Below are 57,051 nucleotides of genomic sequence, written 5' to 3' on the forward strand. Positions count from 1 at the left end.
CAGAAATAACCGGAACCTACAGAGCTGTAAGGAGAGGCCCGGCGGCGGCAGCATCGGCCGGACGCAGAACCCGACCGCCGGGCTCACCCAGTCTTACCTACTGCTCGCCGCCGCCGGAAGCACCGGGGCCTAGAGGTCTCAGGCCGCGAGACCGATCTCGTCGGTGAGCGGGATCGTTGCGCCCGGATCCGCCGGCGTGGGCAGCACGTCGTCCGGGCCGGCGTCGCCGCCGACGCGTCGCAGGCTGATGCCGTTCCAACCGACGATGCACTCGGCTTGGTCGAAGCAGTTGCGCTCTATGGCGTTCATGTCGACCTGGTACTCGGCGCCGTCGCCGTATCCGACGACCACGCCACACATTCCGTAGGCGGGAAAGGGGGCGATGACCTGCGCCTCGGTGCCGATGCCGTGCAGCATCAGGGACCTCCTTTCGTGGTCGGGTGGACGGCTTATCGGGACAGCCGCAGGTGCCAGCCGGCCGGGCCCTGCCCGTCGACCGCGCGGACGAGGTTCGGCGTGTAGGTCTCGGGGGCCGGGCGCCCGGCCCCTTCCCAGGCGTTGATCCATTCGCGCAGGGTTTCCAGGGACGGTGAGTTGGGGCTGTCGGCGAGGATGGTGCCGTCCTGCTGGAGGACGGCGGCCGTGTCGGGGGTGGTGTGGCCGATGGCCCACAGGTCCGGGCGGAGGCCGGCCATGGTGAGCTGGGGGTCGCCGAGGAAGGCGGCGAAGGTGCGCCAGCTGGGCCAGTCGACTTCGGCGCCTTCGTAGGGTTCGGTGTGCATCGCGTGCAGGAGCCGGTCCAAGGCGGTGCGGGCGCCGGTGTGCAGCCGGTCGTCGTCCGCCCGCCAGGCGAGGGAGATCCAGGAAGGGGCCGGGATGCGGTTTTCCCAGTCCACCCAGCGGCCCGGCAGGTCGAGGTCGCCCTTGGGGGAGGCGGTCGCCTCGATGTAGCCGCCGGTGGCGACGGCCTCGGTGGTCGGCTGGCCGTCGTTGACACGGATCTTGGCAACGACGGTCATGTTGGGCACGTTGGCGATCGGCAACGGGGCGACGATGAGACCGCCCTCGGCGACCTGATCAGTCCACGCCTTCGGCAGCAGCGGCGGGGTGCACCAGGCCATCACCCGGTCGTACGGGGCCCGCTCATGGAATCCGACCGTGCCGTCGGCGGTATAGCAGCGGACGTTGTCCAAGCCCCGCTCGTGGTGGATGACGTTGGCCCAGCACGTCAGGTAGGTGTCGATGTCGAGGCTGGTCACCTCCCCCTTGGGTCCGACCAGCCGCGCGATCAGCTCGGTGGAGTAGCCGGAGCCGGTGCCGTACTCGGCGACCCTCATGTGTGGTCGCAGGTCCAGGGTGGTCAGTTCGCGGTGGATGACGACCGGGTTCGAGCGGTGCGGCGTCGGTCCGCGGCCTTCGTGGTGGGTGTAGTGACGCTCGGGGACTTGCTCGGCAGCCAGGGCGACGGCGCTCACGGCTCACTCCTTCGGGGTTGGGTACGCGTTTGCGACAACTGGTCCGGGCGGGTGAAGGACACGGGCCCCGGAGCCTGCGGGCGGGTCAGATCGTGAGGGCCGTGTGGTGGTGCCAGCCTGCTTCGGTGTATTCGCCGACCGGGCCGTCTTCAGGCAGTTCGGCCCAGGCGTGATACGAGGTCGGCGGCGGGGAGAACCGCACTCCCAGACACCAGTGCAGCCGGCCGCCGAGCAGGGCAGCGGCCAGGACCGCGCCGAGCGAGGTTTCCATGCAGGCGGCCCGTCCCGGCCACAGGCGGGCGGTGTGCCATACCGCCTCGACCACCGCCTCCGCCCGCGCAGCGGTGAGCGGCCGGCGCCCGGCTCGCCGGGCCCAGCGCACGGCGCGAGTGGTGTGGCGGAAGGGCAGCCGCAGCAGCACCAAAGCCAAGGCGAGGCCTGCCGCTGCCGCGCAGCGTTCGAGGAATGTGCCGGTGCGGACAGTGGAGAACGCCTCCATGCTCGTCATCGCCACCACCTCCACCAGCGGCGGTGGCTCGCGGGACCAGCGGTGGCGAGGCCCTGTGCGGTGAGCGCGTCGGCGACGGTACGGATGTCGACGGCGGCCTGCTCGGCGCCGATGCCGTAGCGAGTGGCGTACTGGCCGACGGCCTCTTCCTCGGTGGCGCCCGACAACAGGAGCATCACGGCGGCGGACGCGGTCGGGGTCAGGTGCGTCCAGCGTCCGGTGCGCTCATCCAGGATGGCGCCGCCCGCATCGGTGAGGACTGGATGGGTGCTCTCACGCAGTCGCCACATGGGAGTTCACCTCCCACCGGGCCGGGGCGGTTTCCAGTTGCCGGAGCCAGACTTCGGCGGCGACGGCGAGGTGCAGGGCGCCTTGGGCCGTGGGCTGTCCGGTCGCGGCTCGCTGGAGCATCGCGGCCACCGGTGCCTCGGTGACCAGGCCGGCGGCGGCCAGGCGGGAGGAGGGGCCGAGCAGATCCCGCAGCACGGGGGCGTGTTCGCGCAGGCCCGCGTAGGCGAGCGCGTTGAATCCTCCCTTGGTCACCCGCGTCAGGATGAAGTCGGGCAGCACGCCGGTAGGGGCGAACGCCTCGCCCAGCAGCGGCTTGTAGCGGCCTGGGGTGCCGCGCTGGTCGGCGGGCACGGCCAGGCAGGCCCGGATGACCTCGTTGTCCAGGAACGGGGCGGCGACCTCGATGTCGTGCCCGGCGAGCGCGATCTGGCGCCATCCGGTGGTGTCCGCCCCGACCCGTGCGAGGTCCTGGCGGTCCGACCACGCCATCAGCCGGGCGGGTGCGGTGGCCAGTTCGGCGGCGACTTCGAGGGCGCTTGCGAGCCGGTCGCGTACGTCGGGGCTCATCCAGTCGGCGGTGGCCAGCAGCGGCGTCCAGGCCACCGGCCGCTCTGCCTGCGGCACCCAGGGGCGCGGAGGGCGCCGCAGTTCGGCAGCTGCCTGCCGCCAGGCCCCGGCCAGATCGGTCCGGGCTGCCGGGCGGGCGCGCCGCAGCAGGGTCAGGGCGGAGGTATGCCGCAGCCGGGCGTGGGCCTGCGCGTGCTGCCAGGCGCGACGATACTGGTGCTCGCGCAGGAGGTCGGCCAGGTAGGCCGACGGTGCGGACAGCACCGCGTCGCCAGCTGCCCCGGTCAAGTGGACGCCCTCAGGGTGGTGTCCGACGGCGGTGTCCAGGACGGCTTTCTTGATGGAGGCGGTCACCACGTAGGCGTTCGGGGCGTCGGTGACCGGCAACGCCGAGATGTCCTCAAGGCCGGCGTAGTAGACGGTTTCCGAGCTTCCGGGCGCCGTATGGTGCGAGAGGTTGGGCACCGTGGCCGCGGTGCGGACCGCATACAGCAGGTCGTCATCCCGCAGGCGCGCGTCGGCAAACGTCACCGCAGTCACCGGCCCGCGCTGGGCAGCCAGGCAAGCCAGTGTCGTGGAGTCCAGCCCCGCCAGATCCGCGCTGACCGGCCGGCCGTCGCACCGGACGCCTACGGCTTCGGATAACGCAGCGCGCACCGTCGGCGCGGCGTCGCGCAGGTTCACTGGCTCGTACTCGACCGGCTCGTACCGAACGATGCACGCGCCCTGCGGGGTGATCAGCAGCAGGTGCCCGGTCGGCACCCGGCTCACCGAGCGGAACAGGCTCCACTGCCCCAGGACGTCCGGCTGGCCCAGGGCCAGGTGGGCGGCCAGCGCGGTCGGATCGACCGGAGCCCCGTCCAGTGCCGCCAGAACGGCGACGGAGGTCGACCACCATGTCCCGGCGCTGTCGGTCCGCCAGCACACCGGGTACTGACCGGCCAGGTCACCGATCACCGCCAGCGCCTCGCCCCTGCGGGCGATAGTCAGGTAGGAGCCGGGCCAGCGGGTCAGCGCCCGCCAGTCCTTCGCCCGCACCAACTTCAGCCCCTGCTGAATTTGCTGGTCATCGGCGCCGCAGTCCCCGACGACTGCCAGCGCCAGCGGTCCCGAGCCCGCAGCCCGGACCTGCCTCGCGGGCCAGTTGATCGTCCATGCCGTCTCCAGGCCCGGCACCGGGCGCCCGCCCCGCGGCAGCCGGTCGAACCCGCTGCTTCCGTACCAACCCGTACTCCACTGCATCGCCGCCCGCTCCTCGAAGTCGTGGTGTCCATCGCATCTGTGGTCAAAGAGCGGGCGCCGGGCCGCTTCGAGGCGTGCCCCAGCACGACCCCTGCGGCCCGGCGCCCTCTCACACCCGGTGCCGGCCCTTGCGCATGGCCCAACGGCTCCGGGCAGAACGCGGGTCAGGCGTTCTTGTACTGGGTGTCGTCGGCGGTGTCGAAGTTGTTCGTGCCCAGCGTCACCGCGACGACGTCCCCGGCGTTCACGACGACCGGCGCGCTGTAGGCGGGCTTGGTGGTCTGCTCCATGATCAAAACCTCCAGGTTCTTGCGTCCCCCGCGCCCTCCAGTGAGCGCGAGGCAGACGGCCTTACTGGGGCCGAGCGCCGGGGCCGGGGGAACCGTTTGGACCCCGTCGCTCGGCCTGATGCACAGTCAACCCAGAGCGCGGGTACGGCGGTACGGTGGCGGGCAGGGCAAGGGGTATATCGGGTATACGGGCAGGTGCTCCCATGGTCACGCGCACGCCAAATCAGCAGCTCAAGGAGCTCGTCGCCGAGTCCGGCTTGACGTACGCGTCCCTGGCCAAGGCCGTGCGTGCGGTGGCTGCCGAGTGCGGCGCGGCGTTACGGACCAACAAGTCGACCGTCGAGCACTGGATCGCTGGCGTCACGCCCCAAGGCGATACCGGCCGCTACCTCGCCGTCGCGCTGTCCAGGCGGCTCGGCCGCCTGATCACCCCGGCCGACCTCGGGCTGGCCGAGCCGGAGGAGGAGGATGACAGCATCGGGCTGACCCTTGGGGACGATCCGATCAATGCCCTGCTGCCGATGTGGAGGTGCGAGTTGGACCGGCGCCGCTTCCTGGCCACCTCCGCGTACTCGGTGGCTGCTGCCGCCCTTCCCTTGGCCTATGTGCAGGAGATCGCCGACCGCACGGCCGCGGCCCGCACCGGTCAGGTCGTCGGCATGGCCGAAGTTGCCGCCGTGCGCGACATGGTGCGTGTCTTCTCCGAGATGGACGAACGCCACGGCGGTCAGCATGGGCGCAGTGCGCTCGTGCAGTACCTGCGCGACGACGTCGCCCCGCTGTGCCGGGGGCGGTTCCGCACTGAGGAAATGCGCCAGCAGATGCTCTCCGCTGCCTCCCGTGGTGTGCACCTGCTGGGCTGGAAGTCCTATGACGCAGGCCAGCAGGGGCTCGCGCAGCGCTACTACCTTCAGTCCTACGCGCTCGCTGTCGAATCCGGCGTCCGTGGGCACGACGGGTTCGTGATGCGCACGATGGCCATGCAGGGGCTCAAGCTGCACCGGCCCGAACACTGCCTCGGTCTTGCCGAGACGGGGCTGAACCGTGCCAAGGGCAGAGTCGACGCTCAGACTGAATCCCTCTTCCGCGTCGTCCACGCCCACACCCTGGCCAAGGCCGGCCAGCGCACGGCCGCCCTCGCCGAAGCCGAGCGGGCGAGCACCCTGCTGACCGCCGGCCCCGGCGACGAAGTGCCCTTCTGGGCTCTGGCCTGGGGTCCCCCGGCCGCGTCGGTCTACTCACGCAACGCCAAGGTCTACGAGACGCTCGGCGACTACCAGACCGCCGCCGAGCAGTACGGCCGCGCCGCCGGCGCCCGCCCCGCCGGCACCTACGCGCGGATCGTGGCCCTGGACCTGGTCGCGGGAGCCGAGATGCAACTCAAGCGCGGCCAGATCGAGCAGGCGTGCACCACCTGGAACCAAGCCCTCGACCACATGGACGGCGTACGCTCCGTCCGCACCCGCAAGGCCGTTACCCGCATGCGTGGCGACCTCGCCCGCTTCCGCGCCCGCGGCGTACGCTGCGCGGCCGAGCTGGACGAACGCGCCATCGACTTCCTCGCCAGCGCCTGACCCGAGTTGCCCCGATCCAGCAAGGGGCTACTCAAGGCCCTCAAGGCCACCTGCTCGGCCCGCTTCAACCACTGGGTAACCGGGCGACAGGGCGGGGCTCTTCCCTTCAGCCATCCTGCTCAGGCTCACCGGCTGCTGACGCCAGGAGCGAACAGTGCTTACAGCGGCCTGCCGTTGGCCGAGGCTTCTGCCACGGCTTGGTCTCGCACGGCGAGGGTGGCTGTCAGTGCTGCGGCGATGTCAGCGTCGGCCGGGTACGCCCGTGTCAGGGGGCGCAGTGCGATTGCCATGCGGACGGTGCCGTGCCGGAGTTCCGCGAGCGCGCGGCGACCATCACGCTGATGAGGATCTCTGGAATCGGCCAGGGCTCCACGTCGCCCCACTCGCTCCGTTGCTCAACTGAGTGGGGAGTGAAAGTGAGCGCCTCGCAGGTGACGAGCCGGGGCCGCCCGCTCGTGGAGCGTGCGGGCTGCGCCAAGCCGTCGCTGGACCTGGCTCTCTTGAAAATGCCCCTGAGGCGGCTTCTGTGCGTGGAGTGAGAGTGACCTCGTAGCCGAGGGCGTCGAGCTGGGTGAGGAGCCGTCGGCGGCGGGGTTCGTGGCTGATGCGGTTGCTGAAGAGGTCGGGATCGAGGTCCTGGTAGGGGGTGTCGGTACTGAGCATGTGGTAAATCGAGACGATCATGCTGTGGGCGACGGCGACGATGGCGCGTTTGTCACCGCGCCGGGACGTTTGCGATCCCGGCGGTGGGCGCCTCGCGTCCAGAGCCCGCCCGTTGGGCCACGCTGGCCTGTTGATCGGCAAATAAGCGAGAAGGGCTGTCGTCGGCAGTCGTGGCCGTCACACTGTGAGGTACGGCAACTGAGGCTTCGTAATAGGGGGACTGATGCAGGTGGAGGATTCCACGAGCCATGGACCAGGGAGATCCGGTTCGGATCGCGTGATGCAGTTGCTGTTGTCCATCGCGTTCGATCCCGAGCTGGACCCCGAGCCTGCCGAACGGCTGACGCGCCAATTGCGTGCTGAGATCGCCGAGCTGGATATCGAGTCGGTTGGCCCCGCGCACGCCGAGGCGGCCCCTGACGGGGCGAAGGGCACCGATGCCGTCACGCTGGGGGCGGTTGTCGTCGCACTGAGCGCATCCAGTGGAGTGTTCACCACGCTCATCGAGACATTGCGCGACTGGCTCAGCCGGCATTCCGCGCGGCATCGCATCTCGCTGACCATCGATGGCGACACCATCGAACTGGAGCGGGCGTCCGCCGCCGAGCGGCAGGAGCTGATCGATGCCTACGTGCGTCGTCACACCGGCGGGTAGCCATGGGCCGCCGGCTGGCGCTGCTGATCGCCACGTACGAGTACGAGGACGACGGGCTGAGGGCGCTCACCGCCCCGGCACACGATGCGGAGGCCTTCGCCGCGGTCCTGAAAGACCCCGACATCGCGGGCTTCGAGGTCACCACGCTGATCAACGAGCCGAACCATCGGGTCGGCGAGTCCATCGCCGACCTCTACCGCGACCGACGGCGTGACGACCTCACCCTGCTGTACTTCACCGGCCACGGCCTGAAGGACGACGACGGCAGGCTCTACCTGGCGATGACGAACACCCGCCGTAGCAGTCTGCTGTTCACAGCGCTGTCCGCGGAGCAGATCGACCAGGCCATGTCCGACTGCATGTCCCGGCAGAAGGTGCTGATCCTCGACTGCTGCTACAGCGGAGCCTTCCCCGCAGGGCGCCTCGTGAAGGCCGACACCGAGGTGCACACGCTAGAACGGTTCCAGGGCCGGGGACGGACCGTGCTGACGGCATCCGACGCCACGCAGTACTCCTTCGAGGGCAGCCAACGGCACGGCACGGCCACGCAGTCGGTTTTCACCCGCCACCTGGTGGCGGGCCTGCAGGACGGCAGCGCCGATCTCGACGGCGACGGCGACATCACCCTCGACGAGCTGTACAGCTACGTCTACGACCGGGTCGTCGACGAGATGCCACAGCAGCGCCCCAAGAAACAGGACAACGTCGAGGGCCGCATGGTCATCGCCCGGAACATCAACTGGTCCCTGCCGACGCACCTACGCCACGCGCTCAGCAGCCCACTCCCCACCGACCGGCTCGGTGCCCTCGACGGGCTCGCCCATCTCCACCGGATCGGCAACAACCTCGTTCGCCAGCGCGCCCTCGACGAGATCCAGCGCCTGCTGGACGATGACAGCCGGACCGTGTCCGCCGCCGCTGCGGCCCGCTACCAGCCACTCCTTCCGCCGACGCCCGAACCCGCGCCGCCAGCCGCGTCGGAGACGAAGCAAGCCGTTGAAGAGCAGGCAGCCCCGCCCGGCCCACAAACCGTCATCTCAGAAGCACAGGTCCCGGCCACCGCAGCCCTGACAAGCGACAAGCAGTCCGGCGTCAGCGGCGCTGACGGCCCCGCCGCACCGGTCTCCCCCGTTGCCGCGCCCTGGCAGCGAATCACGGTGGGTCACCCCGCCCCCGAGTTCGAGGCGCGGCCACCAGGCCAATACTCATTCGACTTCCCAGACACCGAATGCGACGGCTGGTCAACTCCCGCCCTTGTCTTACGCTCTGCCTCGGTGCGCGGCGACGCCCACCGCTACTACCGCAAGCCGCGCCAGGACGCCGCCCGTGCCGCAGAGCATGAGCCCACAGGCAGCATCGCCTTCGCCGTCGCTGACGGCTCCTCCCGCGCCTCAGAATCCGCGCTCGGTGCCGTCGAGGCATGCCGGGCCTCCCTGGAGAGAATGCTCCACCTGTTGTCGCAAGACCAGGGGCAGTTGGACTTCCAGGATGTAGCCCGCCATGCCGCCGAGCGGCTGTGGCAGCTCACCCAGTGGCGCCTTAGCCTTAGCGACAAAGAGCCCGAGCGAAGCGATGTGATGCAGTTGTACGCGACCACACTCGTGGCCGGAGTGGTGCGCCCCCACCCGGCTGGGCCTGTGGTCGAGGTCTGCAGTATCGGGGATTCAGGAGCTTGGGTGCTGGATTCATCGAGCGGGCAATATCAGCCGCTGTTCGGCGCGAAGACCGCCTCGGATGCCCTGGTGGCGCCGAACAAAGCGATGACACTCCTGCCTCATGTGCCCGATCCGGTGAAACACACCAGCATCCGCCTGACCTCTCCTCATCACGTACTGCTGATTGGCACCGACGGCTTCGCAGATCCGCTTGGCAACGGCCACGGTCAAGTCAGTGCCCTGTTCGCCAAACACCTCGCCGCACCGCCGCCTCCTCTGTGGCTCGGGCACCTGCTGGACTTCTCCCGGGAGACCTTCGACGGCGACCGCACTCTGCTGGCCATCTGGCCCCACCCGACAGCAGAGTCACGATGACCCCCAGGCGCTTAACGCCGGGCGCGCCGCGGGTCCTGGAGGCACTGACGCGGGCGGAGCGCGAGACCGTCACCCGGCTTGTGGGTGGGGAGATCCATTGAGCAGGTGTGGGCGCATCCCCGAGCAGCGGGTGGTCGCTTTCAGGGAGCGTCATCAATGCCGGCCGAGAGCCTGTTCCGCCCCCTCGAAGTGCTGGCGCACCCAGTCCTCCTCGTCGTATTCGGCGATCCGGGGCGCCAGGGAAGTCCAGATCGGCCGGGCGCGGCTGTCGAGGTGCTTGGCGATCCGTAGCTGCCCGTCGTTCTGACGGTTGTCGGGCATGAATATCCATATGAGGACGGCAGTGGCGCACAGGACTGCTGCCACTCCTGTGGGGCTGAAGCCCAGTTCACCAGCTGAGTGGAGCACGTAGCCGAGGTTCCAGAGGGGGCTGCGAGGAACCCGATGGCGAGTGCGCGCGGGACTCCGGGGTGCCTCAGCCACGGCGGGCCAATGGGGTCTCTGCTCAAGACGGCCGCCGCGACCAGCAGGGTGGCGGAGATCGCCGCCACGATCACGTTCGGAATCACAGTGCCTCCTGTTCGCGACCCGTTTGTGGGTCTCTTTGAGCGTATGCAGGACAGCGGACAGCTTTGGGGGCGTGGATCGTCGGGATGTCGGCGGCTCCCGCAGTACGCGACGAATGATGCGCCTGCTCCCGTGCTGCGGGATGGGCACGCGGGCCTGCTGCCTGTGCAGCCTCGCGAAGGAGATGAAGAAAAAGATGGGGCTCTGTGTCACATCAGGTCGGATCCGCCTCCCCTCTCTTCAGTGAGGCGGCAAGGTGCCGTCCTCGGTGAGGAGGCGCAGATGAATCCGCACGAGGTCACACCGAGCGGGTGGGAGCTGCGATGAACGGCATTCTCCCGCGTCCGTCTGAGGTGTGGCACTGGCTGTGGGTGCTGGTGGAGGGCGGTCTGGCGAGCCTGTGGTGGATTGCGGTTGTCGCCTTGGTCGCTGGGGCCGGGTGGGTTGCGGCCGCGGTGTGGTGGCGGCGGTGGGCGGTGCGCGAGCTGGCCGACCGTGAGCGGGTGGAGCTGGTGCCGGCGGCCACCTTCGACCCCGAGCTTGCCGAGGTGGGTCGCGTGGCGGGTCGGCTGGCCAGTGTTCGTACAGCGAGCGGGATGCTTCCCCGACGCGCGGCCGCGGTCCGTGTACGGATCGCAGCGGGTGCTGAAGGGCGCCTGCACTACTGGTGGGAGGGCCCGCAGCGGTCGGCTGGAGTGTTGCGGCTGTCGGGATACCGGCGGGTCGAAGTCGTTGCCCCTCGCACGCGTTCCGAGCGACGACGGCGCATCCGGTTCGCTGATGCTGCGCCGCTGAAGCGGGGTGGTTCCTGGTGAGCACCATCGACCTGACCAAGCCCACTACCGACGCGTCTGGTGATCAGGCTGCTTGGGTGGAGGAGCCCGCGGCCGAGAACGGCCCCGTCCAGAGCGGACCGCGCTACGTCGCGCGGGCCGAGATGGTACTGGTTGGGCCGGATCACCGTCCGCTGGGGAAGGCCGGGCTGGACCCTGACCCCCTGGAGCACCTGGCGGCGGTGTTCGCCCAGGTGCGCAGCGAGGCCGGTGAAGAGGCCGAGCTGGTCGTCGACCTGGTCCCGGTCCCCGGTCGGGAGGTGGCCCGACGGCGCCGTGCCCTGATGCGGCGTACCACTCGGCGAGGGCCGTCCGCGTACGGCGAGCGGCTCGGTACGGGCGGTCGCGGGGGCGGCGTGATGGAGATCCTGCGCGATGGCCTGGGCGTCTCGGGAGGCGGAGGGGCCAAGCAGGGCTCGGCGCGGGTGCCGCGCCAGAGTGACCTGTCCGAAGGGGTGGGAAAGTTCGTCCCTGGTGCGGAGGTGTTCGCCGTCCAGGTGCTGGTGCGGTGTGTGGGGCGGCATCCGCAGCAGGCTCAGGCCCGTCTGCACCAGGTGATGGCGGCGATGGAGGCCTTCAGCGGCGAGAACCGGTTCGTTCCGGTAGGGCCGAAGCGCGGGCCCTGGCGCGGGTATTCGAATGTGTGGTGGCTGCGGCGGCGTTTCGATCAGCGTCTGGCGCGGGGGGATTTCGCGCCGGCGCGGAGGCAGTGGGTGACGTGGCAGGAGGTCGCCGGACTTCTCAAGCCGCCCACCGCCCGGTGTGACGCGCCCAATGTGGCGCGCTGCGGCGGTGTGGTTCCGCCGGCTCCGGCTGCATTGCCGACCTGGACCGGGCAGCGCGATGTGCTGCCGCTGGGGCTGGTTTCTGGCCCGGACGGCATCGAGCGGCTCGCGGGCGCTCGCACCGCAGATGTCCTCTTCGGGGCCTTCTACGGCAAATCCGGCTTCGGGAAGACGGAGTTGGGCCTGGTTCAGTGCCTGGCCCGTGCATACGCCGGCGACGGGGCCTGGTTCCTCGACCCGCACGGCGCGGCGTGGCAGCGGGCCCGCCCCTACCTCGCGCACCCCGCTGTCGCCGACCGTGTGTGGGAGATCAACCTGGCGCGCCCGGCCATGACGGATCGGATGGCGTGCTGGAATCCGCTGTCCATGGAGGGGCGGGACATCGAGGAGGTCCAGGAGGTCATCGGGTCCGTAGTGGGGGCGATCGCCTCCGCCCATGCGTGGGGGGAGAACGCGACCCGAGCTAGGACGATCCTGTCCAGCGTGGTGCGTACCCTTGCCCAGCTCTCGCACCACCTTGTGACCAGCGGTCATCCGGAGCTGCAGCCGACCGTGTTCCAGATCAAGACGCTGTTGGAGGACGAGGAGTGGCGTGAGACGGTGCTGGCAGTTCTGGATCCGGCGGAGGCTATGTTCTGGCGCAGGTCCTTCCCCCATCTGGAGGCCTCAGCAGTCAATCCGGTGACCAATGCGCTCTACCGGCTCGACAACTCGCGGTCCTTGAAGGCGTTCCTGGGCTCGCCTCGGTCGGCCTACGACGTGCGGCGGGCGATGGATGAGCGGCAGGTCGTCTTCGTGTGCCCGTCCGGTACCGGGGAGAGCGACGAGCTGGTCACTGCGCTGTTGCTGTTCGACCTGTTCCGGGCGGGTGCGTCCCGCATCGATACCCGGGTCGAGGACCTGGCGACGTTCTGGGCGTGGGCGGACGAGCTGACCGCGGTCGACGGTGCCTCCCACGGCCACATCGCCAAGATCCTGGAGCAGCTGCGGAAATTCGAGGTGCGTTTCATGGGGATGACGCAGATGGCGATGCGGCTGTCCAACGAGACCCGGGCCGCCCTCATGCAAAACCAGAGCCTGTTGTCGGCGACAGCGGCGGACTTCGACGAGGCCGGCTTCGTGGCCAAGCGCCTGCCAGGGATCGACCCCGAGACGGTGCTGGGCCTGGACAAGTATGAGTACATCCAGTCGGTCATGCTCCACGGCAAGCGCACCACCCCTTTCCGAGTCCGTGGTGTGCCGGTCGATGAGGTCTTCGCCGACTACCGCAACGAGGCGGGGTTGCCGTACCTGGACGCGGCGATCGACAAGAACTTGAGCCGTCTCACGGTCGGCGAAATCCTCCAGGTCCAGCGCGGCCTGGACGACGCGATCCTCGCCCACCTCACCACCGGCCGGACACAACCGCCGCGCACCTCCGGCCATAGTTCCGGCGACGTGGTCCGCACGCTCCGCTCCGTCTAACCCTGCTCCACAGAAAGGCTTCCCGATGCCACGTCCTCGCTTCCTGGACCCCACCCAACGGGGCCTGTCTCAGCTCGGGCAGGAGATCCTGCCTGTGCTCTACCGCCACCGGCTGCTGACCGCCGGCCAGCTCACCCAGCTCCTGCGCCCGGCGGCCACCTCCACCCGCTACATCCGACGGCAGCTGGCAGTGCTCCACGACCGCGGCTTGGTCGATGCGTCGGTCCGCCGCACCAGCCGGGCCGGGGAACTCCTGTGGTACGTCAGCCCGCTGGGCTGCGAAGTCGTCGAGAACGGTGGCGAACTCGTGCCGCGGGCATACCGCATGACCTCGGACGCGGCCGTAAGTCAGCTGCAGGAACACACGCTGGCCGTCAACGACGTGGGGCTTGCGTTCGTGCAGCACGCTCGACGCCTGGGAGACGAGTGCGGCCCGCTCGACTGGGACCCCGAGGTCGCCCACCGTCTTCGTGACGGCGACAGCCGGCTGGGCGACGAGGCGTTCCTGGTGCCCGATGCGGTGCTCCACTACGTCCACACCGGCACGGCCGGCGACGGTCAGCAGCAGCGGATGCTGCTCACCTTCTTCTGCGAGATCGACCGGGCCACAATGAGCATCGCCCGCCTGGCGGCCAAGCTGCACACCTACGCCCGCTACTCCCGCTACATCCCCCAGCCGGCCCCGGGCCGCGGTCGGCCGAAGGCGGCTTCGGGCTACCGGCGGGAGGCGTGGCGGGCCCGCTACCCGGCCTTCCCCCGGATCCTGCTCGTGCTGGACGGAGCCTCCACCGTCCAGCTGGACAGACGGCAGGACGATCTGCGAGCCCTGGCTGCCGCGGATACCCGCCTGCATTCGGCCGCTCCGGACCTCCGGGCCGGCGTCACCACTCTCGATCAGCTGCGTCGCTACGGGCCGCTCGCGCCGATCGTCACGCCGGTCTTCGGCGACGCCTCCCCGAGCGACGCTCTGCTGCGTCCGTCCTCGGCCGCCTCCGCAGCCTGAACCCCTGGAGAGATCATGTTCCGCTTCTTGCGCCGCAAGCGTCGTGGCACGCCCTCACCGTCGATGGGTGGTGTAGCCGTTGTCGACGTCACTGCCTTCCCCGACCGGCATGCCGACCGTCGGTGTACGGACTATGCCGTGGTGGCCCAGCCGCTGGGACCGCTGGTCACTGAGATGATCGCCCTGCACACTCACACCCGGCATTTGTCGTGGCTGTCCGAGCGTGAGCAGTGCCGGGACTCCTACAAGCTGCTGGCCCGCTCCATCGTCCGCGAGGTACTGGCCGGCTGGCACCACCAGACCGACGGGCACGGCACGATCCATGATCTTCTGACCGAGGATGCCCGCTGTGCCCGTGGTGGTCGCGTGCCCGAGCAGCAGGAGGCGCAGGGATGGGAGTCCTCTCCCGGTAGCCCGGGTCCGGGGGGTGCGAAGCCACCGCGCCCGGCTCAGTGGTGGTCGCAGAAGACGTTCGAGGGTGAAGCCGGGGGTGCGACGCCGTCATCTGCGGTGCTGGGTTCAAGCCCTGTGTCCCACGAACCTGATCTTGGAGGCGCTGAGCTGACACGATCGGCGCCGGGGCAGGGCGTAGCGCCCTGGTGGTCGTATGCGAGGGGGCATCACTTTCTCGTTGCTCAAGGGGGCTATGACGGGGTCGGTGACGGTCGAGGCGACCGGCCCGGGGAACAGTGAGGCCACTTTTGAGGGCAAGATCGCTGGCTAGGTGTCGTGGCGGGGTTCTCGTCGCATCCCGTTGACCAGGGAAGTCAGATACCGCTCCGCACCGAATTGCCGGAGATGCGTCAGCCGTCCTGCAAAAACAGTCATCGGAGTCTGCAAATTCGCAGGTATCGTGCAGGTCCGGCCACTCATATGGCTCATTCCCGGCCTTGCGGCGAGTGATCAAGGAAATCGTCTCCACACCGACAAAACTCAGACCACTGCCTTTAGTTGGCGTCCCAGGGGAGGGAACACTGATGCGAACCACACCGAGCCGGAGCCGGTACCACAGGCCGCTCAAGAACAGCATGCTCGCGCTGTTTATGTCGGGCTGCGCATTGGCGGTTACCTCGTGCAGCGGCGCCTCTGACGCCCCAAAGTCATCTCCTACACCGTCGAATGCCCAGCCGACGGTGTCAGCTGACCCCACCGAGACCGCCAAGAAGGACGCCATCGCCACCTACCAGTCCTACTGGAAGGAGGTGGAGAAGCTCTACGCCGACCGCAGCGGAAAGGACACAAAGCTCAAGCAGTACGCCGCGTCGGCGGCGCTGAAGAACGTCGAGTCGGACGCGAAGAACGCCCACGACCACAACCGGATTCACATCGGGCAGGTCACAGTGGGCAATCCGACCGTGACCGACCTCGATCTGAACGGCAAGACGCCGAGGGCGACTCTCTCCAGCTGCCTCGACATCTCCAGGTGGGAGGTCGTCGACGCCAACACCAAGAAGCCGGTCTCGCTCCCGTCCAACCGGCTCACCAAGTACGTCATCCAGAGCCAGGTCGAACGCTGGCCTGGAGGCTGGCGCGTCATCCGCGACGAGCCCCAGGGCAAGCGATGCTGACCCTCAGAAGCACCGCGACCGCCACGGCGCTCACTGCAGCCGCGCTCGCCCTCCCCGTCCCCGCCTACGCCGACGGGCATGACTCGGCCGACACTCACTGCGGCCTGTTCACCTGCCAGGTCGAGGCCAACGACCCAGGCTCCGAGGGCAAAGCCCCCAGCGGCAACCGCGGCGATGATGGCGGGGACAACGGCGGTGACGAGGCCAAGAAGAGCAAGTGGAGCTGCACCTACAAGCTGGCTGACCCCCAGCCGCCGGCCGGAAGTATGGACTGGGAAGGCCACAAGCCCGGCGACGGCGCCGTGTACGAACAGTCCTGTTCGTACGGCGGCGACGACGGCTACCACGTGATTCGGATGGTGTGGGCGGCCGACCCGCCCACGGGGGGCGTCGACCCCGCCGTCCTCGCGCAGCGAGCGGTGGACAAGATGCGGCTGCGCGGCCCAGACATTGGCATCGTGCCGAAGGCGGGCGGTCACGGCCTGGTGGGACTGCCGGTGTGGATGTGGACCGCTAAGACCGCGGAGGCATACGGGCCTAACACGGCCTCTGCGTCCGCAGGTGCGGTCACGGTCACCGCCACAGCGACGGTCGATCGGATCGAGTGGGACATGGGTGACGGCCACCAGGTCACTTGCACCACGGCCGGCACCCCTTACCAGTCGTCCTACGGCAAGAAGAGTTCGCCGGACTGCGGATACCGCTACCTCCGCTCTTCCAAGGACGAGCCCGGCGCGAAGTACCCGGTCACCGCCACCTCGACCTGGACCATCGACTGGCGCGGCGCCGGACAGACCGGCCAGCTCACCCAGACCCGGCAGTCACAGACCCAGGTCAGCATCGGCCAGCTCAAGGTCCTCAACTAACCGCGGGCCAGCACATCACGAAAGTCGGGCGCGATGAAGAACCCCAGCACCTCCCAGATCCCGGCGCCGATCGCGGCGCCGCCGATGCGGCCCGAGACGCCGATCGGAGCCGGCCCCGTCCCTCGGCGCCGCAACCGCTCCATGCTCGTCCTCGGCGTCCTAGTCACGCTCGTCGGGGTGTTGGGCACCAGCATGCTGGTGCGCAGCGCCGGCGACCGTACGGACGTTTTGGCGGTGGCCCGGGAAGTGCCGGCCGGCCAGGAAATCACCCCGGAAGATCTGACCACCGCGGCCGTGGCAGACGACCCTGCCCTGCGGCCGGTGAAGGCGAGCGAGAGAGCCAGCGTGATCGGCCGCCGGGCGACTACGCCTCTGCACCCGGGCGAGTTGCTGACCGATGCCCAGGTGCACGGCGGCAAGACGTTGCCGGCCGACCAGGAGCTGGTGGCGGTGGAGGTGCAGCGCGGCGCTGCTCCGGTCGACGCGCTCGCGGCGGGCGACAAGGTGAAGATCGTGTCCACGCCAGGCAAGGACGAGCCTGTCTCGACCTCGAAGAGCCAGAGCGCTCCTGATCAGATCGCAGCCCAGATCGTGAAGGTCGGCACCCCCAACGCTTCCGGCGCCGTCGTCGTCCAGGTGTCGGTCGCCTCCACGGACAGTTCCGTGCTGGCGGCGCGGGCCGCGACGGGCCGGGTGGCGATCGTGCTGGCTTCGAAGGGCTGATCATGTCTGTGATTGCGCTCACCGGCGCGCATGCGAGCGGTGTGACCGTCTCGTCTCTCGCCCTGGCCCTGTCGGGGGCCCGCCCGTCGCTCCTGGCGGAGTGTGATGCGAAGGGTGGCAGCATCCGCACCGGCTACCGCATGGGCGAATGGGGCGGCGAGGTGGGCCTGTGGCACCTGGCTCAGGCCGACCGCGAGGGGAAGCTGCCGGAGGCGTTCGAGGCGCATCTGCGCCGTCTGGACACCAACGGCGCGCGACTGTGGCTGCCGGGGCTGACCGATCCGATGCAGGCGGCGGCGCTGGCCGACACGTGGGAGCCGTTGGGACTGCTGCTGCAGGCGATGGATCAGCACGCGGGCTACGACGTCGTGGTTGACGCGGGCCGGGTCGTGGTCGAGCAGGGCGCGGTGCATCCGTCGCTGTGCCCGCGGCCGTTGCTGCACCGCGCCGATCTGGTGCTGCTGGTCGTGCGGACCACGCTCACGTCGGTTGCGCAGACCCGCCCGGTGGCCCAGTTCCTCAAGTCGGAGCTGGAGCAGCGGGGCAGCGGCGCGGATGCGCTGCGGCTGCTGCTGGTGAAGGAGGGGGATGTGCCGGAGCACGAGATCACCCGGCGCCTGGAGGTGCCCGTGATCGGGTCGCTGCCGTGGGAGGAGAAGGCCGGGCGCCTGCTGACTCACGGCACGACGCGTCAGGTGAAGGCCGGGTCGATGCGGCTGTTCAAGCACGCCCGGCAGGCTGCTCACGCCGCGCAGGTCGATGCGAGCACGCGACGGCTGCGGATGCAGTTGCCGCCGCCGGCCGTGGCCTCGCCGGTCGTCGCAGGTGTCGTTCAGCGGCTGCTGGCCCCGCAGCAGGAAGTGAAGATCAGTGGCTGACTCCAACGTCAACGGCGTCTCGGGTTCGGCGTTGTCGGGGATGCTCAAGGACGTCCTCGCCAAGCGCCCTCAGCAGCAATCCGCGCCGCCGTCCGCTCCTGCGGCCGGGCCGGGCCGCCAAGCCGGGCCGTCGGAGACGGAGTCGCTGGCGCAGACGCCTGGTGCGCTGCCGGTGTCGCGGGCGGTCATCCGTGCTCTGCAGGAGGCGGTCTCGCAGGACCTGGTGAGCCGGGAGGAAGAGGCCACCGGCACGCTGTCGGCGGAGGACCGGCTGGAGCTGGCCCGTTCCCTGGTCGCCACGCGGGTCTCGGCATGGTCGGTGGAGCATGCCCGGACCAGCGCGCCGTTGTCCGCCGCGCAGTTGGAGACGGTGCGCCAAGCGATCATCAACGCCCTGTTCCGCGCGGGGCCGTTGCAGCAGTACCTCGATGACGACGGTGTGGAGAACATCGTCGTCGACGGGTCGCGGGTGGACGTGGAGTATTTCGACCGCCCCACGCAGCGGGTCGACCCGGTTGCCGACGACGACGAAAGTCTGATCGCGCTCATCAACCGGCTGGCTGCCCGGTCCGGTCACGGCGACCGGGTGCTGAATCCGGCGAGCCCCATGATCAACTTCCGGTTGCCGGACCGCTCTCGTGTCGCGGCGACGCTGCTGACCACGCACCCGACCGTGGTCATCCGTCGTCACCGTGTGATGAGGGCCGAGCTGGAGGATCTGGTGCGGTGGGGCACTCTCAGCCCGTCTATGTCGGCGTTCCTGCACGCGCTGGTCATGGCCCGGCAGACGATCCTGGTCGCTGGGGACATGAGCGTCGGCAAGACCTCCTTGCTGCGGGCGCTGGTGCGTAAGGTCCCGGTGGGCGAGCGCGTCATCACTCTGGAGACCGACCGCGAACTCTTCCTGGACGGCGACCCGGACATCGCCGCGCACGTGATGGCGATGGAGGAGCGTGTCTCCAACGGTGAGATCGGGCGGGACGGGCGGGAGACCGGCCGGGTCACGATCGCCGATATGTACCCGCACACCCAGCGGATGTCGGCGAACCGCGTGGTGGTCGGCGAGGTGCGCTCCAGTGAGGTGGTGCCGATGCTCAATGCGATGAGCTCCGGCGGCCGCGGTTCGATGTGCACGCTGCACGCCGCCTACCCCCGGCTGGTGCTGCCCCGGCTGGTGCAGCTGTGCCAGTCGGCCGGTATGGACGTCGACAGTATCCAGCAGCTCGTCGCCAACGCCGTCAACTTCGTGGTGTTCATCCGGCAGACCGACCAGACGCCGATCGGCGGCCGCCGCCACCGCTACGTCTCCCACATCCTCCAGGTGAGTCCCGGCGAGGGCGGCAAGCCCGCATTCTCCGAGGTGTTCGCACCGGCCGGAAACGGCGACCCGCGCGGTGTGCCGAAGCTTCCCCCGAGCGGGGAGGCCCGAGAAGAGCTGGACAACGTGGGCTTCGCCCGGAGCTGGCTGACCGATCCGCAGTACGGCCGGTGGCCCACGGCGATGGATCTGATCAGGAGGGCGGCATGAGTCTGGGACAGCTGGGCCTGCTCGGTGCCTTGTGCGGCCTGCTCGTGGTCGCCGGAATCATCCTGGCCGTACGGTCCTTCCGCCCGGTCCCCGCGGACCGGGCCGCTGCACCGCGGCGGTGGACGGGGCTGTGGGAGCGGGTCTGTGACGCTCTGCCAGGACCGTGGGCCGCGGCCTACCGGTGGATTCTGGTAGTGGCTGGTGGCGCGGCGCTGGTGATGTGGGTCTGGACGGCGAGGCCGGTGCAGGGGCTGCTGGCGGCCGCGGTGGTCGCCGGGGCGCCGTGGATCTGGCACCCGGCGGGTACCTCCACCCGCCGCATCGAGCGCCTGGAGGCGCTCTCGGCGTGGCTGCAGCATCTGGCCGGTGCGCACGTCGTCGGGCACACCCTGGAGGCTGCGATCAGCGGCGCGATGCGACAGGTCCCCGCCCCCATCATGGAGCCGGTGCGGGTGCTGGAGGCGCGGCTGCGGATGGGCGTCGACAAGGAGGACGCTTTCCGGGCGTTCGCCGACGACCTGGATGACGGCGCCGTCGACAACGTCGTGCTCGTCTTCCTCACCCACATCCGTGACCGGGGCCAGGGCATGGTCGAAACCCTTCAGGCCCTGTCCGATCTCACGGCCAAGGAGGCTGCCGCGCTGCGCACCGTGGACGCCGAACGTCAAAAGATCCGCACCCAGACCCGGTGGGTGGCCATCATCGTGCTGGGTCTGGCCTGGCTGATGGGCAGCAACTTCGGGGAGGTGTGGGCCACGTTCGGCGGGCAGATGTGGCTGCTCGCCATGGGGGCCGTCTTCGTGGGGGCGATGGTGTGGCTGCGCCGACTGTCCGTGATCAAGCCCGCTCCCCGTCTCTTGCACCCACGATCCGGTAGCGCCGGCTCGGTCGCCGTGGCGGGGGGTGCCTCGTGATCTCCCTGTCGGGCGTCGTCTACGGCGCGATGATCGGCGGCGGTGCGTTCCTCGTGGTGCGTGAACTGCTGCCGGGCCGACCGGACTTGGGCAGTGTGCTGGACCGTCTGGAGAACACCGTCCCGCCCGCGTCGTCGGCGGCCTCGGTGAGGGGAGGGTCCAAAGGCACGGTGCTGACCGAGCAGGTGGGTGCCCGCTTCCTGGCCTCTGCCGGTGGTCGGCTGTCGGTGCCGCGCCAGGACCTGGACCTGCTGGGGATCTCAGCGGCCAAGCATGTCGGCGACAAGATCGTTGGTGCGGTTGGCGGTTTCGCGCTGCCGCAGATGGCCCTCGCGCTGATGGCTGCGGCCGGTGTCCATCTGCCGTTCGTCCTACCGCTGTTCGTCTCGTTGCTCTTCGCCGCCATGATGTGGGTCTCGGCGGACACCAACGTCCGCAGCAAGGCGACCAAGCTGCGGCTGGAGTACCGCTACGCGGTGGCATCCCTGATGGAGCGAGCCCGGCTGCAGCGCGGTGCGCACGCCGCGGCGGAGAAGGCACTGTACGAGACGGCGGCGGTCGGCGACGGCCGGGTCTACGTACGGATCCGGGCCGCCCTGGAGCGCGCCAAGCTCTCGGGGACACCGCCCTGGGACGCTCTCAAGGCGTTGTCCGAGCAGCTGGACGTGCCCGAACTGGCAGGTCCGGCCGACACCTTCGCTCATGCCGGAGCGGAAGGCGCGAACATCATGGCCGCGCTGGAAAACCAGTCCAAAACGCTCCGCAACCGCCTGCAGACCGACATCCAGGCCGAGGCCAACGCCGACTCCGAGAAGTCGATCGTGCCGGGCACGCTGCTGTTCGTCGCGCTGATCGCCACGCTCGGATACCCGCTCTTCCAGACCGTCCTGGCCAGCTGAGCCAGAGGCGCCAGAAGTTCCGAAAGGGGAATCTCATGAAGTCCACCCGTCGCAGCCTCGCCACCCGCCTGCACACCGGAGTGCTGCGGATGCTCGACGACCGAAGCGAGGCCGGCCTGGAGACGCTGGAGAAGCTCATCCTGGGCGCGGTCATCATCGGCGCCGCCTCCGCCTTCGCGCTCGCCTTCAACGGCAAGTTCGACAGCCTGCTTAACGCCTTCAAGAGCGCCTTCTGACATGCCCGAAGCGGGGAGCCGCCGATGGCGGCGCATACGGGCGCGCCTTGCGGACGACGCCGGGATCGGGACGCTGGAATTCACCATCCTCGCGCCGGTCATCGCGCTCGTGCTGTGCACCGGATTGCAGCTGGGCATGTGGTACCTGGCGCAGGAAGCGGCGCTGACCGCGGCGCGCAAGGCCGCCACCGCCGGCGCTGCCTACCAGTCCTCCCCCGCCGACGGCACCTCCCGGGCCCGGAACTGGCTCGCCGGCATTCACGTGCTCAAGGACGCCTCGGTGTCCTCGGCCGGATCGACCGCCGACCGGGTCCGTGTGACCGTCACCGGGCACGGCGTCTCCCTGGTACCGGGCTGGACGCCGAAGGTGTCCAAGAGCGCCGAAGTGCCCGTCGAACGCTTCGACGTGGGGCCATGACATGAGGACAACAAACGTGCTGCGCAGCCGGTGGTGGCGGGATGACCGGGGCTCCTACACGCTGGAGACGCTGATCTGTGTGGCGGTGCTGATCCCGTTCCTGGGGCTGCTGGCCGCCTACGGCCTGGCCGGGCTGTTCGACAACTCCGTCGACAACGCCGCCAACTCCGCTGCCCGAGCCGCCTCCCAGGCCACCGACGCCGACACCGCGCAGGCCCGCGGCCGCGCCGCCGCCGAAGCCGCCCTGCGGCAGGACGACCGCAACTGCACCAGCCGCACCATCGACATCGACACCAGCGCGTTCGCCTCACCGCCCGGTCAGGCAGCGAGCGTGACGGTGACGGTCACCTGCACCATCCCGCTGGCCCAGCTGTCCGTCCCGGGCCTGCCCGGCTCGAAGACCTTGAGGGCCACCGCCATCAGCACCGTCGACCAGTACGCCGACCGGGGATAGCCACATGCCACGCCTCCTTGCCCGCCTCCGCGGCGCGCTGCACGACCCCGAGGCCGAGCGCGGCTCGGCCACCTTCTTCTGGGTCATCGCCGCCGGCCTGTTCTTGAGCGTGCTCGCGCTCGTCGTTGACGGCGGCGGGCAGTTGAAGGCGTCCGCGCACGCCGACGACGTCGCCAACGCCGCGGCGCGGGCCGGCGGACAGCAGATCGACGCCGGTCAGGCGATCCCCGGCGGCCAGGTCGTCGTCGACCCCGACGCCGCCGCCTCCGTCGCCCGGTCCTTCCTCCAGCAGGCCGGTGTCGAGGGCAGCGTCACCATCGAGGGCGGCGGCCGCCGCCTGGTCGTGACCGTCCACGACACCTACCGCTGCCTGATGCTCGCCGCTCTCGGGCGCCCCACCCTGTCCGTCACCGGACACGGCTCCGCGCAGCTCGTTGAAAAGGTCGGAGGCTGACCTGATGTCCCATCCCCCTCGCCGCCTCTGGCCGCTGACCTTCGTTCGCTTCCTGGGCAGCCTGGCCGCCCTGGCTGTGCTCGTAGTGGGGCTGCCGATCGCCCTGCTGCAGGTGGGCACCCTGCCGTCCGGCATGCCGACGCCCGGCGCGATCGGCGAGGCGCTGACGGCACCGGACGACAGCGGCCAGGCGCTGTTCACCCTCCTCACGCTCATCTGCTGGGTGCTGTGGGCGTGGTTCGTAGTCTCGGTGGTGGTGGAGACCGTGGCACTGCTGCGGCATCGCAGTGCGCCGCGAGTGCGGGCGCTGGCCGCGCCGCAGCGGCTGGCCGCCGTCCTGTTGGGCGGGTTGTTGGTGCTGCCGCCGGCCACCGCGCTGGCGGCGACTCCGGCCACCGCCGCTCCCGCAGCGACCGCAGTGCACGTGCCCTCCGCCCCGCAGACCCCAGTGAGCGCACAGCAACAGTCCGACGCGCACGACGGGCCGACGCATGTCGTCGGCGCCACCGGCGAGACCGTCTGGGACATCGCCGAGCACTTCCTGGGCGATGGCCGCCGGCACGCCGAGCTGCGCACGCTGAATCCGCACCTGCCGCAGACCTCCACCCTGCCCGCCGGCACCGTCGTCCGCCTGCCCCACGACGCGCGCCCCGCTGCCGACCGGGGCCACGACCACGCCCAGGCTGGGGTGAGCCCGCAGACGGAGCGCACCAGCGCCGCTGACGGGTCGGAGTCGAAGGCGTCCCAGTACGCGGTCGTCCCGGGAGACTCCCTCAGCCTCATCGCCCAGAAGGAGACGGGCGACGCCGACCGGTGGCGCGAGATCTACCGCGCGAATCGCGACGAGATCCGCGATCCGGACCTGATCTATCCCGGGCAGCACCTCACCCTGCCCCAGCAGGCATCCGCCCCTGCCCCGGCCCCGCCCAAAGACCGAGGCCAGGACCAGGGCCAGGACCGCGGCAGTCACGAGCACGCCCAGGCGCCGCACGGTCAGACCGCTCACCCGCAGCAGGACGACCACCAAGCCGCGCCCCAGGAACGCGACCAGACGCGCGAGCACGACGCTTCGGGCGGCGGGCCGGCCCCGCACGTCTCTCCCCCGGTCCCCCAGACCGCGCAGCCGTCGGCCCGGCCTGCTCCGATGCCCAGCCGATCCACCGGCTCCGCTGCCGACTCGATCCCCGCGGCCTCGGCAGAGGGGGTCAGCACCACGACGGTGGCCGCGATCGGCGGTGGGGTCCTGGCCGCCGCTTTGCTGTCCACCCTCGCAACCCGCCGCACCCTCCAGCAGCGCCGACGGCACCGCGGCCGCCGCATCGCCCTGCCCGAGGATGGCCCGGCCGCCACCGAGCAGAACCTGCGCGCCGCCGAGGCCGCACTGGACACCACCATGCTCGACGGAGCACTGCGCACGGCTGCGGTGCACCTCGCCAAGGCCAGCCGCGAACTGCCGGCGCTATCCGCAGCGGTGATCAGCCCCACCGAGATCGTGCTGCACCTGACCAGCCCGGCGGAGCCCGTGGCCCCGTTCACCACAACCGACGACGCCCAGCAGCGCTGGATCTGCCCGACGCGCGGGGGTGACCTGCTGCCCCAGGAGCAGAACGACGACGTCGACTCCCCGTTCCCGGCGCTGGCCTCCCTCGGCTGGGACGAACACGGCCACCTGATCCTGATCGACCTGGAGAACGTCGGCCACCTCCACCTGACCGGCACCGACCGGCACCGCGTGCTGCGCACCCTGGCCCTGGAGCTGGCCGCCAGCGAGTTCGCCGACCACCTCACCGTCTCCCCCACCGCAGACAGCGCGCCCGGCCTACATGAGGAGTTGCCCGAGCGGGTCAGCGACCACACCGACTTCTCAGCGGCCGCGCACGCCCTGCGAGCGCATCACGCCGAGCAGCAGCGAGCCCTGTCCGTCCTGGAGGCGGACAGCCTGCACCGCGCCCGCACCGGGGTGGACACCGCCGCCGCCTGGAACCCCCACATCGTGCTCGGCGACCTCGACGACGCCGCCGACGCCGACACTGCGCTGCTGCAGCAGGTCCTCGCGCAGCACCCGCGATCCGCGACCGTCCTGGTGACCGCGGGCGCCGAGGCGGACGCTGCTCCGGCCAGCGCGTGGGTGGTGCACGCCGACACCGAGGCCGGGCCTGTCCCCCTGCTCCTGCCGGGTACGCAGGTGGAGGTCTGGTGCCGCGTGCAGGCGCTCAGCGACGAGGACTACGGATACGCGCTGGAGGTGCTGGCCACCACCCGCAGCGACGACGTCCCCGCCCCGCATCCCATCGCCACTCCCCCCAAGGCCGTTCCCGCGCCGCAGCCCGAGGAGACCGCCCCTGCCCCCGCGGCTTCCGCGGCATCAGAGCAGGTGGGTCCGGCCCAGGTGCCGAGCCTGATGGCCCAGTTCGCCGTCTACGAAGACAACCAGGACGCGCCCGAAGAGCAACAGCCAGCAGCCATTGCTCCCGAGCAACCCGCCGGCCGTGAAGACGACGAGGACGCCAAGGCATCGCGTCCTTCGACGCTGCCGGACGCGCGACCTGCCAACGGCCACGCGCCCGAGCAGGCGCCGGAGGATGTGTCCGCCGACGGGCCGGTGGTACTGGTGCTGGGCCCAGTGGACATCGACGGGCCGCGAGGCACCGTCGAGTCCAAGCGGCGGCGTCTGTGCACGGAGCTGGCGGCGTGGCTAGTGCTGCGCCCCGGCCTGGACCACCACGCCCTGGACGAGGCGATGTGGCCGGGCCGTGAGCCCACCCGCAACTCCCGCAACACCCTCGTCAGCTACCTGCGGACCTGGCTGGGCTCCGACGACGACGGAAATCTCTACTTCCCGCGGATCGCCACCACGAACGATGCCCGCTACGCCCTCGCACCCACCGTCGACTCCGACTGGCACCAGTTCCAGCGCCTGACCTCCGCAGCCGCCCAGAGCTCTGCCCCGCAGGCCGCCGCCCAGCTGCGCGGCGCGCTCGAACTCGTCCGCGGTCGGCCGTTCTCCAGCGTCAACCGCCGCCGCTACGCCTGGGCCGAGCACCAGGCCCAGGACATGATCTCCGCGATCGTGGATGCCGCCGCCGACCTGGCCGAGCACTGCCTGGCCCTCGGCGACGCCCGCGGCGCCCTGTGGGCTGCGACCAAGGGGTTGGACGCAGCTCCCGAGATGGAAACCCTCTACCGCATCGTGTTCCGCGCCTACGCCGCCCTCGGTGATTACGACGAGTTGGAGCGTGCCGCGCAAAAACTCGACACCCTCAACATGGAGCTGGAGGTCGACATGGAGGAGGCCACCGCCGCCCTCCTGGCCCAGCTCAGCAAGTCAGCCTGAGCCGGGGCGGGTGATCAACGTGCTCCTGGCGGTGGTCGTGGGCTTCGCGGCGGGAGCTGCTCTGCGTCCGGTGGTCGTCGCGCTCGCCGTCCCGGCCGGCAGGCCGGCCGTCTGCCTGTCCTGCTCGCCTCCTGCCGCGGGCCCGACGGTGCTGCGGCTGCTGCGCAGCGGCTGTGAGAACTGCCGTGACCGGCTGGTGGGTGCACCGTGGTGGCTGCCGTCGGCTGTGACCGCTGCCGCGTTCGCTGCGGTAGCGGCCGGAAGCGCCACGGGCTGGTACGCCGCCGCGCAGTATTGGATCGCGTTCCTGGGCGCCGCCCTGCTGCTGGTCGACAGTGCCGTGCAGCTGCTGCCTGATGTGCTGACGGTCCCGGCCGCCGTCGGGACGCTGGTGCTGCTGGCCGGTGCCGCAGCCGAGGGCGAGCCCGGCAGTCTGCTCCGCGCGGTAGCCGTCGCGGTCGCGGCCGGTGTCCTGTTCACCGCGTTCGCTCTGGGCGGCATGGGGCTGGGCGATGCGAAGCTGGCCGTCTCCCTCGGCGCCCTGCTGGGGTGGCGCAGCTGGCAGGCCGCCTGGGCCGGGCTCGTCCTGGCCTTCGCGCTCGGTGCCGTCTGCGCGCTCGTCCTCCTGGTGGTCCAGCGCAGGAGCCGCAAGAGCACCCTGGCGTTCGGCCCCGCCCTCATCATCGGCACCCTGGCTGTCCTCGCCCTCGGCTCGTGACAGCCGCACATCGATCAGGGAAGCGCTTATCCAGATGCTTACCCTCGGCGGATACCCGCAGGTTGACACGGGGTAAGCGGCGCCGCGGCCATCGGCCAAGGGATGGTCGATGGCCGACGTCGGAGCCTGCGCATCGGCCATGTTGCTGCTGTGGCCGATGGCCGACTCCGGGATTCTGGCCATCGGCCACGGCCCCGACCGGTGGCCGGGCGTGGCCGATCCGCCGCGCGTCATGGCCGGTGATCGATGGCCGGTGGGGATCCGGATCGGCCAAGGCCCATCCAGGGTGCAACGTCATGACCGGTCAGCGGCCGCGCAGACGCTTCAGCCAGCCCCGTATGCCGGTTCGCGGCGAGGGCGCGACCGTGGGTGGGTGAGGCGGAGGTGGTGGGATACGCGGAGGGAGCACGGGTGCGTCGGACACCTGCGAGGCTGGGCGGTCCTCTGCCGCCGGCGCTGGTGTCTCAGTCTTCGGTGGGTCCGCGGCGGGCGGCGGGGCGTCTTGTTGCTCCGACTCGTTCGGGATCGGCTCCGGGTGCGCTGCGGGACGGGTGGCGGGCTCCGCTCCTGATTCGCTCGTGCGCGGACCTGTGGTCGAGGCCGGCGTGGTGGAGTGTCGCTCGGGCTCGTCGGCACGTACGGCGGGTGGGGCCGTGTCCTCTTTCTGCTTGGCGGGGAGGGACGGCTTTGCCGGTGCCGGATCGCTGGCGGGATGAGACACCGAGGCGGGGGCGAGCCGGCTCCACGGTGGCGTCGGCTTCGGCAGAGGCGCTGAGCCATCTACCGTGCCCCACCGCTCCACCTGCCACGGTTCTTTGACCCATAGTTGCAGTTCGATCCAGCCGCGCTCGGCGCTCTTGTGTGCCCAGTCCGCCCCCTTCGGGAAGAGCTCCCAGTAGCCATAGCCGAGGAACTTCCCCGAGGACGTATCCGCGCCGATCCACTCCCCCGCCTTACAACGCACCGCGACTCTGACCTTCACCGGCTGGCCCTCGATGAGGACCGGGTGGCGGGCGACATACATCACGACGTAGCTGTCGCCCCGCTGTCCGGCCGGCCCCGCCGTGCTCGCCGGCCCCCACACGGCGTGCGGTATCTGCCCGCCCGTGCCGTCGATCAGCTTCTGCGCCAGTTGGTGGGCCGTGGCTGGACCTACGCAGAAGTCGTCCCACGCGATGTTTCGTTGACCGCTCGGAGCTACGGCAGCGAACTCGGCAACGGTCTGCGGATCGTGCTTGAAGGATTCCAGGAGCTGGATGATCCGCCTGGCGGAGGCGATGGCCGGCCCTCGCAGCTTGCTGACGGCGGGCGTGCCGCCACCACCGGCGGTACGCGGCGGCTGCGGCTGCGGCCCTCCGCCCTTGGCGTTGCCGCGGGTGCCGGGGCGGGACAGGGGTGGGCACTTCAGTCGCCACTGGCCCTCGCGCCGGACGACGGTGCCCTTCGAGGAATCCACCAGTTCCTTGCCGCGGCGTGGGAGATCGAAGTTGCACGTGAGCTTGTGCTTGCGGCCCGGCATCGTGAAGAAGTGGGAGGAGCGGGAATCCGGGTCGTCGGCGTTTGCTGGTCTGACCGAGACGTCGACCTTGCAGCCCCCGCAGCGCAGCGGGAGAACGTATGGAGGGTGGGGCTTGATGTCGATGGCCGACCGGTCGTAGGCGTCATCGCGCGAGTCCCAGACCCACGGGATCCTCACCCCGTTCCGCTTCTGCTGCTTCACGGTCAGCTCCCCCAGTCCTCGACGACTGCCGCCTCATGATTTTCCCTCAGGAGGCGTTTCATTACAGGCGAGTTGGACCTGTGATTGGTGGCCCGTGCCGGTGTCGGCACGGGCAGCGGCACCGCATGCTGAGGTTGCCGGATACCCAGATGCTTACCCCGTGGTGGACACCCGCAGGTGCGGCGCTGGTCTGTCGCCGTGATCGGTGTGGGGTGTCGCCGTGGCCCCTGAGTTCTTAAATTCCGAGGGTTGCGCCGAGAATCGCCCCACAGAATGCCCCCTAGGAGGCCCGAACTCGAACGTCCTGGTATGAGGCGACCTTCGAGCCGCTGGCAGGTCGTTAGACGCCAGCACAGCCGTTTTCGGAGTGGGGTGGCCGCGTCGAAATGCGCTGAATAGGGGATAGGTCGCAGATGCGGATGCTGCAGCACACCAACGGTGTCGGCCGACGTTGGGCGAGTGTCAAGCTCCGTCCGAACTCGGTCAAGACCCGTGATCGACGAGGTGGGATCGGTCATCGAGTCGCTGTCATCGGTCATCGGTCACGACCCGATCGGCCAGCGGATACCTAGGCGTCGGGTCACAGGGTCACAGGTCGTCGGTCTCGGCTCTGAGAACCGGTGGCCGGTCACGGGAGGGATGTCGGTCAGCACTGGACGGTCCGCAGATGCGCGCGGCCTTCTCGCTGACGCTGCTCGGTCAGATAGTTGAGGGCGTTGAGGCGATGTCGACTGGTCTTCACGGACAAGTCGAGACGGCCACTGACGCTGGTCTGCCACCCATATGGGTCCGCTCCCCCGGCCTCCGCGCGAGCGGACGGAACCGCCGGGTGTCCCCCGGCGTTGTCCCGTCGGTCATGCCCTCGGTGCCTGCCGTGCCGGACGTCAGCGTGACTGGTTTCTCGTCGTACGCCTCGGGTGCATCGAGAAATGAACGGTCCCTGGTTCTGCATCAGGTCACGCTCTCCCGCTACTGCAGGGTAAGCCCGCGCGAACAACACCTCCGTCCCAGCGCCGAACGGAGGCCCAGCATGGCAAGAGCCCAGGGTCGCGGGTCGAGAGAGTTGAACACGCACTCGCTCTGCATTCTCAGTCTCACGCCGATGACGCAACTTGGGCGCTGGTGAATCGTCTTCGGGCGAAGGCGCCCCAGCGCCCCAGCGCCCCACTGGCCTTCTTGGCTTGCACTCCCCCGCGTGAACGCAGTGTCTGAGTGATTACGCCGTAATCACTCAGACACTGCGTTCACGCGGGGGAGTGCAAAGGGCCCCGCTCTCCCACCATTGGCGGGGGCGCGGGGCCCGAAGGGACCGGACCGGTGACCTTAGTCGGGCTGTAGCGCCCACAACTTCCTGGTGAGTTGCTTGACGTGGTCCGTGTCCATGTGGTGGCAGATGAGGGCAGCCATTGCGTCGACGTCTTGCCACGGTAGGTCGGGAGATGCGGAGGTCGGCTCCTGCTCTGAGGTCAGGTTCTCGCGCACGGGTGCAACGGGCGCTGCAGGCTGCTGACTCCCGTGGTCGAGACTGCTCGCCACTTCACGGTGACCTTGCCCAGATGCGTCCTGCTCGGTGATTACGGCGTTATCACCATCGGTGGTTGGCTGCTCTGGCTGCTGGGTGATTACGGCGTTATCACTTCCGGGCCGTTTCTGCGGGACTGCTTCAGCGACTTGGAGCTTGCGCTGCTGCGCCTTCTTCGGTGCCTCAGCAGCTCGCCGGTCTGCCTCAGCTCGCTGCTGTTGCGGCGGCAACTTGCCAAGCCCTCGCACATGCTCGACTTTCCGCTCGCCGGCTTCGAGGTCGGCTTGGAGAGCTGGGTCGAGGTGCAGAAGGGAGAGGCGCTGGGAGATGAACCCTTGGCTGACCCCGAGTCGCTGCGCGGCCTTGCGCTGTGATCCGTAGAACGTGACCAGCTTGTTGAGCGCGTTGGCTTCTTCGAGCTCGGTCATGTTCGCGCGGTGCACGTTGGCAACGAAAGCTGCTTCCAGCAGCTTTTCGTCAGAGGTGGCGAACGCGTCGTCGACGGTGTACTTGATCTCCGTCAGCCCCGCCTCGTGGGCGGCGGCGAAACGCCGGTGGCCATCGACGACGACGTAGCGCGCGCCGTCCTTGAGCTTGCCGAGGTTGTCGGGGCGTTCGGCGAGGTACGCGTCGACGGTGACCAGGGTGATGGCGTTGACGAGGCCGACCTCGAGCATCGACTGCGCGAGATCGGAGACGTCTCCGAGTTCTTCGCGTGGGTTCTCGGGATTCTCGCTGATCAGCTTCAGAGGAAGCTTCGGCGCTGCAGGCGTTGGCGTGCTCGTCGGAGCCTCGGTGGCGGCTGCGATCGCGGCGCGGCGGGCGCTGACGGCAGGGGCGGCGTGACTGAAGGAGGCGGAGGCACCGAGCTTTGCGGCCTTGCTGCTCATGCGATCTCCCGGGCCAGGGCGCGGATGTTGGCGGCCTGTTCGCTGTTGGAGGCGTAGGCGAGCAGTGGTGTCTTGGTGCGGACGGCTTCTCGCTGTTCGCGTCGGTCGGGGATCACTGCTACGACGCGGGGATCCTGTATGGCTTTCCAGGAGTCGAGGGAGCTGGTGGCGATGTAGCCGCGGCGGGCATCGTAGAGGTTGACGATGAGGCCGAGGTAGTCGAGTTCGATGTTCATGTCGGCGCGCATGTCCTCGATCTGGGAGACGAGGAGGCTGTAGGCGTCGGCGCTGCTGTCTTCGGCTTGGACGACGATGCCGACGCCGGACTGGCCGGGCTGTTCGCCGTCGCGGCGGCGGCCGTAGTAGACGGCGGCGTCCATGCTCAGGCCAAGGCTGGGCGGGCAGTCGACGATGATGACGTCGTAGTTGCCTTCGACGGGGGAGAGGGCGCGTTCCAGGGCGGCTTCTCGGACGCGGACGCTGGAGAGTTTCACGTCGAGGAGGAAGGCGTCCTGGCTTGCGGGCAGGAGGTCGAGTCGGCCGCCGAACTGGTCCCCGTTGACGCTGACGATGAGGTCGCGGATGTCTCCGCGGTCCTTGTCGGCCGCCATGTGCTTGGAGAGCGTGTCGCCCTTCATGTCGGCTGGCTCGTGCCCGAGTTGCTTGGTGAGGTGCCCTTGAGGGTCGAAGTCGACCAGGAGCACGCGTAGCCCGTGTCCCGGGAGCTGCTCGAGGTCTGGCTCCTTGCCGGTTTCGGTCATCTGCTTCGAGGCGCGCACGGGGAAGAGGGCGTTGCGGTCTTCGGCGTAGGCCTCGGCGATGCCGGCTGCCGTTGCGGTCTTGCCAACGCCGCCCTTCTGGTTGCAGATGATCTTGCGCTTGGGGATGGTGGGGCGCTCCACGGCGGGCGCCGGGTTGGAGTCCAGCCATAGCTGGACGGACTGTGCAAGGCCCTGGATGCCGGAGACTCCACGCGCGGAAGCGTCGGCGCGGAAGGCTTCCCAGAGGCCTTCGGGGAGCCAGGTGGAGAAGGATTCGGCGCCGGCGGTTTCGATGGGGGAGAGGTTGGAGCCGAGGCTGCGCCAGGCGGTGATGCCTTCGGCGACAGCGTCTTGGAGGGCGATGCCGCGCTGTGCGGTGCGGACCTTGAGATCTTGCCAGAGGGCGGCGGGGAGTTTGGATACGACCTTCTCGCGGTCGCCTTGCGGACTGCTCGTCATACAAGGCACCTTACTAACGCGAGAGCTCAAATCCAGCATCGGGGCGTTAGTGTCTCCGTGAGATTATGTCGGAGACGGGTGATTACGCCGTAATCACCCTCGCATCTGCTCCAGCTACACCGCCCCTGACGCACCGTCCAGCAGGCGCACACTGCGACTCGACTACAGCCTCAGACCTATGTCGCGAGCAGCATGGACAGTTGCCCAGCGGCGGGGTGATAACGGCGTAATCACCCGCGGCTCTCCCGCATCCGAGTTCTGTGCGAGGCCGCAGCTTTGCCGAGACAGACAACCTGCGCGCAAGAACTGCTGCAGCAGTTCATTTACGGCTCGTCCAGTTGAGCTCGACATCTGCGGCGGCGGTGGGGTCCTTCAACTCTGGCCGAGCGAGCCTTCGCTCTGCACCACAGCCCCTCAGCGAACCAGCTCAGCGAAGGCAGGCGGCTGGAGCGCCGCGGGCTGGGAGAGCTGCCTGGATCTCGTTGTCCACCCTCTCTCCTTCTCATGCCGGGTTCTTCAGCCGGCACCTGGATGCTGTGGCTTCTCCCAGAGGGAAGGTCAACTAGGGCGTGAATCGAAAGTGGATCTTGGCGAAGGGCTTGCCTTACTTCAGAGGTAATCGTCTCGGCGTGCCTGCACGGGCAGGATTGGCGATCTTCTGCGTCAGAGGACGCGGACCAGGACGGAGAGGTCAGCCATGTCCATAGCCGCATCTACGAACACGCGTACTGTGGTTGAGGAGTTGCTGCGCAGAATCGGCGAGGGCGACCCCGAGCGCATCGCCGAGCTGTATGCCGAGCAGGGCGATTGGAAGCTCGACTGGCCGGAGGCCGAGCACGGCCGTAGTGCCACGCCGTGGATCCGTCACCGGTCCACCCGGGCCGACGCGGCCGCCCACTATCGCGAGCTTGCCGAGTACCACGTGCCGGAGTACGTGGGGACTGAGGTCGAGCGCATCCTCATCGACGGAAACGACGCTGTCGTGCTCGGCGAGATCCGTCAGACCGCCCGGCCCACTGGACGTGCGTATCACGCGCGGTTCGCTCTGCATCTCACCGTCGAAGACGGCCTTGTCACCCGGCACCATGTCTACGAGGACAGCCTCGCCGTCGCCCAGGCATTCGACTCGCAGCGCAGCCAGCCGCGTTCGGTGTAGCCGAGCTCGCGGCCGCGGAGGTACGCCGCGGCGTGCGGGGTGTCAGGGTGGACCAGGGCCACGGCGATCATGTCGGGGTTATGAACAGCTCGCATGTCTCAGGCCCTCTCCTGTCTCGCCAACACCCAGGTCGGGCACAAGGACGATCCACGACGGGCTACACGAGCGGGTGTCTCAGCCACTGCCGAGAACCGTTGCTCGTTCGTGACCTCCAGGCCCGGCCTACGGATGCTTGGTTCAGGGGCCGAGCTGGTCGGGCGTCGCGGAGTCGTCGTCTGCCACTCTCGTCGACCGAGGCTTGGGGTCGATGCGCGTGCTGTCGCGTTTGCCTGCATGTCCGCCTCCCGAATTCACGCCCTGCATGGTCGCGATGGACTTATTGATCAACCTACGAGCACGGACCTGTGAATAAGTCCCGACGAAAATTCACCTTGCCCATTCAGCCTGGGCTCGGGCGGACAGGTCGGCAGTCACCCGACGGCGCAGCGGCCGGTGTTGTCCAGACGCGTGGTGAAGCCTCCCGCCTGGTCGCGAGTGAGCACGAGCAGTGGTTCGGCGGTGGTCAGGTCGGGGTGTCGGTGATGCCGCCGAGCATCGACGAAGCTCTTCATGCCCGCACGGCCTGAAGCGTGTTGCGGAAGGCCGTGTTTTTGCAGTTCAGCGGTCCAGCCCGCCTACGGCTGTGCTGATCACGCGGCCAGACTGCGCCACACGTGGGCGTCGGCCTTGTTGCCCGGCGCAGGGCGAGCGGTGGCCACGACCAGGCGGGTGTCGGAGTCGATGATGACCTGCACGTTCGCGGAGAACCGGTAGTTGCGGCTTGAGGCGCCGACCTTGCAGTCGCGGACCGGGACGAGCGTGCCGTCCACGATCCACAGCCGGTCCACGGCATCGGCGGGACGTGAGGTCGGTTCGAGCGTGAGGAGGGGTCCAAGAGGGTCAGCCGAGATACGGCCGATAGGGATAGCAGGACCCCGGCGGCGTGATCGCTGGGGTCCTCATGTCCTGCCGGTCCGTCACGTCACGCGGCCGGAGCTGCGGGCGGGGGTTCGTTGTCGAGCCAGGTGATGAAGGACAGGACGGAGCCGCCGAAGTGCTCGCGCACGCGCGCCTGGATTGCGCGCAGTTCATGGTCGGGGACGAAGTCGTGGGTGGTGCTCTCGCCGCAACCACACGCGCAGTCTCGGGTGGGGACTTCCTCTGCACGCGACCATGAGTTGATCGAGCAGCCGTCTCGGCGTGGCGTCGCTGCCGTCCCGCGCACAGGGCTACCAGGAGCTGATCGCGGTGCTCAACGACTGCGATCGGGTCGGCCGGCGAGCGCATCCCTATCCTCTTCTCGCCGAGGTCGTGGACTTCGCGCAGGTTGTGGCCGAGTCGGTCGAGGGCGTGCACCCCGACCGGCTCCACATCGCCGCCCCCGCCGCCCGTCCAGGCCGTTGCCTGGCTCGTCGACCAGTCCGTCGGACACCCGGTCGCCCACCCCCTCGGCGCCGTCCCGGCAAGTCCGGGCCCGCCCCACCACGAACTCCCGTCCGCTCAGCCCTGCATCACGAGCAGCGCGACGGTCCCCGCGCCCGCGCACCGTCGGCGGCACCGACCGCCCTGCCCAGGGCCCAGGCCAGCCATGGGAGTTGACCTCGCACTTTCCGTACCCTTCTCTGCTCGAAGAACGGAGGCTTCCACGCCGCCGCGGGGCGCTGAGCTTCAGCTGTTGTCCGCGCCTTGTTGTCCGCCGTCACCGGCCCGACACCGGACATCCGGATCGCCGTAGACAGGTTCCCGTGACAGGGCGCGAGTCTCCGGGCAGCACGGGGCGGCCCGCGCCGAACGACCGAAGGAGCGATTCGTGAACCTCACACGAGTGACCACGCGTGCGGGCTTGGTGGCCGGCACCGCCGCGCTGGGACTGGGTGCCCTCTTCGCGCCCGCCGCCGGCGCGGCCACCCCGCCGGACTCCATCAGCAAGGGCGACAGCGGCCACGGGGTCTGGTGTGTTCAGCACGCCGTCAACAACTACTACAAAACGTACTACGGCAGGAACAGTGGAGTGATCGCGGAGGACGGCCAGTTCGGCACCAGTACTGCCGACTGGGTCGCGTGGTACCAGGGCAGGCACGGGCTGCCCTCCGACAGCACCGTCGGGCACCAGACCGGGTACTACGTGATCATTGATGATGGCTGGTACGGCAACTACTGCAAGTCCTACGTCCCGCACTGAGCATCGGACGGTGCCGTCGGCTGCCGTGGGGCGGCCGGCGGCACCCTCGGTTCCTTCTCTGCTTCCGGTCATGCTGACCGAGGTGGGCAGACACGGTGGAAGGGCGCCCCCGGAACGAGTTGAGTCCACTGGTCCTCGGTCAGGGAATCGCCGGTCGCGGCGCAGATCCCGCGGATCGCTCGGACGGGATCCAGCCTCCACAACCGCACGGTGTGATCGTCACTCGCGCTCGCGAGGGTGTGGCCGTCGGGGCTGAAGGCCACGCCGTCGATTGGCCCGGTGTGACCGACGAGTGGGGTACCCAGCTGGGATGGGTGATCCGGGTCGGTGACGTTCCACAGGTCCACGGTGTGGTCGTCGCTGCTGCTGGCCAGGGTGTGACCGTCCGGGCTGAAGGCGACCGTGTACACGAAGCTGGTGTGGCCGGTCAGGGGCTCGGCCAGGGCCAGCGGCCGTGCGGGGTCGGTGACGTTCCACAGCCGTACCGTGTGGTCGACGTTGGCCGTGGCCAGGGTCCGTCCGTCGGGGCTGAACGCCGCCCCGTACACACCGCCGCTGCGGGCGGCGAGAGGGTGGCCCAGCGGGACGGGCCTCGCGGGACGGGTCACGTCCCAGAGGCGGGTGGTGTCGTCCGCGGAGGCTGTGGCCAGCACGTGCCCTCGTGGGCTGAACGCGACCGCAGTGACTGGTCCGGTGTGAACGGTGAGCGGCTCGCCCAGGCCGGTGGCGTTCGCTGGATGCGAGACGTCCCACAGGCGGACCTGCCGGTCGTGCAGGCCCGCGCTCGCCAGTGTCCGGCCGTCCGGGCTGAAGGAGACCGAGTTGACCTCGCCTTGGTGGCCGGTGAGCGGCTGTCCCACGAGCGCGGCCTTTGCGGGGTCAGTGACGTCCCACAGCCGGATGGTGCCGTCCCGGCTGGCGCTGGCCAGGAGCTTGCCGTCGGGGCTGAACGCGAGTTTCCGAACGGCGTTGTGATGCCCGGTGAGAGGGCGGCCGAGGGGGGTGGGCCGTGCCGGGTCGGAGATGTTCCACAGGCGGATGGTGCTGTCGGTGCTGCCGCTGGCCAGGATGTGCCGTGCGGGGTTGAACGCCACAGTGTTGACGTAACTCGGGTCGATGAGAAGGGTGCCCGGGAGGCGCCAGAGCCTGACGGTGTGGTCGGCCCCGGCCGAGGCGAGGCTATGCCCGTCGGGGCTGAAAGCCAGCCAGTAGACGTATTCGGTGTGCCCGGTGAGGGGCTGCCCGATCGGGACGGGGGCGGAGGGGTCCATGACGTTCCACAGGCGGACGGTGTGGTCCGCTCCGGCGGTGGCAAGGACGTGTCCGTCGGGGCTGAAGGCGACCGCGTACACAGTGTCGTGGTGAGCGGTCAGGGGCGCTCCGAGCGGCACCGGGTTGGCCGGGTCCGCGACGTTCCACAGGCGGACGGTGCTGTCGTTGCCCACGCCCGCCAGGACGCGGCTGTCGGGGCTGAAGGCGACGGCGTACACGGTGTCCGCGAAGCCGGTGAGCCGTCCCAGACGCCGTGGGTGGGCGGGGTCGGCAACGTCCCACAGCCGAATGGTGTGATCGTGTCCCGCGCTGGCGAGGGTGCGGCCGTCGGGGCTGAACGCGGCCGAGGCAACGGCGCCGTGATCGTGACCCTTCAGCGGTTGTCCGAGCCGCTGAGGGTGGGCCGGATCGGCGACGTCCCACAACCGGACCGTGCCGTCGTCGCTCGCGCTGGCGAGCGTGTGTCCGTCCCGGCTGAAGGAGACAGAGAAGACGTAACTGCCGTGGCCGGTCAGCGGCGTCCCCCAAGGCGCGGGGTGCGCCGGGCGGGTGACGTTCCACAGGCGGACCGTGCGGTCGCGTCCGGCGGATGCCAGGGTGTGGCCGTCGGGGCTGAAGGCGAGCCAGTAGACCCACTGGCTGTGGCTGGCGACGGGGCGGCCAAGTGGCACCGGGTCGGCCGGGTCCGCGACGTTCCACAGGCGGATCATGCCGTCGGTGCCCGCCGCGGCCAGGGTACGGCGGTCAGGGCTGTACGCCACCGCGTACACGGTGTCGCTCCCGGCGGCCAGGGGCCTGGACAGCGGGGTGCCGGCGGCGCTGATCAGGTCGGTGCGCAGCTGCGGCTGCGGGCGGATGCGGTAGGCGGCGATGTCCAGTTGAGCGGCGAGTGAAGGGTCGGACTCCCGTAACTGGCTGGCCTTGGCCTGCACCTCTCCCGCGATGGCGTTGTTGCGCTCGGCCTGGGCCGTCGCGCTCTTCTTGAATGCCACGGCGGCGGCCACGGACGCGACGAGTGCGAGGACGCACACGGCGGCGATTGCGGCGCGGCGCAGCCGGGCCGCGCGGCCCGCGTGCCGGACGGACGCGGTGAGGAACTCCTCGACTCGGGGGCCGGGGACCAGTGCGTCGCTACGGGTGGCGGCCCACTGACGCGCCGCGGCCAGGACGCCGCCCCGGTACAGGGCCCCGGGGTCGCGTCCCTGCCGTTGCCAGACGGCGGCCGCCTCGGTGATCTGCTGGTGCATGAGGAGACCTGACCGGTCCTCGTCGATCCAGCGGCGCAATCTGGGCCATGCGTGCAGCAGTGCCTCGTGGGTGATCTCGGCGCCGTCCCGGTCCAGGGTGACCAGCCTCGCCCCGGCCAGCAGGTCCAGCACGGCGCTGGTGTCCGGGCCGAGGTCCTCACGCGCTACGGGCCGTTTGGTGTCGTCGGTGCCGTCCCCGGGGGCCACCATCCGCAGTAGGACGGAACGGGTGAGTCGCTGCTGCTCGGCGGTCAGCTGCTGGTAGAGGGTCTCGGCGGTGTTGGCCAGGGCGTGTGTGATGCCACCCGCGGCCTCGTATCCGCTCAGGGTGAGCGTGTTGCCGCGGCGGCGCAGCCAGGTTTCCCGCAGGGCGTGGGAGACCAGCGGCAGGACGTTGGCTTGTCCGGTGGCCTCTGCCACGACGCGGGCCAGCAGGGCTGTCTCCACGGCGCATTCGGAGCGGACGGCCGGCTGGCTGACGGCACGGCGCAGTTCCTCTGTCGACATGGGGCCGACGAGTAACTGAGCGTCCTGCAGGGCTGTGACGAGTTCGGGGTGTTCCGAGCAGCTCGCGTAGAAGTCGGCCCTAACGCCGATGACGACGCGGGTACGGCTGTTGGCGGCCTGGGCCGCCGTGAGTAACGCGGTGACGAAGCGGTCGCGTTCTTCCTTGCTCCGGCAGAGGGTGAAGACCTCTTCGAACTGGTCCACGACCAGCAGCAGATCTGTGCCGTCGGGGCAGTCCGCCGTGGCCAGCGCTTGCAGCACCGCCTGGTGCAGGGCCCGGGGGCCGCCGCTCAACTCCCTGTGCAGTGCCGGGGCCGTGCCCCCGGCGAAGGCCGCGAGACGGGCCGCGCACTCCTCCAGCGGATGTGCTCCCGGGGTGAACAGCAGGGCCGGCCATCCGGGGCCGCCGTCCGGGCCACCCGCGCTCAGGCGCGGGACCAGACCGGCCCGCAGCAGCGAGGACTTGCCCGATCCCGATGCCCCGAACACCGCGACGAACCGATTGGCGCGGACCCGGGTGACCAGGTCGTCCGTGAGTCTTTCGCGTCCGAAGAACCAGGAGGCGTCCTTTGGCTGGAAAGCCGCAAGGCCCACATAGGGGCATGGCCGGTCCTGTTCCGGCCCCACGTGGTCCCGCAAATTCGGCGACGCGGGGGCGAGGCCCGCGGCGACCTCGTGCCAGCGCGCTCTCCATCCTTCCTCGTCGCCCCCGCAGGCCCGGACGAAGGCGAGTGTGACCTCCAGGCTGGGCAGCTTTCGGCCCCCGGCCGCGTCCGCGAGCGTGGTCGATGAGTAATGCGCCTTCGCCGCGAGTTGCCGGTACGTGGGCTTCCCCGCTTTGTCCCGCAGCAGGCGCAGCCCCGCGGCGAAGTCGGTCAGTGCGCTGCCGTCGTCCTCCAACGGCTTTTCTTTCCTCGGCACTTGTCATGCCCCCGGGTCCGTGAAGTGTCGCGGCGAGCCTATTGTCCGGAGCCGGTTGTCCGGGGCTTCTTCACCGACACCGGACAACGCAGGGTGCCGTAGAACCGACGTGGCGACAGCGGACACGGGGGTGCCGCTGACGCCGTCCCGGGGGGCGAAGCACCAGCCGGACAGCCGAAATGAGTGCTGCGTGAACGCTCTTCCGGATTTCACCTTCCCTTCTCCCCGAACGTGAGGAGTTCCGGACATGTTGACGAACACTTCTGCAACCCGGCGCCCGGTGCGGCGCGCCCGCCGGGCCGTTGTCGGTCTGCTGACCGCCGCGGTCGCGGCCGGTGCCCTGGCGGCCGTGCCGGGCCCGGCTTCAGCGGCCACCTCATCGGCGGTCAGGCCGGCCGCCACCTCATCGCAGATCAAGCTGGCCCAGCGCGACCTGAACGGCCTGGCCTACGACGCCGGTGGCGTGGACGGTGCCAGCGGCCCCAAGACCAAGGCGGCGACGCAGTCCTTCCAGAGCGACCGGTGCCTAGGCGTCGACGGCGTCGTCGGCCCGCAGACGCTCGCCGGACTCACGTCCATGGTCAAGCAGGTGCAGTCCAAGGCCGGAGCACCGGCCAACGGCGACTACGGCACAGCCACAACGATCGCGGTGAAGCACTACCAAGCCGCCCGCCACCTCTCGGCGGACGGCATCGCCGGAGACCAGACGATGAAGACCATGGGCATCGAGCGGCTCGTCAAGAGCTGCCACGCCACGACCGCGCTCCGGGCCAGGATCGTGAAGACCGCCAAGAGCCAGATCGGAGTCACGGCCGACTCCCACAAGTGCGTTCCCGGCAAGCCGTACAGCGTGTGCACCGAGTGGTGCGCGGCCTTCGCCACCTGGGTCTGGCGGCAGTCCGGTGTCGACATCCCCTTCATCAAGTACGTGCCCAGCGTCTACGACTGGGCCGTCGCGCACCACAAGTGGGTCGGCACCAGCGGCTTGGGCACCGCGAAGCCCGGAGACCTCATCATCTTCGGCAGCGCACACAACCGCTACCACATCGGCGTCGTCGACCAGGTCAGCGGTGGGACCGTCCACGTCGTCTCGGGCAACACGTCCAATCCCACCCGTCCCAGCCAGTACGGCGTCTACGACAAGAGCTACCCACTGTCCGGCTCCGTCTTCTACGGCCTGGTGCGCCCGTAACGGGCCAAGCCCGGCTGTCCCCCCGGCCCCTGCCCGGTGCCTCCAGCGCCGCAGGGGCCGGTGTGCGGCGTCGCCGAGCCAGGAAGGCCCGGCGACGCCAGCCATGACCGACCACAAAACCAGAACGGAGAGACAGCGATGACGTATCCCCACACCCGCAGCGGCGCGGTGGGCAGGGCCGGGTGGCAGGTCCGCGCTGCGGCGGTCCTCGCCGCCGGACTCGCGACCCTGTGCACCGGCGTCCACGGCGTGGCCCACGCGGACACCACCGCGCCCACCGGGGCGGCCCGCTCCACGGCCCCGGTGCGCGGGCTCGACGTGAGCGGCAACAATCCCCATGTCGACTGGAAAGCGACGGCCGCCAAGGGCGCCGCCTTCGCCTACGTGAAGGCGACCGAAGGGGTCAGCTACACCAGCAGCTACTTCGCACAGCAGTACAACGGGGCGGCCGGCGCTGGCCTGATCCGCGGCGCCTACCACTTCGCCCGCCCGGACGCCTCCGGCGGACGTGCGCAGGCCGACTACTTCCTGGCCCACGGCGGCACGTGGAAGCGCGACGGCAAGACCCTCCCCGGAGCCCTGGACATCGAGGCCAAGGCACACGGTGACCCCTGCTGGGGGCTCAGCCGCAGCGCGATGACCAACTGGATCGGGGCGTTCGTGAACGAGTACCACGCCCGGACGGGCCGCCACCCGGTGATCTACACCGCCGCCGGCTGGTGGGCGGCCTGCACCGGTAACTACCGGGGTTTCGGCAGGACCGACCCGCTGTGGATCGTCAACCAGTCCGGAACACCCACCCCGCTGCCCGCCGGCTGGAACACCTACACCCTCTGGCAGACCGCCGCCTCGGGCGCCTTCCCGGGGGACCAGGACGTCTTCAACGGCACCCTGAAGGACCTGAAGACGTTCGCCCTGGGTGACTACACGCCTCCGCCGCCGGCTCCCAGCTGGCCTGTGGCGCAGCAGGGGCAGGCAGGCCGGCAGGTGACCACCGTGCAGTACCTGCTCGCCGCCCACGGGGCGCCCATTACAGCGGACGGCCGGTTCGGGGCAGGAACCCGGGACGCCGTGATCACCTTCCAGAGGGCCCAGGGACTAACCCCCGACGGCATCGTGGGGCCGAACACCTGGCAGCACCTGGTCGTCACCGTGCAGCAGGGCGACACCGGCGCGGCTGTGCGGGCGGTCCAGGACGAATTGAAGGCCCATGGCGCCGCTGTCACGGTGGACGGCCGGTTCGGATCCGGAACCCGGGACGCCGTGATCACCTTCCAGAAGTTCAGAGGGCTGACCCCGGACGGCACTGTAGGCCCCAACACTTGGATGAATCTGGTCAGTTGATACGGCGGCCGAGTCCCCACCCACAGTGGGTCAGCCCGCAACAGACCACGTATACAAGGGAAACGCCCTGATCGCGGCCTTCTGCAACACGCTTTAGCCCAGACGCCAGCCGCAAAGTAGCGGGGTGATCACGTGCTCGCCACCGTGGCGGCCTGCTCGTCGTGTTCGCGCAGCATCTGTATGACGGTGGCGGGCAACCGTCCCAAGCAGCGTTCGTGGGCGTTGAAGATGCCCGATGCCGATGGCAGGGTTTCACCATGCCTCCAAGCTTGCGCCAGCGCGCATTAGCCGGGATTTTTGTCAGTCTTGCCGTGTTAGTAACGGCTTGCTCCTCCAGTAAGCACGGTTCGGCCGACTCCCTGCCGAGCAACCGCGCAGGGACAGCAAGCCCTTCTGTAGGGGCAACCAGAAGCGGCGAGCCAGCACCTGAGTTCCGTGACGCGCGGTTCACCCTGGAAGGGGCACCGGGAAAGGATTGCTACCACTCAGTGGCTGACTTCGACGACAGAGGCCCTGTCGTCCACAACCATGACGACAGCTGGGGCATGATGGACGATCACGACCTTGATATCCACTCCTGTCCGGACGGTGTCACACTGACCATCGCCTGGGGTGGGAGGAAGGTCACCGGCAAGGTGGGCATGCGTGCCTGCGAACACGCTGTAGACGGCGCAAACGGCGCCGGCCCTGGCGTCAATAGCGCCGACGGCCTCGTCAACGAAATGCCGATCTCCAGCCTCCGACCGGGAGATCAATTCTGCGAGTTCAACGGCGCCACCGTCCGCCTCTTCCGCTTCCTCTCAGTGGACCACTCCACGAGTGAGACCACATGGACGGCGACGACATGGTCAGACCTCGGCTACAGCGGTTAGCGCTCGTGGGCGGGGTCGGCCTGGTCACGTCCACCGTCTTGTCGCCGCGGAGCGACATCGGCGCCCGCAGCCAGCTCGAATCGCTGCGGGCGCCCGTAGCGTGCTGGCCAGCGGTCGACGACGTCCTCGTCGAGGTCGCGGTGGTCCACGTCCACGACAGGTCGCGGTCGGCTACGACGGCGCGCTTCGTCCGACCGCAGGCCGACTCGCAGTTCGGGCATCGCAATTTTGCCGTTCGAGCGTTCGGGACACCGGTGACCCGGCAGGATGATCCCGTGGAATCAACACGCCGCGTCCGGATAGCCGTCCTCAGCTCCGAGGGCGAGACCGTACTCAGGTCGCTGCTCGACTGGCTGCATCACGAGGACGAACTGCGCGGCCGCGCGGTGCTGGAGCGGGCGGCGCCACGGTCCGGTGAGATGGGCGGAATGGTTGACGCGCTGGTGGTGGCGCTGGGCTCTGGAGGAGCGGGAGCAGTACTCGCCCGGTCACTTTCGACCTGGCTCTGGCAGCGACGCTCGGACCTCAAGATCACCATCACCTCGGACGACCGCACTATAGAACTTGATGCGCAGCGGGTCCCCGACGCTCAGGCACTGATCCGGGAGGTCGGTGGCCTGCTCGGTGACCAGGAGCCCGGGCAGTGACGCGGTTTCCCGAAACTGCCCGTTCCCGGGCTGTTCTGATCGGCACCAGCCGGTTCCCCAAGGCCCCCGAGCTGCCGTCGATCCCTGCCGTGGCCGCCAATCTGAACGCATTGCGTCAGGTTCTCACCGACCCAGCCGCCGGTACGATCACGCCCGAGCTGTGCCAGGTCGTCTCCGATCCCGCCGACATGCAGCGCCTCGGCCCCATCCTCAGCAACACGATTCGCGAAGCGACGGACGTCTTGCTCGTGTACTACGCGGGACACGGTCTGCTCGACGACAAGGGCCGCCTCTACCTCAGCCTGGCCGAGACCGAGCCGTCCCTGTTGCGCTATACGGCCCTGCCGCTTGACACCCTCCGCGAGGAGCTGGCCAGCAGCCCAGCGGCCATCCGGATCCTGATCCTCGACTGCTGCTTCTCAGGCCGGGCCATTGAGGCCATGGGCGACGAACAAGGCCTGATCATTGGCCAGTTGGAGGTTGCTGGCACCTACACCCTTACCTCAACCACCGCCAACGCACCCTCCCATGCACCAAGCGGCGAACCGTACACGGCCTTCACCGGTGCTCTGCTCCAAGCACTCCGCCAGTCCGAGCCACAGACCCTGGACGCGATCTACCAGCGGGTCGCACAGAGCCTTGCCGCACGCGGACTGCCGCGCCCGCAGCGGCGCGCGCTGAACACCGCCGGCGATCTCGCGCTGGCCCGTGGACCAGCGTCGGCAGCTTCGTCATCCCCAGCGCACGACGAGGTGCGGTTGCGTCCTGACACGGCGACCGCTGCCCGTAACCGGCGCCAGCCCATGGCCATTGGCGGCGTCGGCACGCTGTTCTTCGGCTGGATCTTCACCGAGGCGCTGCGGGCCGGGTGGGCGAACTGGTCAGACTGGTTGAGCTGGTTGGTCTCCCTGCTGCTCGGCATCCCGGTGCTGCTCTTCCTGTGGCTCTTCGGGGCTGCTCTGTTCGCAAGCGAACGGAACGTCGCGACGCTTGTCCTCAACTCCGCGGAGATCAGCTTCGGGCGTGGCCTCGGTGGTGTCCGCGTGCCGTGGACGGACATCTCCCATGTCGGGCTGATGCGGTGGTCGGTCCACAATCGCGTCCGCCAACCGCACCAGGAGAGGCTCACGGTTTTGGCCGTCCGCCTGCGCGCGGAGGCTCCCGTTCCGAAGACGAGTACGGGGCTCTCCAAGGCTCATCGTGAGCTCGGCTACGTGGGCATCTGCACTCTCGGGGCGATCGGGGCCGATCGGCGCAGTGTGCTGACGGCGCTCGAATGCTTCGCTGGACCCCGTCTCGTCCGTACGCCCCGTGAATTCCTGCACATTGACCCGCGGCTCAGCCCGGATATGGTCTGAGCCGGGCCAGGCAAAGTGCCTGCCGTCGCGCCAGTCCAGGAGTCGGACCGGCACGGCGGGCGGCTCGGGCGGTGCGGCTGTGGGTTGACGGCGGGTGCTCACGGACGCAGGCCGGGCAGCTGCTGACGCACCTGCGCGACCAGGTCCTCGGTGGGCTTCCAGGGCCCGAGCTGTCCGCGCGCGGGGATCGGCAGAGCGAGCTCCTGGGCGCCTGCGAGCTCCAGGTGCCAGCGGCCGGGCTCCGACCACGGGGTGCAGGGCCGGGAGCCGTCAGGGTCCTGGTGGCAGCCGGTCAGCCGGGCGACCCCGATCACGGCGCCGGTCGGCAGGTCGCGGCCGCGGATCGTGCGGGCGACCAGCGGCAGGCGCAGGGCGGCCCGGTCGGTCTGCAGGCCCGCGTGCAGCAGGAGCCAGCCGCGCCAGGACCAGGGCCTCGGGCGGTTCTCGACCGTCTTGGCCCCGGAGGCGATGGAGGTGGCCCACGGCTGTCGGATGCTGATGCCGCGGATCCAGTCGCCCGCCGGCGGAAGGGTGGCGGTCAGTAGGAGTGCACGCTGTCCGATTGGGGCCTGTACGCGCTGGACGGGGTCCATACTGGGGATCTCCCTCTCTCGTCTCGTACGGGGTGGGTTGGCCCGGGGCAGGCGAGATGGTTGGACGCCGTTGTGCGCCTGTCCCGGGGTTTCTGGCGCTTGAGGGACCACCGCGACCGCCCCGGCTCGCGGGCCGGGACGGCACGGAGCATCCGTCAGACAGCAGCCGGGACGGGGACGTCGAGGTCGACACCGCGCAGCCGGTCGAGCACATGCGCGTCGAGGCGGGCCTGGTGCTGGGCGGCGATGGCCAGGTTGGCGGCGCGGCCGCGGGCGTAGTTGAAGGCCTGCGGGCTGGCGCCGGATGCGGCGAGGGCCTTGTCCACAGCGTTGCCGGCCAAGCGCTGGTTCCACCGGTGGGCGGCGGATTCGCGCCGGGCGCGGGCGGTGGCTTGGGCCGCTGGCTGTGCCCCCCTGCCGCCGCCGCACTGCTCCCAGTTCGAGCGCCGCTCGCGCATGCCCTCGGGGTCGGCATCCCAGTCGGCGGCCCACCGGGCGGCCCGCTGGGGGATCTGCTGCTGGATGACGTCCAAGACGTCACGGCCGCCGGTTCCGAGCGCGAGGTGAGCGTCGGTCTCCTCGAGGACACGGATCTGGTGGGCCAGCAGACGGTAGGGGTAGTAGCGCTGGCTCCAGTTGCCGGTCTCACCGAGCGGCTCCACGATCCACAGGCGGACCGGCCAGGTGACAGGCCAGATGCCGGTGTCCTCCAGGGCCTCGCCGACGCGCTTGACCATGCGGAAGTACGAGAACTGGCTCTCGTCGAACCACAGGTTTGCGCAGGGGTTGGGGTGGTCGATGACCTGGCCGACGGCGTCGGCGAGGTTCACCGGGGTCCCGGCCTGGCGGGACATCTCGATGATGCCGTCGGCGGGGGTGGCGATGTACCAGGTGACAGGCTTGCGGGCCATGTGGTCCTCCATCAGGGGTGTTGGCGGCCGGAGCCGCTCATAACCGGATGTTGATCGGGGTGCGCGGGTCGCCCGCGCTGGTGTGGACGGTGCTGCGGTGGGCGGCGAGGCCGGCGTTTCCGCCTTGGATCGGGAGGTGGCAGGTGGGGCACCCGTGCCACCACTCATCCCCGGCTGGGAGTTCGGCCGGGGTGAGGGGGTGCGGGTGGGGGCCGTCGGCTGGGCGGCTCACGCGCGGACCGCCTCCTTGTGCTGCGCTTCCAGGTCGGCGCGGCCGTCGGGGTCGTCGTCCTGGTCGTGGTCGTCGGCCTCCTGGTCGATGTCGTCGAGGCCGCCGTGGACTGTGCAGACGATGTCGTCGTGGTTGTCCAGCTCGCCGTTCAGTGCCCGGTAGAGGCAGGTGATGCTGTAGGCGGGGGCCCAGGCGTAGCCGGTGCACTCGTCGTCGTGGGGGCACGGCAGCATCACGTCGAAGCCGATGTCGCCCTGGCCATCGGTGTTGTGCCGGAGGGCGAGGGTGAGGTGCTGCTGGCCGAGGCGGATTTCTGCGACGCGGTCCCCGCCGGCCATCTGGGATCCGGGCTTCCAGCGCCACAGCGGCAGGATCTCCGGGCCGAAGAAGCGGCGCGGCAAGAGCAGGTCGCCTAGGCCCTGGCTGCCGTCGAGCCCGAGGTCGGTGTTCCGGGCCTGGCTCAGTCGGTTCAGATGCGGCAGCAGCAGGGACAGGTCGGTGGCGAACACCACCTTGTTGAACCCCTCACTCGCGAGGCTGGCATGCGCGTGGACCATCGCCCTGTGCTGCGCGCGGACGGTGTCGTCGGGCACGGTCCGGTTGGCCGGCCGCGGGCCCTGGCGCTCCACGCATACGGAGGCCGGGGTGGTCACCATGACGGCGATGACGGGCATGTTGTGTCGTTTGGCGGCGGCGACCAGCGGGTCCCTGGCCTCGCGGGTGACGTTGGTTGCGTCAATGACGGTGAACAGGCGCCGCTTCATCCGGCGTTCGAGGAGCATGTGGAGGGCGTCGACCGCGTCGGCGGTCGCGGCCTGGTCGCCGGGGTCGTCACTGACGGCGCCGCGCAGGGCGTCCAGGGACAGGACCTGGCTGGCGGGCCAGGTACCGGCCAGCGTCGACTTGCCCGCGCCAGAGGGGCCGATGAGGACGACGAGGCACCGTTGCGGCAGCTGCGGATAGGTCGGCGGGGTCATGTGGGCTCTCCTTGTGAGGTGGGCGTGGTCGGGTTCGGGTGCAGGAGCGTTGGGGCGGAGCCGCGGGCGCGATGAAGGCGGGTGTGGGTGGTTGTCATCGGCGGGGGCTCTTGCGGGTGGTGAGCCAGGTGGTCACGGCGGCTGCGCCGACGCCGATGGCGCGGTGTAGGGCAGCGTCCAGCTCCATCCACGAACTGCCCGGTCCGGTGAGCTCCTTGGTGAGCGTGCCTTCGTCGTCGAGGCGGACCGCCTGGCAGTGCTCGATGTAGCCGTCCTTGCCGGCCTTTTTCGCCAGCCAGAGCAGTAAGGCGCCGCGGTCGATCGCGGCGTGTGTCCCGGCGTTGATGGCCGCGCCGGCGAGCAGCGCGGCCGGGGTGACGCGGTAGCCGAACGCCCGGGTGATCGCGACGGTCGCCCCGAGCTGCACGGCGGTGTAGGACGCGACGTGGCGGGCCACCGCACGTCGGCCGAGGGCGCTGGTGGTCATGGTCGGGCGGATGGAGTCCGGGGTAGCGGGGGAGCCGTCGGCGTGGACCAGTTCCTCGCCGTACAGCCGCTTGTGCACTGCCGTCTTCGAGCCCTGGATCCAGTGGTCGCAGCCGGGATGCAGCTCGCCGAAGGTGGCCAGAAGGGTGCCGAAGAGGGCAAGTCGCTCGGTGGTGAGGTGACGCATGCGCGGGTTCTCCTGATCTTGAAGGGTGAGGGAGCGGGTGGCCGGCCCGTTGCCGAGTGCGGCCACCCGGCGGTCCCTACCCGGCCGGGGTGGCCGGGGTTGGGTCGTTCAGAACGGTGGTTGGTCCCGGCCAGGCCGGGACGGGCAGGAGCCGGACGCGCAGCTCGGGCCGGTTCGCCCAGCAGCCGCACGCCTCCATCTCCGGGTCTGGCCTTGAGCGCGGCGGCGGCCGTCGCCGTGGCGAGGGGGCGGTGCTCATCGGTGGAGGTCCTCTCGGTTCAGGCAGCAAGCAGGTGCTTGGCCGGGGGAGCGATGTAGGAGGCGGGGTCGGCGGGCGTGCCGTCGAAGCACTCCAGGCAGGAGCCCAAGGTCTTGAGCGGGAGGCAGTGGAAGTAGCGCCGGCTGCAGGGGCCGGGGCACGTCTGGCGTGCTGCCATCGCCTTGTCGAGCGCGGCTTCCTTCGCGAGGGTCATCGGGAGCTTCGGCTTTGCCAGGTCGATCCGGTACAGCCACGCGAAGCGCCGGCCGCCGCGGCATTCGATCCGGGCGACGGGTTCCTGGCCTCCGGGGCGCAGGCCCATCTCCCGCAGCTGGCGGCGGGTGGCGAGGTTGTTGCGCCCGGCCTGCTTCCACCGGAAGACCGGTAAGGAGCCGTCGTCGGGGGCGTAGGGGTCGACGTCAACCAGTCCCTGGTCCTGGTCGGCCTGCTCCAGGCACCGGGCAACCGGCACTGCGAGCGAGGGGATGAGCATGAGCTGTTCCTCCAGCGGGTCGATGGCAGGGCGGCAGCGCCCCACCGGCGATGGGCTGTCCGGAGGGGCGCGTGGTGCTGTGCGGTGACGGTCGCTACGGCAGGTGGGTGCTGGCTGTGGTCGGCGCGGTGGTGGCCGGGTCTGGGGCGGGGTTCCGTACGGAACGGGAGCGGCGCGCCACCCATATGGGAAGCGCGCCGCTTTGCGACAGCGGTTAAGCGGCCTCGTCGTCGGTCTCCGGTCGGACGCCCAGGGCCACCTTCGAGCCTTTCCCATCCTTGATCCGGTGGATCTGCCCCTTTTTTTCCAGCTTGTTCAGAACGTTCGCGAAGGTCGACTCCGGCACCTCACAGGCGGCCAGCAGCTGGCCCCGCTCCACGTAGTCGATGTCGTCGGGGTCGATCTCGTCGCCCTCATCGACCATGTCCACGTACATGGGGTCGGACTCGTCGCGGAGGGCGGCCAGGACCTTCTCCTCTGCCGTCATCTCCTTCTTGGCCTTGGGGAGGTCGACGCCTGCGAACGAGGTGCCCGCCTCGTCGGTCCCGCCGTCGCCGTCCTTCTCCTCGAAGCCGGGGATGGGAGTCTGGGCCAGCTCCTCCATGTACGCCTGGTCGCCCCACCAGGGGACGTCGACCGGGGCCATGATGTTCTCCGGCCGGATGTGCGGGGTGGCGTCCTCCAGGGTGTCGATCCGCATCATGCCGGCGCGCCCGCCCGGTGCCGCGACGTAGCCCAGGCCGAAGGTGCGGCGAGGGTCCGACTCCTCCATGGTCGGGTCGTAGACCAGCGCGTCGTCCTCCTCCACCCATACCGGCGGGATCAGGGAGGGGTTCAGGCCCTCGAAGCCGGGGGGAAGGTCGCCCAGGTGGACCTGGTCGCTGTCGGTGCGGAGGATGATCCAGGTCCCGCCGGCCAGGAGGTTGGCGCGGATCGCTTGCTCGCCGCCCAGCTGTTCCAGGTTCACGGTCTGGTTGATCAGGACCCAGGGCATGCCCATGGAGCGGGTCAGGGAGGCGCCGTCCTTGACGATCTTGATGGCCTCCTTGCGGTTCGGTGCGCCCGGGGCCAGCATCTGGGCGGCCTCGTCCAGCAGGGTGGCGCAGTACGGCCGCATCGCCGACGCCTGAAAGTTTTTCAGTTCCATGTCGGCGGCCTCTTCGATCCGGTGCTGGAGGACCCACCAGGACAGCCGCATGGCGCCCAGGGCGCCGTGCTTCGTCAGGCCGCTGTACGCGGCCATCTTGGGAATCGCGGGGTTGCTGGCGCCCTTCGGGTCGCCGTAGATCTGGGCCATCTTGTTGGCGTGGTAGGCCAGGCTGATCATCTGGCTCGTGCCTCCCTTGCCGGAGCCGGTGGTACCGGCGATCACGACGTGGAGGGCTCCCAGCTGCGGGTCGAACAGCTGGATTTTCGCGGGGAAGCCGGAGACGATCTTCCCGATGTTGACCCAACCGCCCGGGGTGGCCACCAGGGAGTCCAGGCCCTGGAAGTCGTGGCCGGCTTCCAGCGGGTTGTGGTCCATGACGCGGATGATGGCGCGTCGCGGGTCGCGTCGTCCCGGCTCGTAGGAGACGAGGTCGATGCTGCGGCGGAGCGCGCCGGCCAGCTCCGCGACGTTGACGACGCGGGGGAGCGCGTCCAGGTCGTCGTCGGCCACGACGCGCGCCACCTGGCCGCCGGTGTTCTCGTCCTTGCCGACCTCCTCCAGGTGGGTCTTCGGCAGGACCCGCGCCCGGACGCGTTTCCAGGCGCCCTGAAGGGTGGAGGGGTCCAGCTCCGCACGCTGGGTGTACCAGACGGTGATGAACGCCTCCCCGAAGTGCGCGCCGACCTTCATCTCGATGTCCCCGGGCGGGCGACCGAAGAGGCTGGAGACGACCTCCTTCGACACGTTCACGGAGTCGCCCAGGGCCGCGGTGATCCGGCCCTCCCAGCGGTCCGCATAGATCACGACGTCCGACAGGACCTGGTTCCGGTGGCGTCCCGTCTTCGGGTCGCTGATCACGCGCCCCCAGGCCGCGATCATCTTGTCGGCCAGGGACACCGGAGCAGGGTCGCCGGCATTGGTCGGGCCGGCCTGTGTCGGCGTCGGCGTCTGCTTCACCTCGATCTTCTGCCGGCCGAAGACGCGGCGCAGCCGCCAGCCGGTGAAGACGACCGCGGCCCACCAGCCCAGCGACAGGATCCCGGGAACGGTGGTCGGCTCCAGGACGCCGGCCATCAGGGCTTCGGACGTCTCGGATCCGCCCAGCTGGCCCACGGCCAGGGCCATACCGGTGGTGATCGTGGAGATCCCCATGGTGTCGCGGTGCGCCCGCGCGATGTCGATCCCGGGGAGCTGGTTCGCCCAACGGCCCAGGCGGTGCATGTAGTTGGCGCCGGCGAACGTCGCACCGGCCAGGAAGCCGGCCCCGACGCAGGCCGCCGCGTTCGGGTCCAGGTTGGGGGCCAGGATGCCCACCCCGACGGGGAGGACGATCTGGAGCGCCGCGGCGGCGCGCTCCGCCGGCTCCGCCCTCGGCACGGTCTTAGTGATGGTGGACATCGAGGTACTCCTGCCTGGATTCTGGGTGATTGCAAGGGCGCGGCCGGCCCGTAGGGTGCGTCCCGGGGCCGGCCGCGCTGGTGGTGGGTGGTGCTATTCCTGCTCGAACCAGTCGCGCGAGACCTTCTCCAGGCCGTCGACGTCGGAGCGGTCGAAGGCTTCCTGGAAGCCGGCGTGGGTGGTGCGGGCCTGGTCGCCGGCCGCCTTCGCGGCCTTCGCGGTGTCGGCCGTCTTCGCCGCGTAGGTGATCGCGCCCTCCGACACCCCGCGGATGGCCTTCGCCAGCTCCTGGCATTCGGCCAGGGAGTCGCGGTCGACGGACTTCGCGCCCAGCGCGTCCGCGTCGGAGGCGGTGTCGTCGGCCAGGGCTTTGATGTTGTCCGCGGCCGTCTTGACGCCCTCCGCGTTGCGGGCCAGGGCCTTCTCCTTGGCCTCCGTCTTGCGTACGAGGGCCTTGTACGTCAGCTCCGCCATGATCGGGTCTCCCGTCTGGTCCTACGCGGCGGGCGCGTAGGAGCTCTTGTCGTTGTAGAAGCGGAGTTCGGCTGGCTTCGTCTCGTCGCTGTCCACGACGGCCTTGTACAGCGGCGCGTAGCGGGTGCCGATGTTGGTCAGTACGACCCTGCACATCTCCGCCGCCCGCTTCGCGCGCTTGTGGAGTTCGGCGGCCTCCGTCGCCTGGGCCTTCGCCTGGTCGGCCAGCCTCGTCAGCTTCGCGGCCAGCTTCTCTCCGCCTTCGACGGCCTTCGCCTGGTCGGCCAGCCCCTGGCAGTCCGTCGCCTCGTCCTCCGCGGTGGCCTTGAGCGACTTGCACGCGTCGGCCACCTTGATCAGGTGGTTCTCCTTGGCCTCCAGCTTGCGTTCGTACTGCTTGAAGTTGCGGAGTTCCTTCCGGCTGATCGAGCCGGCCGCGCCAGCGGTACCCAGGGTCAGGGTGTTGGGGTCGATCTTCTTGACCAGGAGGGGCTTTACGTCGGTGCTCACTCCGTCGTCTCCTTCGTCCGGCGGGGCGATGACGAGCGTCTGGCCGGAGGGGCCGGTGACCGTCACCCCCTGCTTCTTCGCCTCGTCCTTCTTCGGCTCCTGCTGCTTCGCCTTGTGGTCGGCGTGCGCCTTGTCCAGCCGCGCGTGTTCCTTGCCGTTCGCCGCCTTCTTGTCCTGGTATCCGTCCCTCGCGCCCTTCGCGTACGCCTTGACGTGGTCGACCGCGTTTCGGACCGCGGAGCCGTCGCCGTGACCCGTCTCGCGCGTGCGCTGGAGCGGGGTCCGGTTGTCGGTCCCGTTCGAGCCGTAGCCAGCGGCGCCGCCCTTGCCGTTCTTTCCGTTCTTGCCGGCACCGCCGCTCGCCCCGGATCCGCCGCCGCTCCCGGAGGAGCCGCCCGAACCCTGGCCACCGCCGCCCTTCTTCAGGTCGACCTTCGCGCCGTTTTCCTTGCCGGCCTTGCCCTTCGAGTCGCCGGAGTTACCGCCGGACGGGCCGCCCGACGCCGATCCACCGGCGCTTCCGGAAGCGCCGGCCTTTCCGTCCCTACCGGCCTTTCCGCCGACTCCCGCGTTCCCGGAGGAGCCGTCCTTCCCCTTGCTCCCGGAGTCCTTCGACCCCTTAGAGGTGTCCTTGGCCCCCTTGGAGCTGGTGTCCTTCGACGAGCCTCCGCCATCATTTCTGCTGGCGCCGCGCCCGCCGCCGGATCCGTCGCTCCCCTTCGAGCCGGACGAGCCGCGCCCGCCGCCTCCGTTGGCACCGCCGCTTCCACCGCGTCCGGCACCCGTGGAGCCGTTCCCGGTGGAATTCCGGCCCGAATTCCCGCCGCCATTTCCGCCGGAATTGCGTCCCCCTCCGCTGGCCCCTCCGGAGCCGTTTCTGGTGGGAAGTCCGGGCGAATTCATGACCGTGGTGGTCCGGGCCTCTTTTACCTGGTGCGCGCTGGCCCTGGTCTTCTCCAGATCCAGCCGTTTGTTCGCTGTCCCGCCGCCCTTCGCCCAGCGGGTCGCGCCGGCTCGGATCAGCGTTTTGATCACGCCTTCCTTGTACCGGGTGCCGGCCGCGTCGGAGCCGGGTCCGGTCAGGTCCTCCGGGGCCTTGATCGTCGCGCTGGTGACGCCCGGGGAGGAGCGGTCCACCACTCCGTCGGGTTCCACCTTCGCGGCCGGATCGTCGTCGGCCGGCCTGGCACTGTCACCGGTCGCGGCGACCGGTCGGGCCGGCTCCACCGCGGCCATCAGGGCGGCCATGATGCCGGTGTCTCCGGTCGCCGCCGGAGCGGTGCTGGCGGCCGGCGAAGCGGGCGGATCGGGTGGTCCCTCGGGGACCGGGGGCGCCGTATCGGTCGCCATCACTTCCTCACTCTCCGTGGTCGCCGATGATTCCTCACTCCTCACCTCCCAGGCGGAGAGCGGCCGATCAGCCGGACCATCGGGATCCGATTGCGGCACTCTCCGCCAGGAGGGAGGAGTAATTAATCACCGTGCGTGACTACGCGTCGGCCTTCTTGCCCTTGCGTGCGAACGCCGCGACGGCCAGGCCGCCACCGGCGACGAGACCCAGCAGGGCGGAGGAGTTGATCCCGCCGCCACCCCCTGCGTTGCCGGCATCCTGGGCGCTGCCGGCGGCCTCCATGCCGGGCCCCGCGGCGGCCTCGTACTGCTGCTTGCAGCCCGCCACGACGTCGCCCTGCGAGGGCGCTCCGTACTCCTTGCTGAGCAGGTCGGAGGAGTCCTTCACGCACTTGTCGACGGCCGCCTGGATCTTGTCGGCGGAGGCGGTCGCGGCCTTCTTGTCGGCGGCCGACTTCTCGTTCCGGATCTTCATTTCCTCCAGTTCCAGCTTCTTCATCTGGATCTGGAGGGCAGCGGCCTCCTTTTCGTCCTTTGCGACGGCCGCCGAATGGATCTGGAACCAGATGGTTCCGCCGCCGACGATCACCACTCCGGCCACTGCGATGGCGACCTTTCCGCGGCGAGTCAGACCGGCCTTCTTGTGATTTGATACCGGGGTTCCGTATGGGCCTTCGTCGGCGTACGGGGATGCATCCGGAGTGCTATTTCCGAAGGTCATTCCTGCCGCCATTCCGGCCTGAATTCCTTCGAATGCCCTCTCTTCTTCGGGCGTCATTTCATTCTCCGTTCTTACGCGCCATGTCAGAGGCCGCAGAGATCGTGGCCTCCACACTCCGGAAAGTGTTGTGAGAAAGGTCGTTCCACGCCCAGAACCGCATGTTCACGCCTTGGCGGGCCAGCTGGGTCTGGAGGTAATTCACGGCCTTTCCCCGGTCGATCGCGGTCACGTGCCCGGTGGATTCCAGAAAGGTCTGGGCACCCCTAATGCACATGCGTCCGGTGGGGGAGAAATCGAAGGACTGGCACCAGCCGTAGCGGGTCAGGACTTCGATCACCTGGACCAGGTGGTACGAGGGCTTCAAGGGGCGCGGCTCCTGCCAAAGCCCCAGGTCAGCCATCGCGGACCGGATCCCCTTGGGGATCATGCGCTGGCCCCAGGTCGGGGGGTCGGGCGCCCAGATCTCCAGGGCCGGCGGGATCACCGCGGGGGGTGCCAGCGCGGGCGCCGGCGGGGTCGTCGTACGGGTGCGGCAGCTCCCAGGCTTCGGGGCTGGCCCGGTCGTCGTGGGTGCCATGCTGTGCTCTTTCCTTGCGTGAGTAGGGAAGCGAAGGCCCCCGCTGAAGCGTGATCAGCGGGGGCCTTCTGTCGCCTGAATCGTTCAGGCGACACCGTTCCCGGAGGGGAGCCGGGGACGATGTCGCTCGAGCGCTTCGGTTACGGCGGGGCCAGGACGGTGCCGGACCGCGCGGTCTGGTCAGTGGACCGTGTGCTGCTTGAGCGCGACGGCGATTTGTCCGGCGCGGTCCGTGGCGATGGACCCGCCCTCGGACCGGACCGCAGCAGCGATGTTGGTCCGGTTCAGGGGCCGGTCTTCGGACCGGAGCCGGTCCAGGGCGGTCCGCTCCAGGTCCGTGAGCGTGATGACGGTCCGGTCCGGACCGCTGTTCGTCTCCCGGTTCGACGCGGGGCCGGAGTGGTCTTCCGGTCCGTCGAGCGGTCCGGTCCGGCCCGGGGCTTCGGTACGGACCGTCACGCTGCGGGCGGCAGGGGAGCCGTGCGCGGCGGAGACAGCCCTCGTCTTCCGGTCCGACCGGTCCGGACCGGATCGACCGTGCAGGTCAGAGGCGATGCGGTCCGTCGGACCGGATTCCAGCGCGAGGGCCCCTGCGGCGGTCCGGTCCGCCCGGTCCGGTCCGTGGACCGGACCGTGGACCGCGAATCCGGCGTTCGGACCGGACCGGACCGTGGACCGGTCATGCTGGACCGGGCGGACCAGACTGTGGTTGCCGGCCGGTCCGGGCCGGTCCATGCGGGTGATGGTGAGGACCGTGGGAATGGCGGCCGGACCGTGGTCGTCGGTCCTGACTCGCGGGACGACGACACGGTGCAGGGCACGTCCGGTCCGGACCGCCTTGCGGTCCGCGAGCTGCGCACCGGCCGCGGTCCACACCCGGTCCAAAGTGGTCAGGCTCGCGTCGGTGATCGCGAGGGACCAGGCGGTGAAGCTGTGGACCGGGTAGCGGACCCAACGGACCGCTCCGATCGTGGGACGAGCCTTGGCGACCTTGCCGTCCTCACGGAGCTTGCGGCGGTGGATCAGCGACGCGTACAGCTCCCACAGCACCATCCCGACAATGCTCATCGCGGCGAACGCGACAGCCTTCGGCGTGAAGTGCCAGTAGGTGATCTGTTCCGTCCACTTCTGAGCGGTCGCGTCCCATGCCCGGCTGCCGGGTACCCTCTCGCCGGAGGCGTGCCAGAAGTTCATGACCGCGGCCCCGATAGCGAAAACCCAGGTGGAAGCTCGGTAGAGGGTTCCGGCGTCGCCGCCGCGGCGGGCCTGGTGGTACATCCACCCGACGAAGGCCGTCGACAGCTCCCACGCCGCGGCGAACAGGATCGTGAATGGGACGACCCAGCCGAGGATGTCCTTGGCGAACCCGGCCTGGCCGGTCCAGGCGACGGCCATCGGTGCGGTGATCGGGCCGACTACCATCAACCGCTCGGCGTTGACCTTGACGAACTTCTTGATCCGGTCTGCCTGGGTCGGCTGCCCGGCCCGGCGCGCATCCCGTGCTTCGCGGGCTTTCGCTTTCCGGGCCGTGTTCTCGTCCCGCCGCTCCTGGCGGGCCTGGTGCTTGAGTCGCTTGCGTGCCAGCGCCTTCTCGGTGCGTGAAGTCGCGCTCTGCATCCGGGCGTTGGCTTCCGCGAGGGCTTCGTCCGCCTCCCCTTCCCGAGTCCGGGCCCGGGCCAGTACCGCCTCGGCCTCCTTGAGGTCCGT

At 69.7% G+C, this 57,051-nt stretch carries 51 protein-coding genes and 1 pseudogene (1 of these 52 only partly in view); 27 read left to right on the top strand and 25 right to left on the bottom strand.

Annotated features, from left to right (window positions below; translation table 11 throughout):
• Positions 1-138: 138 nt before the first annotated feature.
• The 6 genes from CG747_RS32325 to CG747_RS46950 all read right to left on the bottom strand — a co-directional run bounded on the left by CG747_RS32325 (position 139) and on the right by CG747_RS46950 (position 4,373).
• A complete protein-coding gene (locus CG747_RS32325; RefSeq protein WP_100605423.1) occupies positions 139-417 on the bottom strand; it encodes a hypothetical protein in 279 nt (92 codons plus the stop codon).
• Positions 418-449: 32 nt separating this feature from the next.
• Positions 450-1,475, bottom strand: coding sequence for a protein-L-isoaspartate O-methyltransferase (locus CG747_RS32330; protein WP_100605424.1), 1,026 nt, complete (start codon positions 1,473-1,475; stop codon positions 450-452).
• 85 nt (positions 1,476-1,560) lie between these two features.
• Positions 1,561-1,983: a lasso peptide biosynthesis B2 protein gene (locus CG747_RS32335; protein ID WP_257980892.1), complete on the bottom strand. Its 423-nt coding sequence runs from the start codon at positions 1,981-1,983 to the stop codon at positions 1,561-1,563.
• The gene (locus tag CG747_RS32340; protein WP_100605425.1) at positions 1,980-2,273 is read right to left on the bottom strand and encodes a PqqD family peptide modification chaperone; all 294 of its coding nucleotides are present in this window, start codon (positions 2,271-2,273) and stop codon (positions 1,980-1,982) included. The genes CG747_RS32335 and CG747_RS32340 overlap by 4 nt, the downstream gene beginning before the upstream one ends.
• Positions 2,257-4,083: an albusnodin/ikarugamycin family macrolactam cyclase gene (locus CG747_RS32345; protein ID WP_100605426.1), complete on the bottom strand. Its 1,827-nt coding sequence runs from the start codon at positions 4,081-4,083 to the stop codon at positions 2,257-2,259. Before CG747_RS32345 ends, CG747_RS32340 begins: the two co-directional genes overlap by 17 nt.
• A 164-nt stretch (positions 4,084-4,247) precedes the next feature.
• Positions 4,248-4,373 carry a lasso RiPP family leader peptide-containing protein gene (locus tag CG747_RS46950; protein WP_107490327.1) on the bottom strand — a complete coding sequence of 42 codons (126 nt, stop codon included), beginning with the start codon at positions 4,371-4,373 and terminating at the stop codon, positions 4,248-4,250.
• Between the two features lie 203 nt (positions 4,374-4,576).
• Between CG747_RS46950 and CG747_RS32350 the strand changes: the two genes are divergently transcribed.
• From CG747_RS32350 to CG747_RS32365, 3 genes are all read left to right on the top strand, one after another.
• Positions 4,577-5,947: a tol-pal system YbgF family protein gene (locus CG747_RS32350; protein WP_100605427.1), complete on the top strand. Its 1,371-nt coding sequence runs from the start codon at positions 4,577-4,579 to the stop codon at positions 5,945-5,947.
• A gap of 943 nt (positions 5,948-6,890) precedes the next feature.
• Positions 6,891-7,265 carry a hypothetical protein gene (locus CG747_RS32360; protein WP_079147416.1) on the top strand — a complete coding sequence of 125 codons (375 nt, stop codon included), beginning with the start codon at positions 6,891-6,893 and terminating at the stop codon, positions 7,263-7,265.
• Between the two features lie 2 nt (positions 7,266-7,267).
• A complete protein-coding gene (locus tag CG747_RS32365) occupies positions 7,268-9,295 on the top strand; it encodes a protein phosphatase 2C domain-containing protein (protein WP_100605429.1) in 2,028 nt (675 codons plus the stop codon).
• A gap of 153 nt (positions 9,296-9,448) precedes the next feature.
• Here the strand turns inward: CG747_RS32365 and CG747_RS48290 are convergent, their stop codons facing one another.
• Positions 9,449-9,616: a hypothetical protein gene (locus CG747_RS48290; RefSeq protein ID WP_180985787.1), complete on the bottom strand. Its 168-nt coding sequence runs from the start codon at positions 9,614-9,616 to the stop codon at positions 9,449-9,451.
• A 569-nt stretch (positions 9,617-10,185) separates the two neighbouring features.
• On the opposite strand from CG747_RS48290, the gene CG747_RS32370 reads away from it, so the two are divergent.
• The 17 genes from CG747_RS32370 to CG747_RS32445 all read left to right on the top strand — a co-directional run bounded on the left by CG747_RS32370 (position 10,186) and on the right by CG747_RS32445 (position 26,937).
• Positions 10,186-10,677, top strand: a complete 492-nt coding sequence (locus tag CG747_RS32370; protein ID WP_100605430.1) for a hypothetical protein — start codon at positions 10,186-10,188, stop codon at positions 10,675-10,677.
• Positions 10,674-12,944, top strand: coding sequence for an ATP/GTP-binding protein (locus tag CG747_RS32375; protein ID WP_219621550.1), 2,271 nt, complete (start codon positions 10,674-10,676; stop codon positions 12,942-12,944). The genes CG747_RS32370 and CG747_RS32375 overlap by 4 nt, the downstream gene beginning before the upstream one ends.
• 25 nt (positions 12,945-12,969) lie before the next feature.
• The gene (locus CG747_RS32380; RefSeq protein WP_100605431.1) at positions 12,970-13,947 is read left to right on the top strand and encodes a replication-relaxation family protein; all 978 of its coding nucleotides are present in this window, start codon (positions 12,970-12,972) and stop codon (positions 13,945-13,947) included.
• Positions 13,948-13,962: 15 nt separating this feature from the next.
• Entirely contained in the window at positions 13,963-14,640 is a 678-nt protein-coding gene (locus CG747_RS47495) for a hypothetical protein (protein WP_146022176.1), read from the top strand.
• Positions 14,641-15,080: 440 nt separating this feature from the next.
• Positions 15,081-15,515 (top strand): secreted protein/lipoprotein, encoded by a 435-nt coding sequence (locus tag CG747_RS32385; protein ID WP_257980893.1) that lies wholly within the window; start codon positions 15,081-15,083, stop codon positions 15,513-15,515.
• Positions 15,509-16,381 (top strand): ATP/GTP-binding protein, encoded by an 873-nt coding sequence (locus tag CG747_RS32390; protein WP_180985788.1) that lies wholly within the window; start codon positions 15,509-15,511, stop codon positions 16,379-16,381. Before CG747_RS32385 ends, CG747_RS32390 begins: the two co-directional genes overlap by 7 nt.
• Before the next feature lie 33 nt (positions 16,382-16,414).
• Positions 16,415-17,104, top strand: a complete 690-nt coding sequence (locus tag CG747_RS32395) for an SAF domain-containing protein (RefSeq protein WP_257980894.1) — start codon at positions 16,415-16,417, stop codon at positions 17,102-17,104.
• Between the two features lie 2 nt (positions 17,105-17,106).
• Positions 17,107-17,982 carry a hypothetical protein gene (locus tag CG747_RS32400; RefSeq protein WP_100605432.1) on the top strand — a complete coding sequence of 292 codons (876 nt, stop codon included), beginning with the start codon at positions 17,107-17,109 and terminating at the stop codon, positions 17,980-17,982.
• Positions 17,975-19,510, top strand: coding sequence for a CpaF family protein (locus tag CG747_RS32405; protein ID WP_100605433.1), 1,536 nt, complete (start codon positions 17,975-17,977; stop codon positions 19,508-19,510). Before CG747_RS32400 ends, CG747_RS32405 begins: the two co-directional genes overlap by 8 nt.
• Positions 19,507-20,424 (top strand): type II secretion system F family protein, encoded by a 918-nt coding sequence (locus tag CG747_RS32410; RefSeq protein WP_100605434.1) that lies wholly within the window; start codon positions 19,507-19,509, stop codon positions 20,422-20,424. The genes CG747_RS32405 and CG747_RS32410 overlap by 4 nt, the downstream gene beginning before the upstream one ends.
• Positions 20,421-21,323, top strand: a complete 903-nt coding sequence (locus CG747_RS32415; RefSeq protein WP_257980895.1) for a hypothetical protein — start codon at positions 20,421-20,423, stop codon at positions 21,321-21,323. Before CG747_RS32410 ends, CG747_RS32415 begins: the two co-directional genes overlap by 4 nt.
• Positions 21,324-21,358: 35 nt before the next feature.
• Positions 21,359-21,559 (top strand): hypothetical protein, encoded by a 201-nt coding sequence (locus CG747_RS32420; RefSeq protein WP_100605435.1) that lies wholly within the window; start codon positions 21,359-21,361, stop codon positions 21,557-21,559.
• A 1-nt stretch (position 21,560) separates the two neighbouring features.
• Positions 21,561-21,977 carry a TadE/TadG family type IV pilus assembly protein gene (locus CG747_RS32425; RefSeq protein ID WP_100605436.1) on the top strand — a complete coding sequence of 139 codons (417 nt, stop codon included), beginning with the start codon at positions 21,561-21,563 and terminating at the stop codon, positions 21,975-21,977.
• Position 21,978: 1 nt separating this feature from the next.
• On the top strand, positions 21,979-22,431 hold the full coding sequence (locus CG747_RS32430) for a hypothetical protein (RefSeq protein ID WP_100605437.1): 453 nt from the start codon (positions 21,979-21,981) through the stop codon (positions 22,429-22,431).
• Positions 22,432-22,435: 4 nt separating this feature from the next.
• Entirely contained in the window at positions 22,436-22,885 is a 450-nt protein-coding gene (locus CG747_RS32435; protein ID WP_100605438.1) for a pilus assembly protein TadG-related protein, read from the top strand.
• Between the two features lie 4 nt (positions 22,886-22,889).
• Positions 22,890-26,219 carry a LysM peptidoglycan-binding domain-containing protein gene (locus CG747_RS32440; protein ID WP_100605439.1) on the top strand — a complete coding sequence of 1,110 codons (3,330 nt, stop codon included), beginning with the start codon at positions 22,890-22,892 and terminating at the stop codon, positions 26,217-26,219.
• Positions 26,220-26,229: 10 nt separating this feature from the next.
• Positions 26,230-26,937 carry an A24 family peptidase gene (locus tag CG747_RS32445; protein WP_257980896.1) on the top strand — a complete coding sequence of 236 codons (708 nt, stop codon included), beginning with the start codon at positions 26,230-26,232 and terminating at the stop codon, positions 26,935-26,937.
• Positions 26,938-27,241: 304 nt separating this feature from the next.
• Here the strand turns inward: CG747_RS32445 and CG747_RS32450 are convergent, their stop codons facing one another.
• The 3 genes from CG747_RS32450 to CG747_RS32460 all read right to left on the bottom strand — a co-directional run bounded on the left by CG747_RS32450 (position 27,242) and on the right by CG747_RS32460 (position 32,289).
• Positions 27,242-28,657, bottom strand: a complete 1,416-nt coding sequence (locus CG747_RS32450; RefSeq protein ID WP_100605440.1) for a hypothetical protein — start codon at positions 28,655-28,657, stop codon at positions 27,242-27,244.
• A 1,323-nt stretch (positions 28,658-29,980) separates the two neighbouring features.
• Entirely contained in the window at positions 29,981-31,069 is a 1,089-nt protein-coding gene (locus tag CG747_RS32455; RefSeq protein ID WP_100605441.1) for a ParB/RepB/Spo0J family partition protein, read from the bottom strand.
• On the bottom strand, positions 31,066-32,289 hold the full coding sequence (locus CG747_RS32460; protein ID WP_100605442.1) for a ParA family protein: 1,224 nt from the start codon (positions 32,287-32,289) through the stop codon (positions 31,066-31,068). The genes CG747_RS32455 and CG747_RS32460 overlap by 4 nt, the downstream gene beginning before the upstream one ends.
• Positions 32,290-32,986: 697 nt before the next feature.
• Between CG747_RS32460 and CG747_RS32465 the strand changes: the two genes are divergently transcribed.
• Positions 32,987-33,445 (top strand): nuclear transport factor 2 family protein, encoded by a 459-nt coding sequence (locus CG747_RS32465; RefSeq protein WP_100605443.1) that lies wholly within the window; start codon positions 32,987-32,989, stop codon positions 33,443-33,445.
• A gap of 470 nt (positions 33,446-33,915) precedes the next feature.
• Here CG747_RS32465 and CG747_RS48295 read toward each other — a convergent pair whose 3' ends face one another.
• Positions 33,916-34,056 (bottom strand): hypothetical protein, encoded by a 141-nt coding sequence (locus tag CG747_RS48295; RefSeq protein WP_180985789.1) that lies wholly within the window; start codon positions 34,054-34,056, stop codon positions 33,916-33,918.
• A gap of 90 nt (positions 34,057-34,146) precedes the next feature.
• Positions 34,147-34,380, bottom strand: a pseudogene (locus tag CG747_RS32470) (IS5/IS1182 family transposase); the annotation flags it as partial.
• A 914-nt stretch (positions 34,381-35,294) separates the two neighbouring features.
• Here CG747_RS32470 and CG747_RS32485 point away from each other — a divergent pair.
• Positions 35,295-35,666, top strand: coding sequence for a peptidoglycan-binding protein (locus tag CG747_RS32485; RefSeq protein WP_100605445.1), 372 nt, complete (start codon positions 35,295-35,297; stop codon positions 35,664-35,666).
• Positions 35,667-35,734: 68 nt separating this feature from the next.
• On the opposite strand, the gene CG747_RS32490 is transcribed toward CG747_RS32485, so the two are convergent.
• Positions 35,735-39,613 carry a WD40 repeat domain-containing protein gene (locus tag CG747_RS32490; RefSeq protein WP_146022177.1) on the bottom strand — a complete coding sequence of 1,293 codons (3,879 nt, stop codon included), beginning with the start codon at positions 39,611-39,613 and terminating at the stop codon, positions 35,735-35,737.
• A gap of 247 nt (positions 39,614-39,860) precedes the next feature.
• On the opposite strand from CG747_RS32490, the gene CG747_RS32495 reads away from it, so the two are divergent.
• The 5 genes from CG747_RS32495 to CG747_RS32515 all read left to right on the top strand — a co-directional run bounded on the left by CG747_RS32495 (position 39,861) and on the right by CG747_RS32515 (position 45,026).
• Positions 39,861-40,805, top strand: a complete 945-nt coding sequence (locus CG747_RS32495) for a peptidoglycan-binding protein (RefSeq protein WP_100605447.1) — start codon at positions 39,861-39,863, stop codon at positions 40,803-40,805.
• A gap of 138 nt (positions 40,806-40,943) precedes the next feature.
• A complete protein-coding gene (locus tag CG747_RS32500) occupies positions 40,944-42,149 on the top strand; it encodes a GH25 family lysozyme (RefSeq protein WP_100605448.1) in 1,206 nt (401 codons plus the stop codon).
• Between the two features lie 488 nt (positions 42,150-42,637).
• The gene (locus CG747_RS32505) at positions 42,638-43,021 is read left to right on the top strand and encodes a hypothetical protein (protein WP_100605449.1); all 384 of its coding nucleotides are present in this window, start codon (positions 42,638-42,640) and stop codon (positions 43,019-43,021) included.
• Positions 42,979-43,668 (top strand): hypothetical protein, encoded by a 690-nt coding sequence (locus tag CG747_RS32510; RefSeq protein WP_100605450.1) that lies wholly within the window; start codon positions 42,979-42,981, stop codon positions 43,666-43,668. The genes CG747_RS32505 and CG747_RS32510 overlap by 43 nt, the downstream gene beginning before the upstream one ends.
• Positions 43,665-45,026, top strand: coding sequence for a caspase family protein (locus tag CG747_RS32515; RefSeq protein ID WP_100605451.1), 1,362 nt, complete (start codon positions 43,665-43,667; stop codon positions 45,024-45,026). Before CG747_RS32510 ends, CG747_RS32515 begins: the two co-directional genes overlap by 4 nt.
• Positions 45,027-45,124: 98 nt before the next feature.
• Here the strand turns inward: CG747_RS32515 and CG747_RS32520 are convergent, their stop codons facing one another.
• From CG747_RS32520 to CG747_RS32575, 12 genes are all read right to left on the bottom strand, one after another.
• Positions 45,125-45,619: an ASCH domain-containing protein gene (locus tag CG747_RS32520; RefSeq protein ID WP_257980897.1), complete on the bottom strand. Its 495-nt coding sequence runs from the start codon at positions 45,617-45,619 to the stop codon at positions 45,125-45,127.
• Between the two features lie 155 nt (positions 45,620-45,774).
• Positions 45,775-46,530, bottom strand: a complete 756-nt coding sequence (locus tag CG747_RS32525; protein ID WP_100605452.1) for a hypothetical protein — start codon at positions 46,528-46,530, stop codon at positions 45,775-45,777.
• Positions 46,531-46,567: 37 nt separating this feature from the next.
• Positions 46,568-46,762 (bottom strand): hypothetical protein, encoded by a 195-nt coding sequence (locus tag CG747_RS32530; protein WP_100605453.1) that lies wholly within the window; start codon positions 46,760-46,762, stop codon positions 46,568-46,570.
• Positions 46,759-47,739 carry an ATP-binding protein gene (locus CG747_RS32535; protein ID WP_100605454.1) on the bottom strand — a complete coding sequence of 327 codons (981 nt, stop codon included), beginning with the start codon at positions 47,737-47,739 and terminating at the stop codon, positions 46,759-46,761. Before CG747_RS32535 ends, CG747_RS32530 begins: the two co-directional genes overlap by 4 nt.
• Positions 47,740-47,833: 94 nt before the next feature.
• Positions 47,834-48,412 (bottom strand): hypothetical protein, encoded by a 579-nt coding sequence (locus CG747_RS32540; RefSeq protein WP_100605558.1) that lies wholly within the window; start codon positions 48,410-48,412, stop codon positions 47,834-47,836.
• A 278-nt stretch (positions 48,413-48,690) separates the two neighbouring features.
• Positions 48,691-49,164 carry an RRQRL motif-containing zinc-binding protein gene (locus CG747_RS32545; protein ID WP_100605455.1) on the bottom strand — a complete coding sequence of 158 codons (474 nt, stop codon included), beginning with the start codon at positions 49,162-49,164 and terminating at the stop codon, positions 48,691-48,693.
• Between the two features lie 214 nt (positions 49,165-49,378).
• Complete coding sequence (locus CG747_RS32550; RefSeq protein WP_100605456.1) at positions 49,379-51,712, bottom strand: hypothetical protein; 2,334 nt, start codon at positions 51,710-51,712, stop codon at positions 49,379-49,381.
• A 93-nt stretch (positions 51,713-51,805) separates the two neighbouring features.
• The gene (locus CG747_RS32555) at positions 51,806-52,186 is read right to left on the bottom strand and encodes a hypothetical protein (RefSeq protein WP_100605457.1); all 381 of its coding nucleotides are present in this window, start codon (positions 52,184-52,186) and stop codon (positions 51,806-51,808) included.
• Between the two features lie 21 nt (positions 52,187-52,207).
• Entirely contained in the window at positions 52,208-54,046 is a 1,839-nt protein-coding gene (locus tag CG747_RS32560; protein ID WP_100605458.1) for a hypothetical protein, read from the bottom strand.
• A 139-nt stretch (positions 54,047-54,185) separates the two neighbouring features.
• A complete protein-coding gene (locus CG747_RS32565; protein WP_257980898.1) occupies positions 54,186-54,647 on the bottom strand; it encodes a hypothetical protein in 462 nt (153 codons plus the stop codon).
• Positions 54,648-54,825: 178 nt separating this feature from the next.
• Positions 54,826-55,344 (bottom strand): hypothetical protein, encoded by a 519-nt coding sequence (locus CG747_RS32570; RefSeq protein WP_180985790.1) that lies wholly within the window; start codon positions 55,342-55,344, stop codon positions 54,826-54,828.
• A gap of 180 nt (positions 55,345-55,524) precedes the next feature.
• Positions 55,525-57,051 carry the 3' portion of a hypothetical protein gene (locus CG747_RS32575; RefSeq protein ID WP_100605460.1) on the bottom strand. It continues 951 nt past the right edge of the window, so the window shows 1,527 of its 2,478 coding nt (coding positions 952-2,478); its start codon lies beyond the right edge, outside the window; its stop codon occupies positions 55,525-55,527.

Source organism: Streptomyces sp. CB02959, from assembly GCF_002803155.1.
Classification (GTDB): domain Bacteria; phylum Actinomycetota; class Actinomycetes; order Streptomycetales; family Streptomycetaceae; genus Streptomyces.

What these genes read in the sequence shown, in the direction of transcription:
- CG747_RS32545 (WP_100605455.1), bottom strand. Translation starts at nt 49,164, where the DNA reads ATGCTCATCCCCTCGCTCGCAGTGCCGGTTGCCCGGTGCCTGGAGCAG.
- CG747_RS32430 (WP_100605437.1), top strand. Translation starts at nt 21,979, where the DNA reads ATGAGGACAACAAACGTGCTGCGCAGCCGGTGGTGGCGGGATGACCGG.
- CG747_RS32350 (WP_100605427.1), top strand. Translation starts at nt 4,577, where the DNA reads ATGGTCACGCGCACGCCAAATCAGCAGCTCAAGGAGCTCGTCGCCGAG.
- CG747_RS32435 (WP_100605438.1), top strand. Translation starts at nt 22,436, where the DNA reads ATGCCACGCCTCCTTGCCCGCCTCCGCGGCGCGCTGCACGACCCCGAG.
- CG747_RS32345 (WP_100605426.1), bottom strand. Translation starts at nt 4,083, where the DNA reads ATGCAGTGGAGTACGGGTTGGTACGGAAGCAGCGGGTTCGACCGGCTG.
- CG747_RS32560 (WP_100605458.1), bottom strand. Translation starts at nt 54,046, where the DNA reads ATGGCGACCGATACGGCGCCCCCGGTCCCCGAGGGACCACCCGATCCG.
- CG747_RS32400 (WP_100605432.1), top strand. Translation starts at nt 17,107, where the DNA reads ATGTCTGTGATTGCGCTCACCGGCGCGCATGCGAGCGGTGTGACCGTC.
- CG747_RS48295 (WP_180985789.1), bottom strand. Translation starts at nt 34,056, where the DNA reads ATGAAGAGCTTCGTCGATGCTCGGCGGCATCACCGACACCCCGACCTG.
- CG747_RS32540 (WP_100605558.1), bottom strand. Translation starts at nt 48,412, where the DNA reads ATGCGTCACCTCACCACCGAGCGACTTGCCCTCTTCGGCACCCTTCTG.
- CG747_RS32335 (WP_257980892.1), bottom strand. Translation starts at nt 1,983, where the DNA reads ATGACGAGCATGGAGGCGTTCTCCACTGTCCGCACCGGCACATTCCTC.
- CG747_RS32525 (WP_100605452.1), bottom strand. Translation starts at nt 46,530, where the DNA reads ATGGCCCGCAAGCCTGTCACCTGGTACATCGCCACCCCCGCCGACGGC.
- CG747_RS32370 (WP_100605430.1), top strand. Translation starts at nt 10,186, where the DNA reads ATGAACGGCATTCTCCCGCGTCCGTCTGAGGTGTGGCACTGGCTGTGG.
- CG747_RS32425 (WP_100605436.1), top strand. Translation starts at nt 21,561, where the DNA reads ATGCCCGAAGCGGGGAGCCGCCGATGGCGGCGCATACGGGCGCGCCTT.
- CG747_RS32510 (WP_100605450.1), top strand. Translation starts at nt 42,979, where the DNA reads ATGGACGGCGACGACATGGTCAGACCTCGGCTACAGCGGTTAGCGCTC.
- CG747_RS32365 (WP_100605429.1), top strand. Translation starts at nt 7,268, where the DNA reads ATGGGCCGCCGGCTGGCGCTGCTGATCGCCACGTACGAGTACGAGGAC.
- CG747_RS48290 (WP_180985787.1), bottom strand. Translation starts at nt 9,616, where the DNA reads ATGCCCGACAACCGTCAGAACGACGGGCAGCTACGGATCGCCAAGCAC.
- CG747_RS32455 (WP_100605441.1), bottom strand. Translation starts at nt 31,069, where the DNA reads ATGAGCAGCAAGGCCGCAAAGCTCGGTGCCTCCGCCTCCTTCAGTCAC.
- CG747_RS32325 (WP_100605423.1), bottom strand. Translation starts at nt 417, where the DNA reads ATGCTGCACGGCATCGGCACCGAGGCGCAGGTCATCGCCCCCTTTCCC.
- CG747_RS32495 (WP_100605447.1), top strand. Translation starts at nt 39,861, where the DNA reads ATGTTGACGAACACTTCTGCAACCCGGCGCCCGGTGCGGCGCGCCCGC.
- CG747_RS47495 (WP_146022176.1), top strand. Translation starts at nt 13,963, where the DNA reads ATGTTCCGCTTCTTGCGCCGCAAGCGTCGTGGCACGCCCTCACCGTCG.
- CG747_RS32460 (WP_100605442.1), bottom strand. Translation starts at nt 32,289, where the DNA reads ATGACGAGCAGTCCGCAAGGCGACCGCGAGAAGGTCGTATCCAAACTC.
- CG747_RS32570 (WP_180985790.1), bottom strand. Translation starts at nt 55,344, where the DNA reads ATGGCACCCACGACGACCGGGCCAGCCCCGAAGCCTGGGAGCTGCCGC.
- CG747_RS32410 (WP_100605434.1), top strand. Translation starts at nt 19,507, where the DNA reads ATGAGTCTGGGACAGCTGGGCCTGCTCGGTGCCTTGTGCGGCCTGCTC.
- CG747_RS32380 (WP_100605431.1), top strand. Translation starts at nt 12,970, where the DNA reads ATGCCACGTCCTCGCTTCCTGGACCCCACCCAACGGGGCCTGTCTCAG.
- CG747_RS32520 (WP_257980897.1), bottom strand. Translation starts at nt 45,619, where the DNA reads ATGGACCCCGTCCAGCGCGTACAGGCCCCAATCGGACAGCGTGCACTC.
- CG747_RS32420 (WP_100605435.1), top strand. Translation starts at nt 21,359, where the DNA reads ATGAAGTCCACCCGTCGCAGCCTCGCCACCCGCCTGCACACCGGAGTG.
- CG747_RS32360 (WP_079147416.1), top strand. Translation starts at nt 6,891, where the DNA reads ATGCAGTTGCTGTTGTCCATCGCGTTCGATCCCGAGCTGGACCCCGAG.
- CG747_RS32550 (WP_100605456.1), bottom strand. Translation starts at nt 51,712, where the DNA reads ATGTCCACCATCACTAAGACCGTGCCGAGGGCGGAGCCGGCGGAGCGC.
- CG747_RS32390 (WP_180985788.1), top strand. Translation starts at nt 15,509, where the DNA reads ATGCTGACCCTCAGAAGCACCGCGACCGCCACGGCGCTCACTGCAGCC.
- CG747_RS32465 (WP_100605443.1), top strand. Translation starts at nt 32,987, where the DNA reads ATGTCCATAGCCGCATCTACGAACACGCGTACTGTGGTTGAGGAGTTG.
- CG747_RS32395 (WP_257980894.1), top strand. Translation starts at nt 16,415, where the DNA reads ATGAAGAACCCCAGCACCTCCCAGATCCCGGCGCCGATCGCGGCGCCG.
- CG747_RS32440 (WP_100605439.1), top strand. Translation starts at nt 22,890, where the DNA reads ATGTCCCATCCCCCTCGCCGCCTCTGGCCGCTGACCTTCGTTCGCTTC.
- CG747_RS46950 (WP_107490327.1), bottom strand. Translation starts at nt 4,373, where the DNA reads ATGGAGCAGACCACCAAGCCCGCCTACAGCGCGCCGGTCGTCGTGAAC.
- CG747_RS32340 (WP_100605425.1), bottom strand. Translation starts at nt 2,273, where the DNA reads ATGTGGCGACTGCGTGAGAGCACCCATCCAGTCCTCACCGATGCGGGC.
- CG747_RS32500 (WP_100605448.1), top strand. Translation starts at nt 40,944, where the DNA reads ATGACGTATCCCCACACCCGCAGCGGCGCGGTGGGCAGGGCCGGGTGG.
- CG747_RS32555 (WP_100605457.1), bottom strand. Translation starts at nt 52,186, where the DNA reads ATGGCGGAGCTGACGTACAAGGCCCTCGTACGCAAGACGGAGGCCAAG.
- CG747_RS32535 (WP_100605454.1), bottom strand. Translation starts at nt 47,739, where the DNA reads ATGACCCCGCCGACCTATCCGCAGCTGCCGCAACGGTGCCTCGTCGTC.